Raw genomic sequence first — 57,671 nt, 5'->3', positions numbered from 1 at the left:
CGTAAAGGATGGAGATGCAGTTATAGTTTTTGGCTGTGGTCCGGTTGGTCTTTTTGCTCAAAAATTCTGTTGGCTAAAAGGAGCAAAGCGTGTCATTGCCGTTGATTATGTCAATTATCGCCTGCAGCACGCCAAGCGCACCAACAAAGTAGAAATTGTTAACTTTGAGGACCATGAGAATGTAGGAAATTACCTGAAGGAAATCACCAAAGGCGGTGCAGATGTTGTCATTGATGCAGTTGGTATGGACGGTAAAATGACTGATATGGAGTTCCTTGCAAGCGGAATGAAGCTTCAAGGCGGAGCATTAAGTGCGTTTATCATGGCTTCACAAGCGGTGCGTAAAGGCGGGACAATTCAAGTTACTGGCGTTTACGGCGGCAGATATAATGGTTTCCCTCTTGGAGATATTATGCAGCGAAATATCAATATCCGCTCCGGTCAAGCACCTGTCATCCACTATATGCCATATATGTTTGAATTAGTTTCGACCGGAAAAATTGATCCAGGAGATGTCGTAAGTCATGTACTTCCACTTAGTGAAGCAAAGCGTGGCTATGAGATTTTTGACACAAAAATGGATGATTGTATAAAAGTCGTGTTGAAACCTTGAGGAAGGAGGTATAAAAAATGAACTACGCCTTACATGAAGTTCTTGAGGTCCATGAGATGGCTGCATTTAAGACCACTTGTTTAACTAAATCCAAAACGATAAAAGCGTTAGTTACAGATCAACTATTAAAAGATATTATGCAGCAAGACATTGATGTATCTACGAGACAATTACAAGAATATGCTTCTATCCTTTCCAACGCTAAGCAGTAAATTAGGAGATGAATGAACATGAATCCAATCATTGAAACTTTAACGGGCATGGACGGACTATCGGATCAAGTCGTTGCAATGGATCTACTCATTTCAGCTAAAAGTGGAATTAGAAATTATGCCATGGCAGCTACGGAGGCAGGAACACCGGAAATTAAAGAAATGCTCACTCGCCATTTAGTGGAAGCTCTTGATATGCATGAACAAATATCCGCATATATGGTAGAAAAAGGATGGTACCATGCTTGGGATACAAACGAACAGATCAGTCTGGATTTAAATAATATCAATACAGCATTGAACCTACCGACATTATAAAAAATTTCTAGGAACAGTTTGTCAAACTGTTCCTTTTAAACCATTATGAGTATTGGCGGAAGTAAATAAAGTTAATACTTCTTGCTTACTCGTGTTTGTTTTACAATATATAATGAAAACAATTAATTGACTATTTTTATTATGAAAAGGTCGGAGCAGGAAATTCATCAATTTTGATACGAAGTAAACTATAAGGTTTCTGTCGTAAGTCTTTTCCATAATGAAATCTAGGCTGTCGATGTAATTGGTTCACAATGACATACAAATATTGATCCGGACCAATTGAAAAAGTATCCGGCCACAAAATTCTCGGATCATGTGCGATTGTTTCCATTATGCCATTTGGCAATATCTTACGGATACTGTTGTTTTCATAATCTCCAGCATAAACAGTTCCCTTTGCATCAGTGATCATTCCATCAGAAGCACCTTTTTCTCCCCAATACTCCACATGATAAAGTAAATCCGTGTCTGGTATATTTCTGTCTCTCAGGGCTTCTGTTGTGATCGAGAACAGATGACGACTGGTTAGTGGACAAAAAAATAATACCCTTCCATCAGGAGAAATCGCAATACCGTCAGACGCCAGTCTAAATGGAGAAGTACTGCCATCTTTATTTCGATTCATCAACACTTTTCCTTCTACTTTCGGTATAAAATAGGGATCGGGTGAAGTTGAATTTGCCCCATTTAACCGTCTAAAGGCGTTTCCATTTGATAAATCTACGACGATTATAGCTCCTGGTCCTCTTGAGGAAGAATCCGTTATATAGGCATAACCTGATTTTCCAACACGAAAATCAAAACGGACATCATTCAGATAAGTTGTAGGCAGGACAACATCATCTGTAAAGGTATATACTTTTCTTATTGTATTGGTTTCTAAATCAACAGCGACTAATTTTGCCCCCCCTTTAATAGGTTCCGAAAAATTGGGTGCCGCTGTATCTAATACCCAAAGCGTTCCCCTTCCATCAGCTACTACACTTTGGACACTGATGAAAGTCATCGTGATATTCCCGGGGTTAACCAAATTAGTTTGTAAATTAGGATAAGGCTGCAATTTATCCTCCACAATTTCCGCCACCGTAAATTTAACATCGTCTCCCCATTTCGGAAAGCAAGTGAATATACGACCGGTTTCTGAAACAGTAACACCTGTAGGCATAGCCCCATAAAATGGATAAACTAGTTCTAAATTACCGAAATATTTTTCACTAGGTAACATAGGTTTCATAATATCCTCCTCAAGCATTCAAACGGGATATCACCTATATATGATTTATATTTTTTCTAGTGCATGTTTCTTAATAAGTTTTCTATATGAAAAAATGATTGAATGGAATTAGTGATACAGAGAATAAACCAAATATTTTACCAGAAATAATTCCAAAGAAAATGCTATTCATTGGTAATAAATATTCTTTCTCTAACTAACTCATTAATTGATATGATTCTTGTAAAAGTACTAAAAACTCTTGATTTAGTTCGTCTTCACTATAAAATCTAAAGTTATTGTGAAATCGGTTTTTTGAAACTTGTTCAATTTTAGTAATCTTCTCATGTTCAATTTGTCGGTTTGTTACTAAATTAAAATCTAACCATTTCTTTTTTGGATGAACTCCGCCAAAGGAAGATTTATTCAAAAGATGTATAGAAGTCTTTTTAAACTCAATTTCAAAAGGTCCCATTTCTTTCAATAAATCGAGTATTTTTGAATATATTTCATAAACATTAGATGCCTTATTTGAGAATAATTCATCTTCTGACATATCACCATCTCCTACTTTCACCTTAACATATTAAACTTTATTACCTTTATTTTGCCCCTTTTTACATCATTTTTCCATTTTTGTATTCACTAACCTGCATTTTAGCACAATAAAAAGATCAACGCCGCATTGATCATTGCCGAAATTCCATATATAACTCAAGCTTTGTATAAGTGTAGTTCTTCACAATGTTCTCTCTGCAAAACAAAACGGGACTGATGCACGCATCGTCCCATCTCGACCTCAAATGAGTTTTTGAGGAAAAATATTTTAATACAGAAATTTTTGTTGGTCAATAATACCATGGGTCTATTGATCTTAGCCGATTGGTTTTTTTATAACCTAATCAACACTTCACCTAAGAGAATGAAATCTTTTTTAATGTTAGAGAATTTTATTTGCATGGTAGTTCATTAAACAACAAAGGGACCGTCTATGGTCCTTTTTCTATTCAAAAAATCTTCCTTGCGGAGTCATAAACTGCTTATATAAACAAAGTGAAGTATAAAAATGTTCTCTTATATTATCTTTTTCCGCTTTCTCCTTCACCATTTCCCCGATATAACCAGGAACATATGTGAAAAACTGAACTGTTTCCGCCTTTTCATATTTAGGTATTCCCTCATAAGTACCATGTAATATGGAGTAAGAAACCAAAGCACTTAACGGAATATAATGTTCCTCGCTATATTCCATCATCCTTTTTTTTAGATTTTCATTTAGTTGTACTAATATTTGCTTTGGCTTAACATTTTCCTCGATTGGTTCACTCATATTCATGAAGTATTCGGAAACTATGTAGCCAATCAAAGCATTCTTTTTTATTTCATAATCTTCCGCCAGCTCATTGACTCTTTTGAGCACTCCTTCATTAGCCGTTAACACAAAATGATTATCTTCTAACGCAATTCCCTTTTCTAATTGTTTTATCTTAGACAGAGAAGGAGGATTTTTTAGAAGTTTGGTTAACCCAAAAAGGATTACCCCAGATTTAGAAGTTCCTAAATTTTTCGCTGCTATTTCTATTTGCGCTTTCGCTTCCCTTGATAATTTAATACTTAATTTTTTTGTTTTACCTCTATTTAATTTTGGCATTTGCTGACCTCCTTCCTTGTTCTGTTTTTGGAAAAACCACTTCAGAATATGTTTTATAGATTAATGGTTCTCGATCAAATTCAAAATTCCTTCTTCAGCTATCTGCCCCGTTTGTCCAATAAGGAGAACGAACAATTACCCCTAAAAAAGACAGCCGGACATTCTAATGTGTTTAGCTCAGCGAAAGTGTTTCTATATATATGTAAGCATATCGTCCGTTTATTTGATTTTCTCCGCCAACTCTAAAATAATTCCCTCAGGACCACGAACGTAGCATAACTTATAACTTTCTTCATATTGCTCGATCTCACTAAAGACTTCCGTGCCCTTCTTTTTCAATTTTGCAACAATAGCTTCAATATCTTCTACAGCAAAGCAAATATGTCGGATACCCAGTGTATTTGCAAAAGGTTGCTGAACATCTTTTTCATCTGACGGCGACCAAAATTTGACTAGCTCTATCCATACCTGACCATCTGGCATCCCCAATCCTACACATGCCGTTTTAACATCATGAAGCCCAACTAATCTGTCCAACTGTTCTCCATCCAATTCCCATTCTGCTTGCACCTCAAGTCCTAAATCAACAAAAAACGCTTTAGCCTCTGAAAGATCATTTACGTTTATACTCACATGATCTATTCTATTGATCTTCATATCTCATACCTCCTATGATATGTAAGGATTAAATATTAACCTTTCCATTTTGTTTAGTAATTCCATTAATCATATAATTTCATAAGTTGGCAAAAAATAATCTTTCAAAGGCTTTTCTGTGACATATAAACGGCTTCAATAATTGGTTTGAGGCTTCACAAGATTGGTGTAACAAATGAGGGGATTCACCTGATTTTAAGCAAATCCCTTTTAATATTATCATCAATTATTTCTATAAATACGGTGCACGCAAATTGTTTTTTATTTGCCTAAACTGTACGTTTATTTGCGAAACTCCTCCTGTCTCGTTTCCAATCAACCATTTCATTTATCCTATATTTAATCGCCAACTTTTCCCTATTTCTTCTTATTAAAATACGTGTTTCCTAGTACTCCAATTATAATTAGAGCACCACTTATGAATACAGATGAAAGGGTACCCTGTCTTTGACTCTTCGATATGCTTAGTATATTTATAGAAGGATTCGTTTTAGGAGGAGCTTTCCGTTTTAGATTATGTGTCACGTTATAAACTTTTTTGAAAAGGAGGTCATCATATCGCTTTCTTTTTTCAGCATTATGTAGAATTTCATATGCTTCTTTAACTCGTTTAAATTGTTCAGCATTCCCTTTTTGCTTATCTGGGTGCACTTCTTTTACTTTTTTTCGAAAGGCTTCTTTAATTTCACTACAGGTTGCATCATAGGGCACATCTAAAATACGATAGTAATTTTCATAAGATAGCATGTAATTCCACCCTCTCCTGCTTAAAAATGCTCTTGCTTCCCCGTTTTTCATCCTTCCAAAATAGTATTCTGGTTGTTTATAAAATATTCATCTTCCCTAGCCCACGCCATGCCAGGCAAACTTACTTTATTAAATACGACTTAAGAGTGCTGTCTCCTCTTAGCAGATACCAAATAAGACTTTCAAATTCTGACGTAATTCTACATAATTTCTAAACAAACAATTGTGTAAAAGCAGTAAAAAGTCATCGCAAATAAGCTTTACACCCTTTGGAAGCTAAAAACATTGTCTTTTACACAAACGTCTGATTAAATCTGTTTAAAACATTGGTGGATTGTGATATTGGCTGCTTGTTGGGGAAAAAAATTGCTGAATTTTGGTGGTGGAAATAAAGAGAAATAAAAAAGAGGCCGAGAATCGTCCATCATTAGCATGATGATAAATGAGAATGAGAATGCTGCAGCAATTAATGGATTTCTGAATGTGAAATTTTCTAGAATCAGAGCTAAAAAAAAGTGCCAGTCCCCCCACCCGAAAATGTTGAACTAAATCAACAAATTAGGGTAGTGACCGACACTTCCTGTATTGGATAATAAATTAGCCGAAATTCCCTTAATTGCGTTTCATAAACAAGGATAGTGAAAGCCGGTGTATTACTGCCAGCTGTCCAGTTCCCGTTATTGTAAAGCCATTTCGAGATCCTTCCATATATCTTCTACTTCTTCAATTCCAACCGAAAATCGAACGAGTCCATCATCGATCCCTGCTGATTCTCTTTCTTCCTTAGGGATAATCGCATGTGTCATCGAAGCTGGATGTTGAATTAAGGTACCTACATCCCCCAGGGAAACGGCTAAAGTGCACAGTTTTACTGAATTCATCAGTTTAACACCAGCCTCGTATCCATCCTTCAAGACAAAAGATATCATCGCCCCAGGACCTTTCATTTGTTTTTTCATGATATTTTTATCTTCAAAACTGGCCAATCCTGGAAAGTAAACCTTCTCTATAGCCTTATGTTTTTCCAAACGTTCCGCCAAAATTTGTGCATTTTCTTGTGAGCGATCCATGCGAATGTGCAATGTACGTATTCCTTGATAGAGAAGCCAGGCATCCATAGGGGACAAGTTGGCTCCCATCGTCTTCTGCACTTCTTTTCGCATCGGTTCAATAATTTCCTTGCTGGAAATCACAAGTCCGCCAATAAGGTATCCATGACCCGACAGGTATTTAGTTGCACTGTGGACGACAATATCAATGCCACAAAGAATAGGATTTTGTAAATAGGGGGACAAAAAGGTATTATCAACAACAGTCAAGATCCCCTTTTGCTTAGCGACTGCCGCTACACTCTTCATATCCACTAAGGAAAGCGTAGGATTAGAAGGGGTTTCAAAGTAGACCACTTTTGTTCTATCTGTAATGTGCGGTTCAAGCTCTTCCCCTGTCTTAAACGGTACAAAAGTTACATCAATTCCAAACTTTTTCACCGTTTTGGATAGGAATGCGTGTGTCGCCCCGTACAACGCTGTGTGTGCCACAACATGGTCTCCAGCCTGCAGTAAACCAAAAAGGCAGCCCGTTATGGCAGCCATTCCGGAAGAGAAAGCTAAACAACCTTCACCAAATTCCAATTCCGCTACCTTCTCTTCTAGTTCTCTTACATTTGGATTACCCAAGCGTGAATACATAAATCCTGGATCTTCTCCTGCAAACCGTTGTGCTCCTATTTCTGCAGTATCAAAAACAAAAGTTGAGGTCAAATAAACAGGGGGGATGTGCGAGCCATGCCCTGGATCTTTATTTACTTTTACCAGTTTTGATGAATAGTTCATGAGTATGAAGCCTCCTAATTTTAGTTAATCTGAAACGCTGCTAAATTTATTTTTTTCCTATAAGCAGTGTATGCAAAAGTTATGCCCACTCTGTAGACCTTGTTAATTCAACATTTTTAAAAATCGGATTTATTTTCATTATTGTTAAGGTGTACTGCAAAACATAAGTATGATCAAACATCGACTTTGGCATATCGATAATATTTTTCCAAAGATGGAGAGAAATTTATGCTTTTTCTTTTGCGAAGGCTCTTTTCGTAAAGTTTGTTGTTTTTGGGAATAACACTATCCGTTCCTTTCCGCTACAGGCGCTTGCTTTCCGCGGGGAGGAAGTCGAGCCTCCTCGACGTTCCGTCTGCGGGGTCTCGACCTTTCCTCTATTTCCCGCAGGAGTCAAGCGCCTTTCGCTCCAATCCACTCGGTGTTTTCAATATAGTTAAAAGCAACAATATATGAGAAAAGAGCCTTTGCGAAAAAGAAAATGGCCGATATCGAATTAGAAATCGGCCTTAACAACATATTCATAATACTGCAGATTTGTATCTTGTTTTGTTTTATTCATTCTACAATCAAAATATAGATGATTACCCCCTCCACTATCTGACAAGAGGAAATATCTTGTCTGAGATTGGAAGTGTTTCTTTACATGCATTATATGTAACCGTTATTGTGCTACTTTTAATGCCATCGAATGTTATACCGCATGTCGATAGAGATATTTTTTTGAGTACAAAGGTGTGGTGTTGTTAATAAGCAATAAATGTCCAAGACTCGCAGGTATTTTATGAGGGAAATTAAATATATAAGATTGGCTGGGAAGCAAGGCAAATTGTTAATCAATATAGTAATGGCTACTTTGAATAGCAATAAAGATAGGAAGCAAATGGAGTAATTAAACAACAGTCTATAAAATTAGCTAAAACACACTCTTACACTCCCTTCTTTTTTCGCTGTTGCTAAACAGTTAAGTATAAAATCCTGGATTTGTTTTTTATCCCAAGTTACAAAATCACTTTCTGGCCGAGAATTGCTATTATCAAATAATTGATGGTAAGAATTCAAAGCCATTTCAATTTGCTGTATTGAGTATGTAGAACAGTCGCCTGATCCACTGACTCCTGCATTATAATCATTTGCATCAAGAAAACTGTAGAGTAAGATGGCATTATAATTCCCCATGCTAAACCGTGCATAAGCAATTTCTTCTCCTGCTTTATTGTATCCTGAAATATCGTGACCCATTTATAATCCTCCTTCAAAAAAATTTGTAAACCAGAAATGATTACTCTACCTTAGGAAGTTGATAAAATAGGCTACATGCCTCATCACTCCTTTCACGTTGTTTATATATTCAGGTACTTTTCTTGAAAAATTATGATTGGAAAAGGATGATACAATAGAAAAATGTGAAGATTCAATAAAGAGGACGTTCGGAAACATATGACTAATTCATTAGCTGTTATATTCTTATGGATTTATCATACCGGGGTATTGATGGAGAAAATGATGAAGGACAGAAACAAGATAATTTTAAAAAATAATTATTTATATTGCCTCGTTTCCATCTTGCTGAATTCCTACTAAAAAAATAATATCACATTACATTTCAAATAAAATAAGTCTTTTCTAAAGCTTTTCTACAATTATGTGAACACTTTCTTTCGTTAACCATTAGTACCTGAACAGAGGCAGCGCCCCGGAAAATTAACGAAAAGGTTTTTACCCTTTATTTACCAAAATGGTACAAACAGCCCAAGTCATGAATTCGACTTGAGCTGTTTATTTTAAAAGTATTTATAGATTAATGTGTATAATAATTTTCTATTTTTAGCAACACATACCGTGCTGGCAAGTCCCCTACTCACATGTTTTTCTACATCAGCTACTCTTTTCATTACCAAGTTCTTGTATCATTTTTTTAAATGTATAATAAGCCGGTTTGGGAGAGTAATCATCCCGCATAATACCATATTGATGGAATAAATCCTCTTTCGTACTATCTGCATCTCGGAGTCCAAAGAGCTCATAGTGGGTAATATTCAATTCCGTACGCAAATCATAAATAGTTTGGATAAGGATTTCCAACGCATTCGCTTGATGCTCATATGTTCTCTCTCTATTTGTTAGTGGATTCTTCCCGGTGGGCCAGCCATTCTCTGTCACTCGAATAGGAACTGAAGCAGGGATTCCAGCAGTACTTAGATGTATTTCTCTAAGGTCACGAAGTATCCGTTCCACTGAAGCTGGTATGTCTTTTAAATCGAGAGGCTGTTCTTCGAATACATCCACATAAAAATTATGACCAACAAAATCAACGGAGTTTATAAATGATTCTCCCCCTGCCTTCGCAAGGTTCTCCCAAAAATGGGGAACCGCCGCTTGACTTTCCGGCACCGATCCAAACCCAATCTTTAACGGCAGATTAAGTCTCTTAGCTTCTTGTTTTGCCGTAATGACTCCTTCCACCAGGGCTTGCATGATATATGGTTTTGAGCCTTCCATAAAGGACAGATTAGGTTCGTTTGTGATTTGCAGAGAGGCCAAACGGGAGCCATATTTGTTTATGATGGTTTTAATAAAATCGAGCCAATGACGTATTTCGATCTCTGTTTCCTGCTCATCCGTCCAATCACCGACACCCACGGTCAAGTCCTCTAATAACCCAGCTGCCAAATACTCCTCAGCACGAGCGAGCATTTTTGCTTCCCATTTCTTTGTATAGATTAGATAGTTCCTTGAATTAAGTTTTTTTGCTCCCCCTTTAAGGTCACTTATCGCAGTTTGAATTTTTTCATAATTGTCCTCTGGTCCCTGAGCCAAACCAAAAGGAGTTCCTGCCACACTTAATGGATAAATTCCAAAAGTTAATCCAGACAATCTATTTCGTTCACTCTGGTTCATATTATTCCTCCATCTTCTTTAAGAGAATATTTACTTTATGTAGAGAAAAAGCTAAATCTCTCTTCTCTTCGTCTGTTAACTTCGATAGGTTATTGGTGAATGCTTGATAGATTTCAGTCCATTTTTTATCTTGGATTTCTTTTCCTTTTGATGTAATCAAGACCTGCACCGCGCGTTTATCTTTAGGGTCTGGTACTTTAATCAAATACCCGCCTGCTTCCAAATCACTTATCACATTGGTTAGCTGCTGCTTGGCAATACTTAGCCCATTGCTGATATCTTTGATATTTACTGCCCTTTGTTGCATATATAGAAACTCGATTACATGATTCTGAATATGAGTTAATTCTGAGGCATTTTTGTTTAACTCCTTAAAGCTGTGAAATAAATTAGGAATTAACGCGATGTATTCTTTTGCGATTATATCATTCATTAACGATGACCTCTTTTCGACATAACAGTAATTATATTATTACTATTTTAGTCAAAAATCAATAAATATTTCGCATTTTGGTAAATATTCATTTACCAAAATATAAAAAGGAGATTTGCGTAAATAGGTTCACATAACATCAATTTCTGCCTCTCGGAACATGCGGCTTTTTTGACGACAGCCCGCTCTTCCAATAAGATTAAAGAATAACCATAACGTTAGGATGAACACTATGAAAATTTTATTGGTCGAGGATGATCGCACCATTGCTTCCGGACTAGAGTTTTCCTTAAAACAAGAGGACTTTGAAACCATGCTTTGTCCTAATGCCGCTTCCGCAGCAGAGATCATTCAGAACCACCTCGATGAAATCGATTTATGCTTATTTGACCTAAATCTGCCGGATGGGAACGGTTATGACTTATGTGAGCTCGTGAAGAAACGGCGGGATATCCCGGTCATCTTTTTAACCGCCTATGATGATGAAGTGAACGTGGTCATGGGTCTTGATATGGGAGCGGATGATTATATTACCAAGCCGTTCCGAATCCGTGAACTTGTTTCGAGAATGAAGACGGTCCTCCGCCGTTACCATCGTCAACCCCAGCAGAAAAACACGATTGACATCGAAGATATTCAAATTAACACCCTTGAAGGAAAAGTATATAAACAGGGAAAAGAAATTCTGTTGACGGCATTAGAATATCGGCTTTTCCTTATTTTCGCGAATCACATTGGACAGGTTCTCACTAGAGCCCAGCTGCTCGACCGCATTTGGGATGTCGCTGGTGATTTTGTTAATGACAACACCCTGACCGTCTATATTAAGAGATTGCGAGAGAAGTTAGAAGACGATCCGCAAAACCCAATGCTGATTAAGACAGTAAGAGGCATGGGCTATAAGGTCGGTGAGTGAGTTGCTTCGCAATCAAGAGGTTCAAATCCTCCTAGGCATTCTTCTGTTGATTAGTGCGATAGGCTTTGGTTTAGCGGCCATTTTTATTTCCATGCCCGCGGCCCTGTTTGTTCTTGTCGTATCCATTTTACTGATTAGCTGTACACTGATTTTTACCAAATGGCGTTACCGGGAAATCGATAAACTTTCTGGATATCTGCAGCAAATCAGCAATGGCCACTTTCAGTTGGACGTCCGTGATAACTATGAGGGTGAGTTGAGCATATTAAAGAGTCAAATATATAAAGTGACCACCATGCTATCTGAGCAGGGGGCGGTTTTACAGGAGGATAAAGTGAAATTGACCAATGCAATTTCCGACATCTCCCACCAATTAAAAACCCCCCTCACTTCGATGATGGTCATGGGTGACTTGTTACGTGATAAACGGTTGGATGATGCCAAGCGGGCAGAATTCACCCGGAATCTCCAAGTCCAACTGGAGCGCATGGAATGGCTTGTTTCTTCCTTATTAAAGCTTTCGAAAATCGATGCGGGAACAATCTCATTTAAAAAAGAAAAGGTCTTTGTTGCTCCACTCATTCAAAAAGCAGTCGAGCCATTATTGATTCCAATGGAGATAAAAATGCAGACTTTATCCGTCACGGGTGATGAACAGGCAAGCTTTATTGGTGATTTCAACTGGACTACGGAGGCGCTTATTAATATCATTAAAAACTGTATCGAGCACACTTCCGAAGGCGGCGATATCTCCATTTCTTTTTCGGAAAATGCGCTTTTCACAGAGCTTACGATTTCCGACAATGGGAAAGGAATTGCTAAGGAAGATCTCCCTTACATTTTCAAACGGTTTTACAAAGGAAAAAATGCGAGTGACGACAGTGTCGGGATTGGTCTTGCAATGGCGTACAGTATCGTGACCAGCCAGCAAGGTGATATTATCGTAAAGAGTAATAAGGACGTTGGGACGACGTTTCAAATTAAGTTTTACAAGCAGGTGATCTAATAGGGTCTTTTTAAAAGACTCCATGATGGACGTATGAATTGGCATGCGTCTTTTTCTTTGACGGGGCCAGGTTATGCGCCCTAGTTGATAAATAGACGGAGAATTTCCGCTTATTTAGAAAATCTCGGTAAATAGGGCATAAATAGACGGAGATTTCCGCTTATTGACTCAAAAAAATGGAAAAAAGGAGATTTTCCTTTTCATAAGCGGAAAACTTCCGCTTATATTCCCCAAAACGGGCTTCATTTTATATTTAACCGGAAAAACTCCGCTTATTTAGCTGGTTATCCCAAAGTGAATAAATTGTCACTTAAGAGTCACTTTAAAGTCATACTGACCCGGTATACTAACCTCAGACAATGAACGTATGGGGGTTTTTTCATGAATATAGTAGAAGTTAAAAATCTTTCAAAGGTGTATGGCAAAGGCGAAACGGCCGTTAAAGCACTCGATGATGTGTCCTTTTCCGTAAAAAAAGGCGAGTTTGTTTGCATTATCGGCCCGTCTGGCTCGGGAAAATCGACGCTGCTCCATTTGCTTGGCGGCGTGGACCGCCCAAGCAGCGGGAAGGTGCTCATTGATGGAACCGACATTTATGACCTGAATGAAACACAGCTCGCGATTTTCAGACGCCGGCAGATTGGCTTGATCTATCAATTTTATAATTTAATTCCGATCCTGACCGTAGAGGAAAATATGACGCTGCCCATGCTGCTGGATGAGCAAAAAGTGGACTCTAACCAGTTTAACAAGATTGTTAGCATTTTAGGTTTGAACGAACGGCTCTCCCACTTGCCCAACCAGCTTTCAGGCGGCCAGCAGCAGCGGGTCTCGATTGGACGAGCGCTCATCAGCAATCCCGCCATCATGCTTGCCGACGAGCCGACGGGGAATCTCGATAGTAAAAATAGTGAGGAAATCATGGAATTGCTCAAAATGTTCAACAAAACCTACAATCAAACGTTGATTGTGATCACCCATGATGAGCGGATTGCCCTTCAAGCTGACCGGATTATTTCCATTGAGGATGGCAAGGTCGCCAAGGATGAGGTGACCCGGTAATGAATATTATCAATAAAGTGACCATTAGGCATTTGAAGGAAAACAAACGCCGCTCCCTCGTAACGATCATCGGCGTGATCATTTCGGTGGCGATGATCACCGCAGTAGCGACACTTGGATATTCTTTTTTAGACTTGTTGGTTCGTCAGGAAATTGCCGATAATGGCGAGTGGCATGTTCAATATAAGGATGTCACGTTAGACCAGCTAGAAGCAATAAAAAAAGACAGTGAGACCAAAACCATTGCTCTTTCCAGCACTGGCTATGCTGCCCTAGAAGAATCACACAATAACTATAAACCGTATTTATTTTTTCAAAACTATGATAAGGGTGGATTGAAACAATTCCCGATCAAGGTCAGCTCAGGCAGACTCCCTCAAAATGAACGTGAGATTACCATTTCTGAGGCGGTAAGAAGCAATGCAAAAGTCGATTATAAAATCGGAGACAAACTCACGGTAGACATTGGGGAGCGATTCCATTCAATCGAAGGAACCATTCTAGCCCAAAATGACTCCCTGCAGCGCGATGGTGACAAGCTATTCGAGGAACTGAAATTCACCCAAACCAAAGAATTAACCATTGTTGGGACGATTGAGACTCCGTCCTGGGAACCGGCTTGGTCACCAGGGTACACGGTTATTGGCTATGTGGATGAAACGGCCATTAGTAAAAATGAGTCTGTTGATGCGTATGTCGTGTTAACGAAAGTAAAAGGGTCCCTTTTCGACCATGCAAAAGCTTTGGCCAAAAAGCATGGAATCAAAAAGGTGAATTTTAACAGCGAGTTGCTCCGCTACTATGGAGTCACGGCTAATGATGCTCTGCGGATGACACTGTTTTCACTTTCCGGCATCATTATGGGCGTGATTATTATTGGCTCTGTAGCCTTGATATACAATGCGTTCGGAATTAGTGTTTCCGAGCGGGCCAGACATTTAGGCATGCTTTCGAGTGTTGGTGCCACGAAAAAACAAAAACGCAATTCGGTCTTTTTTGAAGGAGCGGTGATTGGAGCCATCAGCATCCCGATTGGCATCCTTGCCGGACTCGGCGGGATTGGCCTCACTTTTGTGTTTATCAATACGTTTATCCAGGATGCACTCAATGTTTCTGAGAAGCTGGAATTAGTGGTCACACCGGCTTCGATCCTGATTGCCTGTGGCATTTCAATTCTGACGATCTTTATTTCGACCTATATCCCAGCGCAGAAAGCCTCCAAGATTTCAGCGATTGACGCAATCCGCCAAACTCAGGATATTAAACTGTCAGGGAAAACGGTGAAAACCTCCAAGCTTGTCCGAAAAATCTTCGGGCTGGAAGCCGAAATTGGGTTGAAAAACGTCAAACGAAATAAAAAGCGATACTTGGCTACCGTCTTCTCGTTAGTGATTAGTATTGTCCTATTTTTATCGGTTAGTTATTTTACCGACAACCTGAAAAAATCGGTGGAGATGTCGCAGGAAGAGGTTCAGTACGATATTCAAATTACAAGCAGCGAATTAGAGAAGGAAGAGTTAGCTCAGTTTACGAAGCTCGATTACGTAACGAAATCCACCATCATGGAGGAAGCGCAGATTGAGGCACTCATTGAAACGAAAGACCTTCCATCACTATTGAAAAAGCAAATTCAAGAGAACAAGGCAGCTCTTGAGGATGGGAAGTTCCCTTACTATGTTGTCATAAATAGTTTAGATCAAGAAAGTTTCAATGAATATGCTGAAAGTATTGGTGTGAAGGCTGCAGACTTCATTCAACAAGACACGCCAACTGCAATTGTGATTAACCAAATTTCCTATCAGGATCCTGAAACCGGAAAATTTATCGAAACAAAAGCGATCCAGTCAAAAGAGTGGAGTAAGATTGACTTATTGGCCATGGCGGATGGGAATTATGAAGAAGAAGAAGAAAAGCCAAAACGGGAGTTTGTGGGCAGTGTTACAATTGGTGCCCTTACCGACCAAGTTCCAATGGGGGTTCATACGACTTCACTAGGAGGGGTTAATCTGATCGTTCCTGAAACAACCATGGAACAATTAGGTATCGATCCTGATCTAGTGAATCCCTATGTATATTTAAATAGCTCTGACCCAATGGCTACGCAAACAGCAATTGAAGACATGGACGATTCAAGCATCCATGTTTACAATGTGTATCAACGGCGCCAGCAAGATGAACAGATGATTATGCTTCTGTCGGTGTTTACCTATGGGTTTATCACGCTGATTTCCTTAATATCGATCGCCAATATTTTCAATACCATTTCAACCAGCATTTCGCTTCGGAAACGTGAATTTGCGATGCTGCGTTCCGTTGGCATGACTCCGAAAGGTTTTAATAAAATGATCAATTACGAGAGTATCTTTTATGGGGTGAAGGCTTTGTCCTACGGACTCCCCCTTAGTGTGCTTGTCATGTTTGGAATTCATCGCTCCCTTGGCAACACCTTTGAATATGGGTTTAGTCTGCCATGGATGAGCATCCTGTTCGTGATCGTCATGATATTCTTGATTGTCGGGGCCGCCATGCTGTATTCGATTTCCAAAATAAGAAAAGAGAACATTATTGATGGCTTGAAACAGGAGAATATTTAAAGGAAACACGCGGTTAGCGATGCTAATCGCGTGTTTCTTTTAAATATTGGGAAAGATATGAATGTAATCGATTATTTAAATTGGTAATTTGGATTTTGAAATCGGCCTGAGATAAATAGTAATGAGTCGGCGATTCTAGCACTTTTTGAGGCAATGAACTGCCCTTTTTTTATTACCACATAGACTTTTCTTGGAAATAAAAAAGCACTCGTATTATGAGTGCTTAATGGTTCCCAAATCAGAAAATCTGATCGATGCTTATTCTAGTGGTGTAAGGTCTGTAAGTTTAACTAATTTAATATGGTCATCGTTTTTAATTTCGCAGTACCCGCTATCGTATATCCAATGAATTACATAAATTTTCGAATCGAAGATTACTTTGCTTCCTATTGCCAACAAAAAAAATGCCCCCTGCTTTCTGTTTGGAAACCGTTATTAAACATATCAGGGAAAACGTTTTTAATTCAAATGTTAATTCTTAGAAATTGAGGCAACATAAGAATTGAGTAGTGGAACGTTCAGTAGCCGTAGTTTTTTGCTGGGTTAACAAAAGTAAGTCTTTTGGTTCCGGTTAACGGGAGAGAGTTTGGCTTTTCTTTAGGGGAAAATAACACCAAATGATTGGATAGAGGAGGATTATTCCGTTATTGCAGCAACTCAGATTCACAAAGAATAACTAATTGTAAAAAATAAAGGGGTTGTATAAAGATGGAATGCTTGTTTAAGAATAAACAAATATCTTATAAAACAAATTAACCTTTGGGTGATGTTAATGAAAAATCAAAAATTGCTTTTACTTTCTTTATTGGTTTTGCCTTGGTTAACGGTACCTTTTTTAGGCGGGAAGGCATTTAAGCGATTTCTGCCTACTGCGATATTTATGTGTACATTCACTAAAGCTCTCGATTTCTATGGTGAAAAGAAAAATTGGTGGAAATTTTATAAAGGGATCGGACCTTTCAATAGTATGAATTTTATGAATTTAGGTCCTTACCTAGTCACTAGCTTATGGATTTTAAAAATGACTTTTGGCAGATTTCCGTTATACATGATTACAAATACGGTTCTTCACGCGGTCTTTATCTTCGGCGGACTAAAATTTGTTAAACACTTTAAAATATTTTCCATAGAAGACTTGTCAAAAATTAAATACTTAGCAATAAATTTTTTAAGGGCTCTGATTTTATATGGCTTCCAATATATAATAGAACTCACTAACAGTCGTAAGTTATTTTATTTTAAAAAATAATAAAGTAAAGAACAAAGTAACATTTTCTTGCACTGTCGGATGCAATGAAAAAAGGGAGACCGCTGGGGCGGTCTTTTGAAGTAACGGGATTGAATGAGGCAAGAGGTATTATTCAAGATATAATATTTCTACAAGTGGTAATTTTAAAACCGCTTCAAAAAATAAGGAACGGTCAAAACCATACTTTTTTAATATTAGTCACTACTCTCATCGCTGCGTTCGTCATTGCTGTGGTCTTTACATTCGGAATTGTTGACGAAGTTATTGTTTGATCCGTTGTTTTTGATATTACTTGGATCATTGTCGCACAGCTGGTTTCTAAAGATCATGTTCTTATTGGCTCCACTGTTGATCTTTATGCCGAAGTCTTTATTGTTTTCGATTTCGTTTCTTTCAATAATTGAAAAATTGCTGTTCAATTCAACCCCGCTCTGTCGATTTTTCAAAATGGAATTATTGCCGACAAACGCGTTGTCGCTTTCAATCAAGACCCCATCTCTGCGGTTTTCGCTGATTGAATTATCAACGATTACTGTGTTGGTACTGGAAACTCCTGCTGCAAAGATTCCATGAAGCATGTTTTGATACAAGTGGTTCTGCACAATCAGCGTATTATTCCCGTTTACAAGTATACCGTTTCCGCCATTTCTCTCAAAATAGTTTTGGGCAAAGGTGTTGTTGTTTCCGGCCGGGTTGAGAATACCGTTACCTTTGTTGTGGCAAATCTCGTTCTTTATAATCCAGTTATTGCTGCCGTTTATTACTATACCATCACCATTCAAGCGACTAACATCATTTTTGTAGACCAGATTACCGTTGGAGCTCAGCTGAATACCGTCATTCCCAATCTCCAGAAGCTTGTTGCCAACAAGTCGATTAAACCCATTGCCGTTAACCTGTATGCCGATATTGGTATAGTCCCTGATGGTAAATCCATTAATTTCTACACCAGTCACGTTGTCCAGCGTAAACGCGTTGGAAAATCCATTGTTTCCCTTCAGAACGGCATTTTTACCTGCAGCGATTATACGAATATTGCTTTTGGTAGATGGAACGGTAACAGACTCCCGATAGACACCGTTTTTGACCAGAATCACATCGCCTGGCTGCGTGGTTGGTGCGTTAACAGCGCCGCTTATGCCCCCAGGGGTAGCTTGATTAACATTAATAATCGCCAAATTTTTTCACCTCTTGATCCAATGAACTCATGATGATTCCTCATTTTGCACAAAATTATTGTCTGTCCCGTAATCGACAATATTTCGAGGAATGTTATCCTCAAGCCGGTTTCGCAAGATTAGATTGTCGTTTCCGTCCGTCGGAATCTTAATCCCGTCGAATTCGTTTTTCCGAATCGTATTTCCCTCAATAATATTGAAGTCAGATTGGAATACGATACCGCTTTGTGCGTTTCTTTCGACCAGATTGTCCGCGATGAAGTTGTTGTTCGCGCTGGGTATACCAAGTACTCTACCTACTAAAAGTATTCCATGGCTGAATATGTCGAAAATGTGATTATTGATCACAACATTGTTGGGTCCTTCGAATAACAATCCATCACCGCTATTAAAAAATTTGTTATCCATTACTAGCGAGTTCATTGGTATTGGTGCGTTCTGGACTATTTGTGTAAAGATCATTTCAAAAGGAACTTTCGAAAAATGATTGCCAATGAGCGCGTGGTTTTGGCCAAATAGATCGATCCCGTCATCACCAGAGTTTTGAGATTCGTTTTGTATCACCCAGTTGCTTTGACTGTTTCTATCGAAACTAAACATCGTTTCTCCCAAACGGATGCCGTCGTTTTTCCAAGCTAAATTTCCATCCGTGTCAAACTCCACCCCAACTCCGAATCTGGTTGCAAAACGAGCTTGAATATTTTCGATCCTATTCCTAACAAGGCGGTTTGAACCTCCTGTTACATTGTCTCCTATTACATTAATTCCAAAATCAGTATAGTTTTTTATGGTAAATCCGTTGATTTCCACGCCGGTTACGTCATTTAGCTCAAACGCAGTAGACAATGTATTCTGGCCATCCAGAATGGCATCCCGGCTTTCAGCGATAATCCGGATGAAGTCCTTGCCAGCGGGTATGTTTACCTGTTCATGATAATTCCCGTCGGCAACCAGTATGACATCGCCTGACTGTGCTGCGGTTACCGCGCCGTTGATTCCGCCGGATGTCGCAGGGGTCACATTAATAATAGCCAAGTATTTCCACCTCTCATCAAATTTTCATGTCTTGTTACTATAAGATGTGAAATTGATGGGTTATGAAATGGACAAGTTACCTATGAGATCCGTCCAATTTATCAAAACAGCGGCTTTCCTGCTAGGAAGACCACCTTCTGAATTGTTCTCCCGTATCCAGCAGGACCCGCAGCCAAATGCGAAGTTCAACATTACGTTGATTTACAGCAAAACGCAGCTCTACCAGTCACCGCCCAATAAATATAAGGCAATAAAAAAATTGGGCCAATACCCAAATTACTTCAAACATAGTATATTAATATTTCTTTATAAACTGTAAATGAGCAGGCCAATGAAGTGACCTGCTCTTTTTCTTGATATTAGTTTGTATTTTACAACTTACCAGAACTTTCCTCGTGCGCCCTAAAGCGTACCGTAAATAACATTGCGCAGCCTTGGCTGATAAATGGCTTCAAAGTTTGGGAACATTTGCTGCATGTAGACAGCTGATAAATTTTCTTTGGGGTCGACCAAGAGCCATGTACCGGCCATGCCAATCCAGCCAAATTCGCCTAACGAGCTGTTGCTGCCTCCGGCGGCTGGATCAATCATTGTCCGAACACCAAGTCCGTATCCATAACCACTTAGATGATCCCAGTTATAAAACTTCAGAAGTTCTGGCGATAGATGATTGGCCGACATCAGTTCGATAGTTTTCCGGCTTAAAATGCGAACACCATCCATCTCTCCGCCATTCGCCATCATATGTCCGAAGCGGCTATAATCTTCCAGAGTCGACAGCAGTCCGCCGCCGCCGCCTTCAAACTGAGTGCCTGGCTGGTATCGTGCGTCCATTCTCGTATTTTTTATTAAGTCACCTTCTTCATTGCGGTCATATAAGCTGCAAAGACGGTCTTTCTTCTCTTCAGGCATCTTGAAAAAAGTATCCTTCATTCCCAGCGGATCAAAGATTTCATCTTTTAAAAATTGACCAAAGGTTTTGCCGGACAGCACCTCAATTAATGCCCCAAGAACATCATGGCTCATTCCGTAATGCCATCGGGTGCCCGGGTCAAATGCGAGCGGAATGGAAGCAAGCGCTTTTGACAACTTACGAACGTTCCATCCCTCCTTTTGGGCTTCTGTCTCTAACACCCTGCTTACTTGACGCTCCGTTTCAAGGGAGGTTCCTCCGTAAGTTAGGCCCGATGTCATCCTAAACAAGTCTTTAATAGTAATAGACCTCGTTGCAGGGACTACTGTTATCTCACCATTTTTGCCAGTTTGATAGAGTTGGAGATTTTTGAATTCTGACAAATATTCTTCAAGAGGATCATTTAGCAAGAAGAGGCCGCGCTCATATAACATTATAGCAGCAACGCAGGTAATCACTTTCGTGTTTGAATAAATTCGGTAAATGGTATCAGGTGCAATGGGCTTTTTTGTTTCCAGATCGGCATAGCCGGCGTAATCTTCAAAAACAACTTTTCCATTTTGCATGACCGACAAAGCACAGCCTGCAGGACCGTTCTCTACGAATCTTTTTAATAACTGGCTTAATCTATGTAACGATTCCAACTGCTTCCTCTCCTTTTTCGAAGCGTTTTCACTACTACTGATTATAGTATTATTTTGATAAAATCTGAATCATTATTTCAGTGCCTCTTTCCAAATAACTCCATAAAATGAACTTAAATTACACTAACAAGCCAGCCCGCAAGAACATTTATTTTTTCCAAAAAATAAGGAGTAAGCCGCTGGGAATTCTTGATTAACCCTTTGTACTTCTTTGGAAAACTCCTCCTCTGTTTGAGGCACGGGTGATAATCGGTCTGCCTTTCCTTGGGTATCTATATGAGCGCCCGGGGGAACAAACCGATTGGGTTCCAAAATCACTCCATTTGTTACAACAGCTCCTGAAGAAATAAAACTCCCTTCCCCTATCAAGGCATTATAAACAATGGTATTAAAGCCGACAAAGACATCATCATCCACCCGACAAGGACCATGAATCAATGATCCATGAGCACATGAAACCTTATTTCCGATATAAATGGAATATTTTTTATTATCCTTTTCTATATAGCTATTTTTAAGACCATGGAGAATAACACCGTCCTGCAAATTGCTATTGCTGCCGATATAAAATGGTGTTCCTTCATCGGCCCGGATACTTACGAATGGACCGATATAGGTATTACTCTGAATGGTTACATCACCAACAATATAAGTAAACGGACTTAAGAACGCTTTATTATGAATCATTGGAAATTTCGGATAAGGATTCACCGAAGTGAGCGGATTATATCCTATATAATAACTATAAATATTGAAAGGGCCATTTTGACTACCAGAATGATTCCACAAAATGTAACCTCCTTTGAGGAAGCAAAATTTCTTCTTACTACTTATACGTGGAAAGTTTTATTTCATTCTTACAACAGACTTATTTCATTACAAAATAAATGCATACGTTTGATGACGGAAAAAAATAAATAGACAAATTGAAAAGAGGCACGAGATCCGTCTCCATGCCTCACTTCGCCTTATACAAAATTCTCTGTTGTTTTATTGCGGCTGAATCTATAGACTGCAATTAAGAAAAATGCCGCCGCAAAGGCAAACAGAATCAGCAGGTTCAGAGATAACTCACTGAACACATGCCCTTCTTGCAGCTTCGTTAACGTATCAAGCGTCCAGCGCTGCGGCAGGAAGTTCGCTATTTTCTGCAAGGTTGTTGGCATGACTTCCACTGGCCAGAAGCACCCGGATAGCATCACGGTTGGGGTGATAATTAAATTCTGTAAGGCGCTTGCTGCACTGCGGCTTTTCGAAAAGGAAATCAACACAAGTGATAGGCCAACTGCAATCAGTGAGAACAGTAGCATAACGACAGCCGCTTCCCAATAAGAGATGTTCAGGCCAATATGAAAGACACTTTTCATGATGGTTAGAGTAATAGCAACCTGAATCATCATCACCAGCATGTTAACCAACACATTTGCCAATAAATATTTTCTTGCGTTAATCGGAGTCGATAACAGGCGAAAATAGGTGCGTTTTTCTTTTTCCAAGAGAATGATCTCGGATAAATTACTTGCAGAAAGCAGCATAATCATAATCAGGAAACCAATCGTTTGCGTCGTCATATGTCTATTCTTCGATGTATCCGCCAAAGAATGTGTTGAGAGTTGAAAGGTCGATTGCTGGTAATCCTGATACATCTGCTGAAAAGTCTGTTGATTTCCACCTGCAGCTCGGCTGATCGTCGAGATATTATCGATATATTGATATAAATAGGACTTTACGAAGCCTGTCACTTGTGCGCCTTTGATGGAGGTGAGCTGAATATGGTCTGGCCGCCCCGCCAATACACTGTCTGAGTACCCCTTTTCAAAGGTAATCACACTGTCTAGCTTGCCGGAAACTATTTCTTCTTGAACCTGCCCTACTTCCAGCTCGGTAATCTTCACATTCTCTAATCCTGCTAAAAACTGAATCGTATCCGCCGTCATTTCAGCTTTGTCCTGATTGACAACGCCGACATGCAGAATCATTTTTTGATCCCCGCCATAGGCCATCAGCGCAATAAAAATTCCGATTAACGGCATAAACAGGTATAGCAAGATGTTTTTCTTTTTTCGAAATGTCACACGTAACGTGTTTTGAACGATCCAGAGGATATCCCTCATTATAGCCCCTCCCTTCTTTGAAGTGAGATGATTGCCACTAGTAACAATAAAAACGAGCCAATCAGATTGATGCTGAGTGCCGGAATGACGGCAGCAAAGTCATTTGCATAGATGATTTTCGTTATCGCTTCATTCATCCAGGTAAGCGGTGACAGCTCCGTTATCAGTTTAAAGATTCCTTCCGGATTTTCTATTTTAAAATAGGCCCCGCCAAAAAAGGACGATAGCTGCACCACGATCATAATGATGACTTGAGGAGCCGCACTTGATTTCGTTAGGAAGCTGATGCCAATTCCCAAACTAATGGCAAACACCACTTCTGTCAGCAGAACAAGAAAAACCAGCCCCAGATGGTCACCCCAGTTTGCCTTGAATAATAGCTTGCTAAACAGGATGACGAGAATGACACACAAGCTGTTGCTTACGAGACTCCCCAGCACTTTTCCGATAAAAATTTCACTTTTCCTTACCGGTGCAGCAATCAGGCGATCTGCCGTCCTTCTCACGCGTTCACTGACAATCAGGGAGCTTGCCGGTATCGCCCCGTACAGCACAATCATCGTCGTGATGACAATCGCATAATAATCCATCGATCCCGGCTGCTTATTTGGGCTTAGCGAGGTTTCTTTAATAAAATCCTTCTGCTCTCCCGCTGTAAAGGCTGCTTCCAGCTTTTCAGGTGCTGTCTTCATGATTTCGGAAGCGATATTATACTTGTCAACATACCCGGAGACCATACCTTCCAGGATACTCCCTTTTATACTATTATCATCATTGACATACAGCTGGACTCCATTTTCAGTCACCTCTATATACCCATCAAAGGTACTTCGCTTCACTTCTTTTTTTCCATCTACTTGATCGGTGACTTTCTTAAAATGCATCCCCGACTTTTCCGCTGCTGTGATAAACTGCTGAAAGCTCCCGTCTTGTGTTGTATCTTTATATAACACATGGAGATCATCCACAGGAAGACTGGTCGTAAACGTGTTCGACAGGGCTGTTCCAAGGACGAGCATTAAAAGAATCGGGAAAGCTAACAAGAAAGTCAAGGTTTTGATGTCCCTGAACTCTGTTTTAATGCCTTTCCAGGCAATATTGAGTATGTTCAATGTGAATCCCCCCTATTGGTCCCTTAGGTTTCTTCCGGTTAAGGTTAAAAACACAGTCTCTAAATTTGGGGCCTTTTCTTGGAGGCCGCGGATTTCAATCCCATTGTTGATCAAGTGCTCAATGATTTTGTTTAAATTATTGACGCCCGTATCCGAGTTGATTTTAATGAAATATTCCTCTATTGAAACAGCTTCGACGCCAGGAATTTCTTTGATTCCCTGGATGTTCAAGTTTTCTGAAGATTTAACCTCAATCCATAAATCCTTTGTATTGGTTATGAGTGATTTCAGTTGCTCCTTCGTTCCCTCAGCTATGATTTTTCCGTGATCGATGATGGCAATCCGCGAACAAATCTCTTCGACTTCCTCCATATAGTGACTTGTGTAAATGATGGTACAGCCCATTTCGTTTAGCTTCTTAACTGAGTTCAGAATATAGTTGCGGGACTGTGGATCGATGCCGACTGTCGGTTCATCCATAATGATCAGCTTCGGACGGTGGGCAATGGCGCAGGCAATATTTAAGCGCCGCTTCATCCCCCCGGAAAAACTATTGGGATAGCTCTTATGTTTATCTTGCAGGCCGACAAACTCAAGGGCTTCCACCACAAGGTCATGCAGTTCGGAGCCGCGCAGACCGTATAGGCCGGCAAAGAATTTCACATTTTCATAGGCCGTCATGTCCTCATAGATGGCCAAATCCTGGGGAACCATGCCAAGGTTCATTTTTGAAAAGCGGCTGTGTTTGGCTGCGTTTTTTCCAAGTATACTAATGATGCCGTCATTACAGCGCAGCAGTCCGGCAATCATATTAATCGTGGTGCTTTTCCCCGCACCATTGGCCCCGAGAAAGCCAAAGATTTCACCCTCGGCAACTGTTAGACTCATATTATCAACCGCAATGAAATCTGCGAATTTCTTCGTTACATTCTTTATCTCCAACACGTTCATCTCTTCACCCCTAAATCGTTTGTATAGTTCAAGTATAAAAAAAAGAATGAACCTGCATAAGTGCAATCGTTCATTCTTTTCACATGAGAATTTTCATATTGTGAATGTTAGATTTTCATATCGGCAGGAGGGTGGTGATTGAAAAGCCGTTGGTGCTGTCGACAATCACCTTTCCGTCCACCGCTGCGGTGCGCTCCTCCATCCCAATGATGCCAAGCCCTTTTTTAATTGTGTCTGTTCCCGCCCCATTATCCTTCACTTCGACTCTGACCAGTTTATTTAACACTTTCAAATCGACTGAAACAAGCGTTGCCCGGGAATATTTCATTGCATTTGTGAGCGCCTCTATGACATTTTCATGGATAATTTTCCACTGAATCGGCGAAATGATGTCTAAATTCCCTTCATATGTCAGCACAGTTTTGATGGGCTGTTTGGCATTGACGTCATCAATCATCAGCTTCAGGCGATGAATGCCGACTTGCTCTGTTGGAGGCTTCATATTTTTCAAGGTCAAGCGGATGTTTTCGATGCCCTCCTTTGAAATCTGGATGGCGTTTTGCAGCAGCTCGGCTGCCTTCCCCGGATCGGTTTCCAGCAGCCGTTTGGCCGCTTCCATTTGAAAAAGGGCCCCTGTCATCGAATGACCGATTTTATCGTGAATCTCCTGTGAAATTCGATTTCGCTCCTCTAACTTGAAGGTATATTCCGACTGCCGAATGTACTCGGTATTTTCATTCACTCGCTTGGTTAATTTCCCCATCGCTTTTCTCATCGAATCCATCTGCGCTTCATCCTTCACCTGCATGTGATGGAAGCTTTGTGTGACAGAATGAAGCATAAAACAAAAGATGGCTACTAGCCCGTAAATCAGCTGGAACGGTTCCTGTAAATAAAAGATCGGGAGAATGGCGAGAAGCAGTCGTATGAATTTCTGTTCAATAAAGCCTGCGGCCAACTCCACAATGGATAGCGGCAGAAGAATGCTGAAGATTGGATGTACCAGGAAATAGGCTGCCACGGTCATACAGATGGATCCGATGAGAAGCAGCCTTTTGATGGCAGTATGTTTAAAAATATACAGAGTGATATTGATGCAAAAATAAAGCAGAAAGGTAAGAACCGCCAAGGCGATTGAACTACCCTCTGCCCGTACAAAGTAGAAGGCCATATACAGCAAGAGGACGAGCTTCGTCCCAATCATCCATAGCTCCATCCTATTCTACTTTCCCCTTCAGATAGTAGATCGCAATCTGGGTCCGGTGCTCAAGCCCCGTCTTGTTTAAGATTGAAGTTATATAATTGGCCACCGTCCCTTCGGAAATAAACAATTGCTTGGATATCACTTTATTGGAATACCCCTTGGCAATCAGAGACATAATCTCACGTTCTCTTTCGGTGAACGGGCTGAGGTCCAATGGCGTCTCTGGAGCTTTTTGTTCCTCGAGATTGGACTTTATTTTTTCTAAAATAACATCCTGAATAATGCTGTTTCCGTTATACACACTCTTGATCGCATCACGAATTTGTTCGGGGTCATTGTTCTTCAACAAATAACCTTTGGCACCATTTTTTATGGCCTCAAGAATGTATTCATCATCATCAAAGGTGGTTAAGATGATCGGCTTCGTGCTGGTTTGCTCGGTAATCAGCTTGGACGCCTCCACCCCATTCATATTGGGCATACGCACATCCAGCAGGGCAATATCGACCTTGTTCTTTAAGCAATAGTCTACGGCCTCTTTTCCATCACTCACCGTATCAAGCACCTCAAACTCATCATATGTATTAAGGATAATTTTCAAGCCTTCTCGAATAAAGGAATTATCATCCACAATGATCACAGAAATTTTCACAATCATTTCCACCCCTGCCAACTTTTATCTGTAGTCATTATAGCAAGAATTGGGGAGGAAATGGCGTGTCGATTGAAGCTAAATTTATATTACTGCGTTTGGTCCTCATTTATCACGATACATGCTTTGTCATTTCCGGTTTGATGTTACTACCGAATAAAGATGAGGCGGATCATCCAGCTCCGGATGTAGATATTTTAATGATACTTATAAAAGAATAGATTCTCTTACAATTATTTCTATTACGACTTCCACAGGGACAGTTCTCAAAGTCCAATCAATTGTTTATGTCTTTGTATCAAAAAAACATCAGAACCGTCCCCATGCTTCAATCCAGCAAAAATCTTTTTAGGATGCTAAGCCCTTTTTCCAATTCATCTGAGTCTTTAGGAGATGTGAGCGAAATACGAATAAATTGCGGAGATTCATCTTTTTTGACCAAAAAGCGATGAGAATGGAAAACATGGATTCCCTGGGTTAACGCCATATGCTCGAACTGGTTTAGCTGCCACTGTTTATGCAATGGAATCCAGCGAAAAAAACTAATCGGGTTTTCGGATGGATGCAGGATTTGGAAGTACTTCTGGTACACCCGATTCCGTTCTTGTGAGATTTCCCGTTTCTTCTTAATGATCTGATCAGCAGCCCCTGTATTAATTAATTCTGTGATAATTTCTGCGTTTAAGGCAGATGTCTTTACATTAAGATTGAAAATTCCATATGTTATTTTTTCAACAAACTGATGGGCGTAAGCGATAAATGCAACGCGAATACCGGAGCTGAGTGATTTGGCAATACTCAGGATATAAACAAACCGTTCCGGCACAAAATGGGAAATCGGGTAATAGCCATCCGGTGCCAGAAACGAGTATACGTCATCCTCTATTAAAATAAGCCTATGTTTATTGATGACTTCAGCTATTTCCTTTCTGCGATCCATACTCATTGTCACAGCAGTTGGATTATTGCAGGAAGGACTCAAATAAATTCCTTGCAATGGATTTGTTCTGCAGACGGCATCTAGTCTTTCCGGAGTCATGCCTAACTCATCCCCCTCGATAGGGATTAATTGGATATTCAACATTTTGGCCAGTTCAATAAAATTTGGATAGGTATAGATATCCACCGCAATTTTATCTCCCGGATGATACAAGGCCATAAGTATCAACGAAAACGAATTTTGCCCGCCTGAAGTGATCGCAATATTTTCAATGGGCGCATCCATGTTAAAACGCTGCATCCACTTTTTGGCTGCCATTCGATGATACGGCATTCCCAATGGGTGCCTGTAATCTAGTAAGCTTTCAAGGTAATCTTTCGAGGCAAGGCTTTTAATCGCTTGTGCGACAAATGAGTGTGTGTGATCAAGGGGCTTAATGATCCCCATCTCTACATAATTCTTATTCTCATCACTGTCTGCCATGAAAATAGCATTTTTTATATTGGGAGTAACAAAGGTTCCCCTTCCGGTAACGGCATAGATTAACCCTTTCACTTCGCAGATTTTAAATGCCCTTGTGACAGTGCTGAGGTTAATATCAAGATAATCTGCTAATTCTCGCTGCGGAGGTAGTTTCGTATTGGGGGCGAGAAAGCCATTGAGAATATCATATTCTAACAAACTGGCAATCGAACGGTACAATGGAGGCACCAGCTGTTTTTTATCCGGCTTCCACGACATAGGATAATCTTCAAATGAATTAACTGGCATATAACACCCACCTCCTCGAAAAATTGTATTGCATACAATTATATCATTGAAGCCATACAATCAGGATGGTAAAGTAATCTTAATACAAATAATTTATAACAGGGGGTGAAGGATGATGAACATTAGTGAAAACACTATTTTGCGGGAAGAAAGCAGCTTCCTTGCTGGTGTACGGGATTGTCTGCCCACTGTACTTGGTTACTTAAGCATTGGATTTGCGGCCGGTGTTGTGGAAAAAACCGCAGGCCTTTCAATTGTGGAAATTGGTCTGATCTCCTTGCTTTTATATGCAGGTTCTGGTCAATTTATTGCTGCCGCGATGATTGGGGCTAATAGTCCCGCGCTAGCGATTATCTTTACTATTTTCTTTATTAACCTCCGCCATCTGTTAATGAGCGCGGCGATATCGCCCTATTTCCGTCATCTTACACCCTTCAGGAATGTATTGATCGGTTCATTACTTACAGATGAAACATTTGGTGTCGCCATGAATGAAGCAGCTAGTAAGAAATGGCTCAGCGAAAAATGGATGCACGGCCTCAATTTAACGGCTTATTTGAATTGGTTCCTTGCCAATCTTGCAGGAGCATTTTTCGGAGAGTGGATTTCTGATCCGGAAAAATTCGGCCTTGATTTTGCATTACCGGGCATGTTTATCGGCCTTCTTGTCCTGTCAATGGTCAGCCGAAGAAAATGGATGAAAGATATTATTGTTGCCCTAAGTGCTGTTGCAATTGTTGTCGGGGTAAGTATGGTGGCATCTGGAAGCGCAGGGGTAATCGTGGCGACAATCATTGCCTCCACGATCGGATTGGCGGTGGAAAAATGGAAGTAAGATGGTCGATCTTTTTAATTATTTTTGGCTCTGCCCTTGTCACCTTTATTCCAAGAGTGCTTCCGATTGCTGTCTTAAGTCGTGTTGAACTGCCAGACTGGGCGATGCGCTGGTTGAGCTACGTTCCGATTGCCGTTATGGCAGCACTAGTGGGGCAGGAATTGCTCATGCCAAACGGAAAATTGGTACCTTTGCAAGATAACCTGGAACTAATCGCCGCGTTGCCGACTTTTATTATTGCCATTGTGACACGCAGTTTATTAGGAACTGTTTTAGCTGGAATCATCGCTATCATGGTATTACGGTTTGTGTTTTAAATTGATAAAATGCTATGAAAAAAAGGTACACAGGGACGGTTCTCATTCACCAATTTATGTCTTTCAAAAAAATGATGAAGCAGAACCTTCCCCATGTCACTCTCTATCTTAAAAATGAGAATTATACTGATTTATATTTTTCTTTTAGAAAGGCGATACTCCTATTAATAAAAGGTTCCTTTGTTTCCTCTAGTAATATATTTATTAAAGGTTTTTTCTGTTTTATCAATTTAAACACAAGCTCGTAATTCAACAGTCCCTCTCCAACCGTTGTGGTTTTCACCCAGTTATTTTCAATGATAAAATTTATATACAATATCTAGGTAAACATTTCCCGTTTCAGTTCCAACTACACTGCATCCAAAATCTCTGGCAAAACGAATATGCTCCTTGAATCGATCCAAAGCCTCAATTAGTAATTAGAAACATTTTGTTTTCCATCATTCTGTCCAGTTGCTTCCTCTATTGCACGCTCAAGTTCCGCAATAAATCCTTTTTCTTCGGTTTTAGACCATCCGAACACCTTTGACATGTATCGACAAACATTATTATTCGATTTTCTAACAGAATCTATATCAAATAAAAGGTTCCCTGTTCTCCTAAAATAAAAATCAACAGGGGTAGCCACCATTTCATATTCAATACCATAAATCAGTTTTGCAAAAATAGCTACTGGAATGCCATACTTTTTCGACTCCTCTTTTTTTCCTTTTAACAAATCAAATACAACTGGGGCATTTGATCCATAGAACGAGGCTAGATGAGTGGCATCCTCTTTGGATAAACCTAATTTCATGCCTTGTTGGGCTGTTTTCTCAACAAACATTGCAAAGTTCTTGGAACCACCAATGTCGCCCCCAGAAATCGGAAGGATTAATGTTTGACATCCCTTTATTTTGCAGCCTTCTTCAGAATTTAATTTTTCGGCAACAACGTTAACAATGGTTTCAGCCATCTTTCTGTATCCCGTTAGTTTGCCTCCGGCAATTGTAATCAAGCCTGATGCAGATTCCCATATTTCATCCTTCCGTGAAATCTCTGATGGGTCTTTACCTTCTTCAAGGATGAGCGGACGAACACCTGCCCAAGCTGATTCCACATCTTTTTGACTTGCTTTTACGTCGGGGAACATAAAGTTAATGGCATCGATAATATAATCTACGTCCTCTTGAGTGATTTGCGGCGACACGGGATCATCATAGTAAAAGGTATCGGTCGTCCCTACATAGGCTTTCCCATCACGAGGAATTGCAAAAATCATTCTTTTATCATTTTTTGTATCAAAATATATCGCCTGTTTTAACGGAAAACGAGACTGGTCAATAACGATATGGACGCCTTTTGATAAAATTAGTCCTTTTCCTTTTTTGGAACCATCCTTCTCTCTTAGAGAATCTACCCACGGACCCGTCGCATTAATCACTTTTTTTGCCTTTACTTTGAATGTTTCTCCCGTTAAACGGTCTTCCACCAGTACCCCAGCAACTTTGCCATTTTCATAGAGAAACTCTTGAACCTTTGCATAATTTAAAGCCGTTGCTCCTTTATCAATAGCGGCCTTCATCACTTCAATCGTTAACCTTGCGTCATCGGTACGATATTCCACATAATATCCGCCACCCTTTAAACCATCCTTTTTTACTAATGGTTCTTTTTTAAGAGTTTCTTCTATACTGAGCATGACTCTTCGCTCACTTTTTTTCACTCCAGCAAGGAAGTCATAAATTCTTAGTCCAATGGAGGTCATAAATTTGCCAAACGTTCCTCCCTCGAAGAAAGGAAGCAGCATCCACTCAGGAGTGGTTACATGAGGGCCATTTTCATACACAATGGCCCTTTCTTTTCCAACCTCAGCAACAACTTTAAAGTCTAACTGTTTTAAATACCTTAATCCACCATGCACCAGCTTAGTAGAACGGCTGGATGTTCCGGCAGCAAAGTCCTGCATTTCAACCAGTGCAGTGTTGATGCCGCGTGTGGTTGCATCCAAGGCGATTCCTGCGCCTGTGATTCCTCCGCCGATAACAAGTAAATCAAATGATTTCTCTGTTAAATTAGAAATAATACCGTTTCTTTTTAAGTTGGATAACATTTACTTTTCCTCCTTTATACGTAAAAAGAGACCGCAAACAGCATTGCCTCTAAAAGACAATGTGTTGCGGTCTCTCCATTTCTCCTACCAATTATTAACTTATTTACATTATAGCAAAATCTATTTCTTTTTGTAAATGTCAAATTTTCATAAAATTATTTAAACGCCATTGCGGCATGAACAGCCTTCTTCCAGCCACTGTATAAACCATCACGTTTCTCGGCGGACATTTTTGGTTCAAATGAACGATCAATCGCCCACTGTGCTTCAATCTCTTCCTTACTTTCCCAGTAGCCGACAGCTAAACCTGCAAGGTATGCTGCTCCAAGTGCAGTGGTTTCATTAACAACTGGCCTTTCCACTGGAACATTTAACAAGTCACTTTGGAATTGTAACAGGAAGTTATTCATGACAGCACCGCCGTCCACACGAAGTGCTTTCAGCATAATACCTGAGTCTTCTTCCATCACGGATAAAACATCTTTTGTTTGATATGCAAGCGATTCAATGGTCGCACGAATAAAGTGTTCCTTGCTCGTTCCACGAGTGAGTCCGAAAACGGCTCCTCTTACCTCACTATCCCAGTAAGGTGTTCCAAGTCCAACAAAGGCTGGAACCACATAAACACCTTCAGTTGATTCGACCCGTTTTGCATACTCTTCACTATAGCTGGCATCTTTAAACATTCTCATTCCGTCACGAAGCCATTGTATAGCAGACCCAGCAACGAAAATACTTCCTTCAAGAGCGTATTCCACTTTTCCGTTCAATCCCCATGCAATGGTTGTTAACAAACCGTGCTCAGAATTCACTGCTTTTTCACCGGTATTCATCAGCATAAAGCAGCCCGTTCCATATGTATTCTTCCCCATTCCCTTTTCAAAACAGGCCTGACCAAACAAGGCTGCCTGCTGGTCTCCAGCCGCCCCGGCAATTGGCACTTCTTTCCCAAAGAAATGATAACCAATTGTATGTGCATAAATCTCAGAGGATGATCTCACGTGCGGGAGCATTGAAGATGGTACACCCAAGATTTCCAGCAATTCCTCATCCCACTTTAGCTCGTGAATATTGAACATCAATGTCCTTGAGGCATTACTATAATCTGTTACATGTGCCCTGCCGCCGGATAGTTTCCAAATTAGCCATGTATCAATCGTACCAAAGAGCAATTTTCCCTCATCCGCTTTTTTTCTTGCACCTTCAACATTGTCAAGAATCCACCTTACTTTAGTCCCTGAGAAGTAGGGGTCGATGAGCAAACCTGTTTTTTCGTGAATAAGTTTTTCCTGGCCTGCCACTTTCAGTTCTTCACAAATTTCATTTGTTTGCCTCGACTGCCAGACGATAGCATGATATACAGGTGTTCCTGTTTCTTTATCCCATACAACAGTGGTTTCACGCTGATTCGTAATTCCAATTCCTGCAATTTGTTCCGGACTAACATTTGCTTCTGATAAAACTGACGCTATGACAGCAAGAACGGATCCCCAAATCTCATTCGCATTGTGTTCAACCCATCCAGGATTCGGAAAATACTGAGTAAATTCTTGTTTTGCGGCATGAACAATTTCTCCCTTTTTGTTAAAAAGAATGGCTCTTGAACTTGTTGTTCCTTGATCTAAGGATAATATATAAGTTTCCATCTGAATTCCTCCCCCTATTTATTTCAAGTATTCTTCATTCTGTTATCATCAAGCTACTATTATATTTATCTTAAGTATAAAAAAAGAAGATTCGGCAGGTCATACCATTAATAAGGTATTATCCGCGTGAATCTCCTATTCTCCGTCACAACTATTAACATTTACATGAAGTATACGCTAGGATTGAAATCGTTGTCAATTACTTTATTTATAATTTTTAGAAATTCAACTTTTTCCTTTGCTATTTCCAGTTTTACACAACAACAGATATAGAAACTACCTTACACAAAATTGTGAAGGCTAAATAAAGGATTTCCAGAGTTCTTTATTAGAAGTTGTTACCGCATGTGCACCAGCATCTAGTGCGTTTTGTACCTCTTCAGAAGTTTTTATGAAGCCTCCTGCAAAAACAGGTATGTCGATCAGCTGCCTCACCTCTTTAATTAGGCTTGGCAAGGCTCCCGGCAACACCTCTATATAGTCGGGTTTTGTTTTCTTAAGCAACTTAATACTTTTTTCAAGAGCGTGAGAATCAATTAAAAATATCCTTTGAACTGCAAGAACTCCTTTTTGTTTAGCCTTTAATATAACACTTGATTTTGTTGAAATCAGACCATAAGGTTTGTATTCCTGGCAAATAAACTCTGTTCCATACTCATCATTTTTTAAGCCATGAATTAAATCAACATGAAAAAGCATTTTCTTGTTATGCGCCTCTGCCATCATATGAACGTTTTTTAACTGAGCTATATGTACTTCTAAAAATACCCCTACCTCAAACGGGCTTCTTAAAAAGTTCTCGAATTCTTTCATACTAGATAATGCTGGAAGAATTTTCTGATTCATTTGTTCTAGCCCCTAACAAAATAAATAAATTTGATTTTTCAAATTAAGAAACCTTCAAACAATACTTTATTATAATTTACCATAATTTCCACTAATGTAGAGCAGCATCATAACTTTGTGTCCAGAGTTTAGTACCCGAAAAGGGTCATTCCCCCCTTTTACTAGGGGGAAAAAATAGATAAAATTTAAAATGAGACATGAGAACCGTCCCCATGCCTCTTAAGTGCCAGTCACTACCCCAATGCTGATGAAAATCAACAAATTAAGGATCGTGACCGGCACTTGTTTTACTCCTCTTGTATAATCCGGTGAATTACACTTTACCTTTTTCTCTAACCTTTCACTTAATAAAAATGATAATCCCTATTACAACAATTAATAAAGAAAGGAAGTAGGCCCAGTCTGTTGTTACTACTCTAGTGGTCTGATAGTAAGTTCTATCCCTTGCACCCGTAAATCCACGTACTTCCATTGCAACAGCAATTCGTTCAGATTTTCGTATCCCTTGACTAAACAGGGGTAATGCATACTTTATAAACGCCTTGGAGCTATTTTTTTGCTTGTAACCTCTTACTTTATGAGCCATTTTCATTTGGTTGAATTCAGATTGAAATAACGGAATAAATCGAAACCCTGCGAGTAGCCCATACGCCCATTTAGGTGAAAGTTTACACTGATGAATTAAACTCATTATAAACAACGTTAAGTCGGTGGTAGATGTAAATAATAATCCATACGTTACAAACCCCAGCATCCTTAAAGCAATGGTTAAGCCATGATCCGCACTTTCCACTGTCACATGGAACCAGGCCCATTTCCAAATGGTTTCTTCACCTTCTCCAAAAGCCGCCATCATCCAAAAGACTAGGATAAAAAATCCTAAGTACGGCAGCAGTCTTTTTAAAAGGTACGTGATTCTCCATCCTCCTAAAAAAATACCAATCAATACAGCAAGTACCCAAATACCAAAAGTCACTTTTGGATTAGTTACGGTCATTAACAGAAACATAACTAACAAATGAGAGAGTAGTTTAATAGAAGGATTTAAGAAAGAAAGGAAGGATTCGTTTGATTTCATACAAGAACCCGCTCCCCTCTTGCATGCATCAACTGGTAATGAAGAGGAGAAATAATCTCCGTTTCACTTAAAATATCTTGATTAGAAAATAACCCGGATGGTGTCCCTTGATAGGAAACTCTTCCTTTATTAAATAAAATGACTTGATTGGAATAAGTATCAACTAAATCCATGTCGTGAGTTACCATTACAATGGTAGTTCCCTGTTCCTGTCTCTCCTTTAATCGCTTAATAAGTTCATTAGCTGTTTTTTCATCTTGGCCGAATGTTGGTTCATCCAGCAATAATAAAGGTTGATCAAACAATAACATAGTGGCAACACTTAACCGCCGTTTTTGGCCTAAACTTAGGGTAAAAGGGTGAGAATTGTGATAAGACTCCAGCCCAAACTCCTGTAACAGTTGAATGGTTTTGGCATGAATCTGCTCCTCTTGCCAATTTCTTTGCCTGCCTCCAAAAGCAATTTCCTCAAATACTGTATCTGTAATAAATTGAAGCTCTGGATTTTGAAAAACAAAACCTGATTTTTCATATAATTCTCTATCCGCCCATTTTTTAAGTTCCGTATTTTGAAAATGAATTGTCCCATTCTTTATTGGCTCTAAACGGATCAGACTTTTTAAGAAAGTGCTTTTTCCACTTCCATTTGCTCCAACGATGGAAACCCATTCACCTTTATGGATGGTTATATTAATGTCCTTCACTATCGTTTTCTTTCCATAGCCAATATCCACATTTTCTGTACGAATCAAAGTATCCTCATTCACTCTTACTAGAGGTTCGGTTTTAAGCCTTTTTGACAGTTTGATAGATAAAGGATGTGAGGCATCTTCCACAACATCTATCCACTTGTATGGGAATAGTTTAGGGCGCCAAATACCAGATTCCACCATTTCACGGTTATAATGAAGCAGAATCTCTTCTGGCTTTCCATCCGCCATAATGCTTCCGCTCTCATTTATCATAATGACCCGATCCATCCATTCGATGCAGCCGTCTAGAACATGTTCGACAAATACCATCGTTTGGTTAGTCTTTTGTGATATTTGTTTCAATAAATCAAATATCTCCATCCTGCCAGCTGGGTCTAGTTGGGCTGTTGGTTCATCAAAAAACAATACTTCGGGTTCTAATGCTAATAAACAGGCTAATGCCAATCGTTGTTTCATACCCCCAGATAGTGTTTCAATCGGTGTTCTCCGGTCAACCTCTAATCCTACTATTTCCATTAAATCTGAAATGATGGTGTCCATTTCGTTTCGAGGAATCGAGCGATTTTCGAGGCTAAAAGCAATTTCTTCATCGACACGAAGCATACAAAATTGAGAGTCAGGCTCTTGAAACATAACACCGGCATTTCTCCTCTGGTAAACATCACCACTTAAATCCGCCTCAACATGCTCAGGAATGATACCTGCAAGAGCGGAAATCAAAGTAGATTTCCCACTCCCGCTTGGTCCGAGTATTAATACTTTTTCTCCTTTATTGATGGATAAAGTAATATTACGAAGGACCTGTTCAGAACGATGATAGAAACGAACAGAAAGATTTCTACATCCCAGAAATATTTCCATGAATGTCATCCTTTTTTCTTTTTTCTTTCATCAATTCATATTGTTCTAAAACACCTGTTTTAGCTAGTGCATCCACCACTACTTTCGCTAACAAGCCTCCAAGAATGATTCCGCTTATTACATGAATTCCTAACGTCGTAAAAAATACTCCTTTGGTGTAAAATCCAAAACCATTAGCCAATACGTTATACACCATTCCCATAATCGCAGCTAGAGCACCAGATAGCATTAACGTAATGAGGTTGTAGCGCTTATATCTAAATATAGCAAAAGCAATTTCGGATCCAATCCCTTGAAAAACTCCTACTAACAATGCCGAAAGACCAAAATGACTTCCTGTTAATAATTCAACAGCTGCTGCCGCAACCTCTGCGATAAAAGCAGCGCCTGGTTTACGAATAATATACGCGACTATTGGACTAGCAATCACCCAAATCCCAAACATAAAACCTGCGCCGATAGGTCCCACTATAGCAGAAATCGGAATCCAAAGAGTTGACCATCCTAAATAAATGACTCCACAAGCAACAGAAAGAATGACGGTAAGCACTACCTCCTTCATCTTCCAATTCATCTTTTCAGCGCCTCCATTTGTACTGGCCATTCCTCAAGTTTATAGGCCATATCCCAAAACATATATTCAAGCTGACAACTAATTAAGAAATGTTCTTTCATCTTTGCTTTTTCTTTTTCTGTTGCTTCCATTGCCCATTCATCTATCCGGGCACAAAATTTGGTTGTTATTGAATCTGTCCGATTACCATAAAAATGAATCCATTCATAAAATGGATGAGATTGGTCGGGATTAACCTCATTTAACAATCTCTTTCCAATTTCCCAATATGTCCATGGACATGGCAGTAAAACAGCCAAAATTTCCCCTAATGTTCCTTCATGAGCAATGGTAAGCATATGACGTATGTAATGAAGCGCAGATGGTGAGAGTGGAAACCCTTGGAGTTCCTCATATGGAACACCCGCTACTTGACAAAAGTTATTATGTGGATGGGTTTCGCTGTTTAATATAAATGATATTTGCTTATTAAACATCTCCATATCCTCTCGGCTCTCACATTTTGCAATGGCAATTCCATAGATTCTAATAAAGGAATTCAAATATTCAAAATCCTGTTTAACATAATGAATAAGCTGTTCTTTTCTTAAATCACCACTCGCAATTCCTCGTACAAAAGGATGTTCAAAAATTGCATCGAAGATCGGACCTGCTTCCTTCCTTAATTCTGCTGAAAAACTCATTAAAATTCCCCCTTATTAGTGATAATGGGAAGACTTTAAATGGAGCGATTGTCTGCTTATAAAAACGAAAAACCGCTCCAAAAATGGAGCGGCAGAATATTTGTAAATATACCCATGCACGGACTCCACTTTCCTACGCTAGTATGAACTAGATCAGGTTCAAAGGGTCCAGAATTACTTCTGTCTCAGCCAAAAAAGGCTCCCCTAGTGGTCTTCCTATTAAGTTATTATTCACTTTACACACGCTTTTTAAAAAAGTCAATGAAATTTATCATTTATTATCTTATTTTTTCAAAGATATTCCATTCGCCCAATAAGAGCAAACCATCATCTATTCATTTGCTCAGGGGTAAGGAGTTTGTGACCTCAATAGCGGACAAGTATTTGGCCATATAAATTAGTAGGTAATGGCGCACTTGCATACCCCTTCTGTTATAATGCATTCAGCTTCTGAGAATTACACTTTACGTTTTTCCTTTTTGAACACCAAATAGGAATAAATCATGACCAGGGCAATTCCCACCAGTAATGCCCCGAGGAAAATGTACATTCCCATCGGACCTATAAAGATGGCCGAGAATGGTACTAGACCTGTGATGACAAAAACATATCCTCCAAACCGGTGTGTTTTTTTCCAGACATATTCAGATGCCAGCGTCCACGGGGTGCGAATGCCAAAGAAATAGTTATGCCGAATTTGGGTCATGAAATTTCCAAGAACAATGAGGAGAATACCTATTAGCACTGGTACCACTTTTTGAAAAGGCACATCGTATCCCAGTCCACTAAACAGCCCCAGTAAATTCGTGATGGCGAGAAATAAGATAACCACAAAGTTGATGATGGAATATGCGCCGTTATGCTTTTTATAAGCGTCCCTTTTCGGGTCTATGGACGGCAGAAAATTTAAAAACAGAAACAGCACTAGGGGTAGTGCACTCATGGTAAGCTGCTCTATTCTTGAACCATACCGGTCTGGATCCCCACTTGGCCCCCAATGAACCGGAATCTTATTTGGCATATGCGGAAAAGCAATAAGATTCACCACTAACGGAACGAAGGAAATAATTAGTGCAATATAAAATAGTTTATTTCTTTTCATGAACCCCATCTCCCTTTTTGTCTAATAACCATTTGATTACATCCTGCAATACAGTTGAGTTTAAGGAGTAAATAATAAACTGCCCTTTTTTCTCATCCACCACCAATCCTGCCGACTTCAGGATTTTTAAATGATTGCTAATCGATGGTTTGCTCATATCAAATTGCTCAGCTATATCCCCTGCTGTTAAATCCTGATCCTTTAACAAATCAAGTATCTTTCTTCGAGTTGGGTCGGCCAAAGCCTTAAAAACCTCATTCATAATATTCCCTTCTTCATTATTTAGTTAATTATCTAAATATATAATAACATATTTTTCTATTCCCAAAAAGGGGTTATAAAACCATTTTTTATTTCAACAAAATTTCGGGCTTTTGACGACAGAGAAATAAATAGTTTAATAAAAAACGAGGCACCAGAACCGTCCCCAAGCCCTCTCGCTGCTCACACTTGAGCTTTCTATAAAATTTAAGAATTCTTTCCTATTTCACATCATAGGTATAACGTGGTATGCAACTTTTGGGAATTGGGACTTATGTGACAAAGTGGCTGGTTTCTAAGGAAAGGTGATGTGAGTTGAATATTTTAGAGGTCCAGAATTTAAAGAAATCGTTCGGTTCCATTCATGCTGTAAAAGATATTAGTTTTTCTGTAAAAGAGGGAGAGATTTTTACCATCATCGGACCTAATGGGGCAGGGAAAACGACCACACTTGAGATGATTGAGGGCTTGGTTACACCGGATCATGGTGAAATCCAGTTTGGTGAATTGAATTGGAACAGACATGCAGTAACGATTAAGAAGAAAATTGGCGTCCAGCCGCAATCTAGTGCCATGTTTGATTTATTGACACCGGAAGAAAATTTGAATTTATTTGCTACTTTTTACGATAAGGCACGTTCAACGGAAGAAATACTCAAATTGGTCAATCTGAACGAACATCGAAAGAATCAAGTCAAGAAATTATCTGGCGGCCAACGGCAGCGGCTTGCGATCGGGCTTGCGATGATTAGTGATCCAGATATCGTATTTCTGGATGAACCAACAACCGGGCTCGATCCTCAGGCACGACGCAATGTATGGGAGATTATTCTGGAGCTTAAGAAATTGGGGAAAACAACGATTCTCACCACTCATTACATGGAAGAAGCGGAAAAGCTAAGTGACCGGGTATGCATCGTTGACCAAGGGTTGGTCATCACCCTGAATTCCCCCTCCGCCCTAATAGAAAATTTAACAAAGGAAAGAGAGGTTCGTTTATCCTTCCTTGATGGAGAAAAAGCCGCCCATGATGCGGAGCTTTTTGCAAAAGCGCTTGGTTCCGTGACCCGGACAGAACGTGAAGGAACCGCACTTAAGCTATGGACCATAAAACCCGAGGATTTACTATTTGACCTTTTTAAATTCACAAAAGACAAGGACTATCAAGTCGAGCAAGTTTCGATTCGTGAAATGAGTCTAGAAGATGTCTTCATCGCTTATACCGGCAAAGAGTGGAGGGATTAAGATGAATAACCTCAAGCAATTCAAGCAAATGTTCCTTGCTCAATTAAAATTAACACTCCGAGAAAAACAAGCGTGGTTTTGGGGGATTTTTTTTCCGGTAATCTTAATGGTTATCTTTATGACGATATTCGGCGGCGGTTCAAATGATGATTTTAGCACCAAAGTTGCCATTGTTAATCAATCTCCAAATGAAACGTCGACTATGATGGCTAAGCAATTACAGCAAATTCCGATTCTTGAAGTTAGTAAAAATGAACCTTCTAGCGAAAAAAAGGCAAAAGTGTTGGTAAAAGAGAAGAAAGTCGATGCTGCCATCATTTTGCCGGAATCAGCAAACGCTACCTCGATTAAACTGATTGTCAACAAAGAAAATGAACAAAGTGTATCCACCCAGGTCGTTTCGGGTGTCCTGGATCAATTCATTCAGCAGGCAAACTTGCAAGCAGTGGGTGCAGCCCCAATCTTTAAGCAGCAATTTGAAACCATTTCTTCAGGCAGTTCGGAATTAAAGTATACGGATTTTCTCTTAACGGGGATGATTGCTTTATCGATTGCCCAAGGCGGCTTATTCGGAATGGTGGACTTAGTGGATATGCGCAGAAAAGGGTTAATCAAAAGGCTGCGGATGACCCCTGCAAAAATGGGGATCTTTGGCCTTAGCGATATGGTGATGCGCCTGTTATTCAGCACCATTCAAATCATCCTTCTATCGTTAATTGGCGTTTTCGTATTTGGAGCCAATTTGTTTATTAATTTTCCCAGCTTACTCCTGGTCTTCTTAATCGGAGCCCTTTCCTTCAATGGAATTGGCTATCTTATTTCTTCTTTTAGCAATACAAATGAGGCCTATATGGGTGTAGCAAACATTGTCAGCTTCCTCATGATGTTTGTCAGCGGCATTTTCTTTCCGGTTGAAACCATGCCAGAATGGCTGCAGCCTATATCAAACATCCTCCCGCTCACCTATTTTGCTGATGGTCTAAGAGACAGTATGGTCTATCATACTTCGATTCTTTCATCCCCCTTCTGGTATGGATTTGGAATCATGCTCCTATGGGGCGGAATTGCCTTTATCATTGGTTCGTTGTTCTATAAACGGAAGTCAATTGTTTCAGTCAGGTAAGTACGAAAAAACACGAAGAATGCCAGTCACCATCCGTATATTGTTGGGGAGATATCTACAATATACGGACAGTGACTGGCTCATTTTTCGTAGGAATAGCTTATTGCCACGCAGTATGTGCCGAACACTTGGGCGCATATAGCCTTTCTATGAGCCCCTACACTTGAAAAGTTCTGCTGTCCGGTCACATATAGCCTTTCTATGAACCCCTACATTTGAAAAATCCAGCGGTCCGGGCGCATATAGCCTTTCTATGAAATTAGCCCTAAGATTATCATCCATGATAAAGAAGGTATCCCCCAATTTGATATCTATATAAACGGAAAAGCCACGATTTTAAATTCGCTGGAGAAACACAAAATGCTCAGCAGCTAATCCAAGCTGCCGTCAGGAAAGAAATACTAACAACCTATAATCTAGGGCTAAAAAAGGATATTGATATATTAAATTTAGTAAACACGCTGTACCGGCAAAATCATCAACTCTGGAAAAAGACCGTTAAAGAAAATCCGTTAGCATTTCGGAAATATCTACTTAGACATATTACAGTAAATATCGCGATTGATAATACAGGAAAAATACATTTATAGATAACCAGGAGTAATCAGAGAGATACTAGTGATTCGTAATTTACCCACAAGCGCATAACAATACATAACCCCTCCCGTCTAGGGAGGGATTATGTATATTTTCCCTTTCATTTATTTTTACAAACCTTTTTATTGGACATTAGTACTCTATTTCTTTTTTTGACGATATAAATCAACTGATTTATATCCCTGTGAGAGGATTTCGACCATTTGTTCTCGGCGTTTTTCACGTGTTTGCTGCTGCTTAGCTGAAAAGATATAGCGCGCCCAATCCTTTTGATAGCCTGGTGTTAACTCTTTATATCGTTTCAGTTCATTGGGATGATCGGTTAAAAGCTGTTCAACATCCTTTATATTTTCTTCATAATCCGCTACACACTGACTAGCAGCTGATGACTTTTGCGGTTTCTTTTTTTCACGCTTTAATCCAACTACAGTAAATACATCATCCATCCCCACCATCCGAGAGAATTTCAAATCACTGTTTTCTACATAACCAGCTTCGTCCACTTTCATGGCTGGAAAGATTTCATCTCTATGAATGAACGTTTCGTATCTCTTGTTCCCTTTTTTCGGATAGGCAAAAAACAAGTATCCTTTTTCAAGTAATGGCTGTTCATTGATTATCTTTTGAGTATAGGTCACCATCTGATCGAGCGCTTCGACAAAAATAAAGATCGCATCATGTTTTCCGGTTAATGTCCTCTTATATTCATTAAATAAATCATAGTCTTCCGGTTGATTCAGCACTGCCAGACTACTATACTTTCCTAGATTTAATTTATTGATAATTGTCATCATTTTTCCCTTTCCTTTACTTGATCCATTTTTCGTGAGATTTTTTTCATAGCCATTTAGTTACAAGGTTAATACGCTGTTTCATTTATTTATCGTACCGTACCTGTGGTTTCAATTTCAAATAAAGAAGAACGGAGCGAAGAACAATGCGAGTATTAAAAGAAGGAAGTAAAAAACACTTCGGTAGAAGGCTATGGTTTAAGTAAAGCCACCTCTTAGATTTGAGGCGGCTTTGTCTTAATATTAAGGTCGATTATTCTACTTTTAATGTGATTTCTTTACCTGTCATTCCACCACGAGCTTTTAGAACAAAGCCTTTGGCATCGGCTGGTACATCAAATACGATTTTTCCTGCTAAAGTTAAGCCAGGATTGAGGCTCTTTAAGAAGAAATCGGAATTACCCTCATTTTCACCTATATCGAATGCAGTTTGGCCGTCTGTTGAATATGTAAATTCCCTTCCTTGGTCATCCACTAATTTGAAGCTGTTAGCATCAACTGTAATGGCATCTTTTTGATTGTTAGTTAATGCTACCTCAACAATCTTAAATACACCTTGTGCCTTTTCTTTTGTAAATTCGTTTCCTACCTCTGGTCTGTTTTCAACAGCACCAACTTTAACTATTACATCAGAGGATACTCCTTCATTTGAAAATTCTTTTGGTGCCTCCTTTTTTGCAGATGAAGATGTATCAGATTTAGTTGTTGTACCCGAAGTTGTACTTGCAGGTTCTGTACTATCCTCACCGTTGCCTAAAGCGCTTCCAATCATACCTAGAACAATTAGTACTCCAAAACCAATTAAGGCTTTCTTAAAGAAACCCATTTTCAATTTTGCTCCACAACCAGGACAAACTTTTGCCGATTTAGCCACTTCTTTCCCGCAGGTTTTACAAGCTTTCAATTTCGCCATTGCATTTCCCCCAATTTTCTATTTCCATACAGATACATTGTACTATTATTTCAGGAAAATCATATAAATAGATATGACAAAAGTCTGAAAATATTAATATAAATTATAGGCCTTTAGTAATATAATAAACCCGATTATTTTTAGTAGACTCCTATTAACCATACTCACAGGATTTGTATTATTTTCAGGGAAATTTTTTGTCTTTTTTTCGGGAAAAATGAAATATTGTAGGGTTTTCGCAAGGAATGTCCTTTTTACTCGAATGCATTGCCAGTACGTGAATTAATATAGTAATCTAGCTTTTTTATATGAAAATATTTGTGATTTTAAAAATCAAATACTAGTAATTATCATACTAATATAAATAAATATAGTTGTGCTTGCAGACTAAACAATAGATTTGGTGTACAGCTAGTAGCGAATTTCATAGGAATTTCTAGGATATTGTAAATCGATTCTTGTTTACTATATTTACCATAATAGGAATAATAGAGGAGTATCACTTTTTCAAAGGGGGAGTTTCATGTTTCGTCGTAAATCCATGACCACAGTCCTTGCAACAAGTATGATTTTGTCATCAGGCGTTGTCTATGCTCAAACGAATAGTGCACCAAATGCACAAGCCGCCACAGCATTTGACAACAATGTTATCAAAAAGATCAGCGCAGAAAATATGTATAACACCATTAAGTATCTATCAGCCGTGCCTCGGGAAGCTGGCACAGAGGGAGAGGTCCGCGGAGTCGATTACATAGAAAGCCAGTTTAAGAGCTTAGGACTCGAAACTAGGAGAATCCCGTTTCCAATTTATGATTATAAGACAAATAGTCAATTGGCTGAAGTTGATGGAGTCAATCTAAACGGTCGTGCCTTTAGCGGAAGTGGAAGCGGAAATGTAACGGCAGAGCTCGTAAATGTTGGAAAAGCAACCACTGGGGAAGTTACGGACGCAGTGGCGGGGAAAATTGCGTTAATTGAGCGTGGGGATATAGCTTTTGTTGATAAAGTAAAAAATGTATTTGCTAAAGGTGCAGTTGGGGTACTTATGTATAACAATGTTTCTGGAGCATTTACTGGCCAAGCCAACGGTGAGATTCCATCTGTAGGAATTACTCGTGCTCAAGGTCTTGAATTGGTTGAAAAATTAATGAACGGTCCTGTTACAGCCACTTTAAATGTCGATATCCAAAAAATCGAGAAAACCTCCTACGTAGTTGAGGCTAAATTAAAGCCAAACAAGAACAAGGACACAGGACAGATTGTCACGATTGGTTCACACCATGACTCTGTTCCTAATGGGCCTGGAGCAAATGACGATGCTTCCGGAGTATCAGCCGTACTTGAGCTAGCAAGAATTCTTGTCAAGACTCCAATTGATACCGAGATCCGCTTCCTTACTTTCGGCTCTGAAGAACGAGGGATGGTAGGCTCATCCTTCTACGTATCGCAGCTGCCGCAAAGTGATATCGACCGCATGGTTGCCCACTTCCAAATGGATATGATTGGCGGGGCAGAGGCTGGTGAAGATCATCCGCTTGGCGGGCTGATCATGTATACCATTGACGGCCAAAAGAATCTTGTTACAAACTTAGGAGCATCGGCCTCATCCCGAGTGTATGATGTGGCGATACCATACGGACAGTTAGGAAGAAGTGACCATCAGCCATTCCATGATGTTGGCATCCCTTCCGCTCTATTTATTCATTCACCTGTTGAGCCTCAGTATCACAAGCCAACAGATACGATTGAACATATCAGTAAGGAAAAGCTGCAACAAGCCGCATCAATCGTCGGAGCAGCAGCCTATCAAATCGTTCGCCCAGATACGCCGGCCCTCGATCGTGCACGTGTAGCTCCAGCAACAGTGGACTACGTTTTCGAAAACCGCCCAGTAGATTAATAGAAAAGTAAAAACGCTTGAATCAAATAAAGATTCAAGCGTTTTTACTTTTAAAAGAAAGCACGAGAACCGTCCGAAGTCACTGAAAAAGTGTCAATTTGTTTAATTAATCACTAGTTATTATCAATATATATAGTGGACGAGTGAGGTCTAATCTCCTGAATATTGTAGATGCTCCAGCTTAATTTTATCAAAACTTATTTTTCAGTGGTCTCGAACCGTCCCCATGCTTCAGTTATCGTGCACTAACGATTATGTAACTGACAAATATTTTAGGAGATTCTATGGGTGGTGCTTTCATTACAGGCACTTTTGATTAAATATTAAAAAAGCACTGCTGTTAAAGGTTTTTACTCGATTAGCATACATAAAAATTACCGACTATTGAGGTATAAAAAATGAGTAGAAACTAAAAAAGAGGCACAAGAACACTCCCCATGCCTCTACTTAAACCGTCATTTTCCAACTTGATAATGTCAGCCAGTTTTCTTTTTCTTTATAATCCGGCATTAGTTTTCCTACCAGGCGCCAAAAGGACCGGTCGTGGTTCAGGTGAACCATATGGCACATTTCATGAACGACTACATAGTCAATTACTTCCCGCGGTGCCATTGCCAGTCTCCAGTTAAAGGTTAACTGCAGTTTTGAATCACAGGTTCCCCATGTGGTTTTGCTATCCGTGATCCGAATGGAACGCGGTTTTGTTTTGAAGTGGTTTTGATAGGAGGTTATGCTTTTCTCCACTAATGCCTTACATTGCTGATAGTAGAATCGTTTGAGAGCTTGTTGTATTTTTTCATGGTCATGCTGTTTTACATATATATAAAGCTTTTCCTCTTTAAACTCTACATGGTCTTGCATTATATTACTATCTTGAAGGATCTGGATGGGATAGGTGTTGCCTAAATAAAGAAACCTCTCACCGTACTCATAGACCTTTTTCTTTGGCCCATGCAGCCTGTCGTTCATTTCTTTTGCTTTTTGCTGAATTTGCTCCCAATTTTCCTCTAATACAGAAATCACTTTATCTCTGGGTGTCCCTTTTGGAGCCTGGACTTCAACATTTCCATAACTATCTATCGTTAATCCTATAGACGTGCGATTTTTGTACTTGATCTCAAAACGTATTGTCTCCCCTAAATAGGTATGTATCATGTCATCACCCGCAAGGCTTATCCTCTGTATTTAATCGCCAGCCCTTTTAAGAAGTTCCTGGCGTATTTATCGCCGCACTCTTTATAATTCTTATGCCCTTCTTTTCTTAATAAAGCGCCAAGTTCCCCTTTTGAAACCGTGATTCCTGCTTCCCCAAAAATATCCAACATATCATCAGTTGTTAATGCTAAAGCGATCTTTATTTTTTTCAACAGAAGGTTATTAACGTTCGCACTATTCTTTATTGACGGTTCAGATGGTTCAGGCTGCCCAGGTTTTGGCTCTTGTTTTCCTCTTTTATAGACAATAAATCCATTTAAAAACGAATCAAACATGCTGTTATTGCATTTGAGCTGATCGCCGCTTTCATCATCTTCCTTTGTTAGAATCCTTATTACGTCCGGCACTGTTACATTTACACCGCCAAGCTGGAAGATCTCAGCCATTTCTTTATTTTTTAGTTCAAGCGCATATCTAAGCCGTATTAAAATATCGTTATTATCCACAATTAGCCTCCAAATAAAAAATTAGTGCGTATCATATCCAAGCACTATTTGATTTATCTAATATTACAGGATTGCCAACCGGATTTCAAAAATAGAAACATGGGGACTAATTTATTTATTCTACAAAAATGAATCAGGAGAACCGCCCCCATGCCTCAACTTGTTTCTTACCAAATATAAAAACAGAAACATGAGCAGTGGAATGATATAGCTGATAGATTCTAGCAGGAATGATGTTGGGCCGTCTTTTGTTATGATAACTCCCCCGCCGGTACTTCCTAGTATTCCGTTAAAGATTCCGTAGCAGACATTCAGCCCCCAGTGAATTCCGGTGTCAGCCCAGATGCTGCCTGTCTTATAAATGGCATAGGTAAGAGATAATCCTAGAATAAGAGAGAATAGCATATTGGAGAGACTAAATCCTTCATTCCAAGAATCATCGAGCGCGTAAATCAAAAGAGAGATGGTAAACACCCATTTGATTGATATTTTCCCTTTTAAATGACCAAATACATATCCCCGAACAATGATATCGTTTAAAAATGAACCTACGAAAAACGTCAGCATGATCATGAGCAGGGAAAGAATCATTTGTGAAAACGGCTTTGCTCCCGTAATCTCATATCCATTAAGGACATATTCGATAACATACTTAATTAGCCAAAAGGAAAAGCCAATCGCAAACCCCAACATCATATTCTTCATCCATTTTGGATGAAAATTGATTCCGATTCGTTTAAAATCCTTTTTTGTAAAAAACAGAATTCCTTTCAATAACGGAAAAAACAGAAGAACCAATACAACCTGAATCCAAAATGAACCGGCACCTGCAATTGCAACGTTCAAATATGCATCTAAAATGATAAAGCCAACCATCGTTTTAACGAAATAGCCCATGCTTCACTTCCTTATTTTATGTTTTTCTTCAGTACATACAAGCTAAATTAAATCCGTTCCCAACTATAGGAAACTATTTCATTTTTTACCACAATTATATTATGATAGAAGCATTCTAGAAAATAAAGGAGTTTAGACATGCATCCTTCTAACCAGCAGCAGCCAATATGGGCATGGGTTGTCCTCATTGGCGGCGGATTATTTTTGATTTCAGCCCTCCCAGGTATGCTCTTTATCATTACCATGCCCTTTTGGAAGGCAGATGAGTTAAGTTTCTTCACTATGATTTTCGCGGCAATTTCTCTTTGCATCCTCGTTGTTACTGCATGGGGAATGAAACGGGCATATAATGCACTGAGGGATTATAATCGGGCCAAAAAGGCCAATGAGCTTGAATCTTTGCAAGAAAAATTACTATTAAACAATCTTTCTTCTGAAACGAAAAAACCGATATGGCCATGGATTGTGATTGGCCTTGGCGCATTGCTTGTGCTCAGTGCCGGACCAGGTATCATCATGCTGCCGATTGGACCGCTTTTTTTAGCCGGTATGTCTACCGATTCAGGTACCACTCCGGACTATGTGCCATTCTTAATTATAGTTATCGGATATGGATTAATGGCGGCCTATGTCATACTTCTCATAAAAGCGATTAAAACGCTGAAAGCAAAAAAATAAAGATGAAAACCACATTGAAATATTGCCTTCACCCTCCTTATAGTGGGCAGCGAGAATTTTTTATCCATTTTTATCTTCTTTTCTTAATACAATGAATGGAGAGAGTTTTAAGTGAAAGGAGGATTGCTCAAATGTATTATCAGAACCCATGGATGCGGGCACAGCCTGAATGGAAGGTCTTTTCTAGAAATGGGCAAAATATCTTGGAAGTAACAGGTGAGGGTTCGGTGTCTGTAGCACCTGACATGTCCATCGTTACATTGGGTGTTAATTCGGAGGATATTAATCTTACAGATGCCCAACAAGAAAATAATGAAAAAACGACTAAAGTGATACAGTCACTTATAAGCTTAGGGATTTCAAAGGAGAATATTAAAACGGCGGATTACCGAATCGAAATGGTATACGATTACGAAAACGGTACACAAACATTACGAGGATACAGAGTGGTCCATTTGCTTCAAGTCCTAAATGATAAATTAAATCAAACCGGATTAATTGTCGATACTGCGGTTCAAAATGGGGCAAATATTGTTACAAATATTGAATTTAAAGTAAAAAATCCCCAGGTCCACTATAGTCAAGCATTGGCACTTGCCCTCAATGATGCTCAATTTAAGGCTGCAGAACTAACAAAAGAGATGGGAGTTACGCTAAATAAAATTCCCTTTACGATACAAGAATTAAGCCAAACTTCCCCAATCATTCCATTGCAAACTGCTATGTTCGCCAAAAGTGAGACCGCAACGCCGATTCAGCCTGGTAAACTTAAAATTTCAGCGTCCATTCAGGCAAAGTTTTCATATTTTTAAAGGTTTGAAGCACTCACTAACGAACTAGTGAGTGCTTTTGAGAAATCCAATATATATGGTACGGTTCACCGAACCTGTTTAAGCAGCAGTTTTTAGACAGGCCATCATTACTATACACTAACCCATCAATGCCGATTCAACTAAATTTAGCAGGGGTAAAGAAGAGCTATTCTCAATTTTTAATGAACTTTTTTAAAATTGCTGTTATAAAGGTTGGGTGGTTTTTATCAAAAAAAAGATTCATATTAATGACCATATAAAAAAAAATATAATCAAAAAACTCCGGACTGCTGGGTGTGTCTTCGCTGAAGAAGAGGCAGAGCTTCTTCTTGCTGAGGCACGGACATCAGATGCACTCTCTGATATGGTCAATAATAGAATAACTGGTTTTCCTCTTGAGTATGTCCTCGGTTGGGCTGAGTTCTGCGGTAACAGGATAGCAGTAGAACCTGGAGTCTTCATTCCCCGCCGTCGTACTGAGTTTCTCGTCCGACAGGCAGTTGCTTTTTCTATACCTGGAGTCACTGTTGTTGATCTTTGCTGCGGTACTGGCGCGATTGGTGTTGCTATTGCCAAAGATCTGGGGTGGATTGAGTTGTATTCGATCGACATTGACCCTACTGCAGTTCGCTGCGCACTCCGAAATGTTACCAGCATTGGCGGCCAAGTGTATGAAGGTGACCTTTATAGGCCTCTCCCTTATAAACTTCGTGGGGAAGTGGACATCCTGGTAGCAAATGTACCATACGTTCCTACCGAGCAAATCAAGCTGCTTCCCCAAGAAGCCCGTCTACATGAACCGAATATGGCGCTTGACGGAGGAATTGACGGACTTGACATTCAGCGAAGAGTAGCAAAGGAAGCACCCCTTTGGCTGAAAACCGGAGGGCATTTATTGATTGAGACGAGTAAAATGCAGGCACCTCAAACCATTGAAATTTTCTCTCAAAATGGGCTAATACCACAGTTAGTACACTATGACGAACTAGACTCTACTATAGTAATTTGCACCAATCCCCCTCTAGAATAAATACGGGAAGCAAATCTTCATAATATACTTGTGAAAAAAATGCATTTTTCTAACCATCGAAAATTCCTCTCTTTTTTGGCATAAAAAAACCTCCAAATATCGTATTTGGAGGTTTTTTACTTAAAGACTAGTTCAGTGAAGTACATTCAGGTTAGAATATTTTATTTTCTCTAACGCCGTTAAAACATTTTATACTATCAAGTTGCTTAAAGTTTAAAATACGCGCCTTAGAGGATTCGAACCTCTGACCGTACGCTTAGAAGGCGTATGCTCTATCCAGCTGAGCTAAAGGCGCATGATATTTATGGCGGAGAAGGAGGGATTTGAACCCTCGCGCCGGTTGCCCGACCTACACCCTTAGCAGGGGCGCCTCTTCAGCCACTTGAGTACTTCCCCATAAAAAAAATGGCTCCGCAGGTAGGATTCGAACCTACGACCGTTCGGTTAACAGCCGAATGCTCTACCACTGAGCTACTGCGGAACAATTAGAATTATTTATGATGGTGGGCCTAAATGGACTTGAACCATCGACCTCACGCTTATCAGGCGTGCGCTCTAACCAGCTGAGCTATAGGCCCATATATTGCGGGGGCAGGATTTGAACCTGCGACCTTCGGGTTATGAGCCCGACGAGCTACCGGACTGCTCCACCCCGCGATAATAAAAAAGTATTAAGTTTACGCCATGCTAAAAGCTAACGTAGGACTGTATCAATCTCAGATAGCTTAATCAAGCAGCAGCTCGATTGATACAACTCGCAGACTATTCACAGAAGCAACGCTCGTTGCTCCACCCCGCGATAATATAAACACCATAAAATTAATATGGCGGAGGAAGAGGGATTCGAACCCCCGCGCGGTTTAACCCGCCTGTCGGTTTTCAAGACCGATCCCTTCAGCCGGACTTGGGTATTCCTCCGAATAATAAATTAGTAGCGGCGGAGGGGATCGAACCCCCGACCTTACGGGTATGAACCGTACGCTCTAGCCAGCTGAGCTACACCGCCAAATTACATATTTAAATTAAATGGTGGAGCCTAGCGGGATCGAACCGCTGACCTCCTGCGTGCAAAGCAGGCGCTCTCCCAGCTGAGCTAAGGCCCCATTGATTTTAGTAAGAATGGTCGGGAAAACAGGATTCGAACCTGCGACCCCTTGGTCCCAAACCAAGTGCTCTACCAAGCTGAGCTATTTCCCGAAAGTTGAGTTATATTTGATGGCGCGCCCGACAGGAGTCGAACCCATAACCTTCTGATCCGTAGTCAGACGCTCTATCCAATTGAGCTACGGGCGCATTATTTAATAAATGGTGCCGAGGACCGGAATCGAACCGGTACGGTAGTCACCTACCGCAGGATTTTAAGTCCTGTGCGTCTGCCAGTTCCGCCACCCCGGCAATTTTTGGAGCGGAAGACGGGATTCGAACCCGCGACCCCCACCTTGGCAAGGTGGTGTTCTACCACTGAACTACTTCCGCAATATTTAAATGGTGCGGGTGAAGGGAGTCGAACCCCCACGCCTTGCGGCGCCAGATCCTAAGTCTGGTGCGTCTGCCAATTCCGCCACACCCGCATAATTAAATGGTGAGCCATGAAGGACTCGAACCTTCGACCCTCTGATTAAAAGTCAGATGCTCTACCGACTGAGCTAATGGCTCATATAAGAATTAGTTTTACTACTAGTATGCATGCTCAAAAGACCTCTCGGTCTTTCTCGCAGATTTCCGCAGATGCTAATTCAAAGATGTAAGAAATCTGGTGCCGGCTAAAGGACTTGAACCCTCAACCTACTGATTACAAGTCAGTTGCTCTACCAATTGAGCTAAGCCGGCATAATAATATGGTGGAGGATGACGGGATCGAACCGCCGACCCTCTGCTTGTAAGGCAGATGCTCTCCCAGCTGAGCTAATCCTCCGTAAATGGTGACCCCTACGGGATTCGAACCCGTGTTACCGCCGTGAAAGGGCGGTGTCTTAACCGCTTGACCAAGGGGCCATTAAAATTAGGCAAAATAATAGCCCCCATAAGGGCTTAGCCTGGCAGCGTCCTACTCTCACAGGGACTTGCGTCCCAACTACCATCGGCGCTGAGAAGCTTAACTTCCGTGTTCGGGATGGGAACGGGTGTGACCTTCTCGCCATTGCTGCCAGACTATTTTAGAGGTTTTCATTCCCTCAAAACTAGATAATGCAGAAGAAGTAAATAAGAACGAGTTCGCTTAAAATTTATGACTTGGTTAAGTCCTCGATCGATTAGTATCAGTCAGCTCCACACGTCACCGCGCTTCCACCTCTGACCTATCAACCTGATCATCTTTCAGGGATCTTACTAGCTTGACGCTATGGGAAATCTCATCTCGAGGGGGGCTTCATGCTTAGATGCTTTCAGCACTTATCCCGTCCGCACATAGCTACCCAGCGATGCCTTTGGCAAGACAACTGGTACACCAGCGGTGCGTCCATCCCGGTCCTCTCGTACTAAGGACAGCTCCTCTCAAATTTCCTGCGCCCACGACGGATAGGGACCGAACTGTCTCACGACGTTCTGAACCCAGCTCGCGTACCGCTTTAATGGGCGAACAGCCCAACCCTTGGGACCGACTACAGCCCCAGGATGCGATGAGCCGACATCGAGGTGCCAAACCTCCCCGTCGATGTGGACTCTTGGGGGAGATAAGCCTGTTATCCCCAGGGTAGCTTTTATCCGTTGAGCGATGGCCCTTCCATGCGGAACCACCGGATCACTAAGCCCGACTTTCGTCCCTGCTCGACTTGTAGGTCTCGCAGTCAAGCTCCCTTGTGCCTTTACACTCTGCGAATGATTTCCAACCATTCTGAGGGAACCTTTGGGCGCCTCCGTTACATTTTAGGAGGCGACCGCCCCAGTCAAACTGCCCACCTGACACTGTCTCCCACCCCGATAAGGGGTGCGGGTTAGAATTTCAATACAGCCAGGGTAGTATCCCACCGACGCCTCCACCGAAGCTGGCGCTCCGGTTTCTCAGGCTCCTACCTATCCTGTACAAGCTGTACCAAAATTCAATATCAGGCTACAGTAAAGCTCCATGGGGTCTTTCCGTCCTGTCGCGGGTAACCTGCATCTTCACAGGTACTATAATTTCACCGAGTCTCTCGTTGAGACAGTGCCCAGATCGTTACGCCTTTCGTGCGGGTCGGAACTTACCCGACAAGGAATTTCGCTACCTTAGGACCGTTATAGTTACGGCCGCCGTTTACTGGGGCTTCGATTCAGAGCTTCGCGTGAGCTAACCCCTCCTCTTAACCTTCCAGCACCGGGCAGGCGTCAGCCCCTATACTTCGCCTTGCGGCTTTGCAGAGACCTGTGTTTTTGCTAAACAGTCGCCTGGGCCTATTCACTGCGGCTCTTCGGGGCTATTCACCCCAAAAAGCACCCCTTCTCCCGAAGTTACGGGGTCATTTTGCCGAGTTCCTTAACGAGAGTTCTCTCGCTCACCTTAGGATTCTCTCCTCGCCTACCTGTGTCGGTTTGCGGTACGGGCACCCAATATCATCGCTAGAGGCTTTTCTTGGCAGTGTGGAATCAGGAACTTCGGTACTATAATTCCCTCGGCATCACAGCTCAGCCTGATGAGAAGCGGATTTTCCTACTTCTCAGCCTAACTGCTTGCACGCACATATCCAGCAGTGCGCTTACCCTATCCTCCTGCGTCCCCCCATCACTCAAACGATAAAGAGGTGGTACAGGAATATCAACCTGTTGTCCATCGCCTACGCCTTTCGGCCTCGGCTTAGGTCCCGACTAACCCTGAGCGGACGAGCCTTCCTCAGGAAACCTTAGGCATACGGTGGATGAGATTCTCACTCATCTTTCGCTACTCATACCGGCATTCTCACTTCTAAGCGCTCCACCAGTCCTTACGGTCCAGCTTCAACGCCCTTAGAACGCTCTCCTACCGCGGACACCATAAGGTGTCCACCCACAGCTTCGGTGATACGTTTAGCCCCGGTACATTTTCGGCGCAGAGTCACTCGACCAGTGAGCTATTACGCACTCTTTAAATGGTGGCTGCTTCTAAGCCAACATCCTGGTTGTCTAAGCAACTCCACATCCTTTTCCACTTAACGTATACTTTGGGACCTTAGCTGGTGGTCTGGGCTGTTTCCCTTTTGACTACGGATCTTATCACTCGCAGTCTGACTCCCACGGATAAGTCATTGGCATTCGGAGTTTGTCTGAATTCGGTAACCCGATGAGGGCCCCTAGTCCAAACAGTGCTCTACCTCCAAGACTCTAACTACGTGAGGCTAGCCCTAAAGCTATTTCGGAGAGAACCAGCTATCTCCAAGTTCGATTGGAATTTCTCCGCTACCCACACCTCATCCCCGCACTTTTCAACGTGCGTGGGTTCGGGCCTCCATCCAGTGTTACCTGGACTTCACCCTGGACATGGGTAGATCACCTGGTTTCGGGTCTACGACTACATACTATTTCGCCCTATTCAGACTCGCTTTCGCTGCGGCTCCGTCTCTTCAACTTAACCTCGCATGCAATCGTAACTCGCCGGTTCATTCTACAAAAGGCACGCCATCACCCATGAACGGGCTCTGACTACTTGTAGGCACACGGTTTCAGGTTCTCTTTCACTCCCCTTCCGGGGTGCTTTTCACCTTTCCCTCACGGTACTGGTTCACTATCGGTCACTAGGGAGTATTTAGCCTTGGGAGATGGTCCTCCCTGCTTCCGACCGGATTTCACGTGTCCGGCCGTACTCAGGATCCACTCAGGAGGGAACGAAGTTTCGACTACAGGGCTTTTACCTTCTATGGCCGGCCTTTCCAGACCGCTTCATCTACCCCGTTCCTTTGTAACTCCATGTTGAGTGTCCTACAACCCCGAAAGGCAAGCCTTTCGGTTTGGGCTGTTCCCGTTTCGCTCGCCGCTACTCAGGGAATCGCGTTTGCTTTCTCTTCCTCCGGGTACTTAGATGTTTCAGTTCCCCGGGTCTGCCATCAATACCCTATGTATTCAGGTAAAGATACTGCTCCATTACGAACAGTGGGTTTCCCCATTCGGAAATCTCCGGATCGGCGCTTACTTACAGCTCCCCGAAGCATATCGGTGTTAGTCCCGTCCTTCATCGGCTCCTAGTGCCAAGGCATTCACCGTGCGCCCTTTCTAACTTAACCTAAAAGGTTTTTACTCTTAAAAATAAGAGAGAAAAACTAAAATGGCGATTACTCGGTTCTTACTTGGTTACTTCTTCTTTTACGATTATCTAGTTTTCAAGGAACAAAAAGTTTTGAGAGATTGTTCTCTCAAAACTAAACAAACAAGAAACAGTCAATCAAACATGTATTGTCTGGCTCACAGGTCCAGCTTATATCCTTAGAAAGGAGGTGATCCAGCCGCACCTTCCGATACGGCTACCTTGTTACGACTTCACCCCAATCATCTGTCCCACCTTAGGCGGCTGGCTCCTTACGGTTACCCCACCGACTTCGGGTGTTACAAACTCTCGTGGTGTGACGGGCGGTGTGTACAAGGCCCGGGAACGTATTCACCGCGGCATGCTGATCCGCGATTACTAGCGATTCCGGCTTCATGCAGGCGAGTTGCAGCCTGCAATCCGAACTGAGAATGGTTTTATGGGATTGGCTCCACCTCGCGGCTTCGCTGCCCTTTGTACCATCCATTGTAGCACGTGTGTAGCCCAGGTCATAAGGGGCATGATGATTTGACGTCATCCCCACCTTCCTCCGGTTTGTCACCGGCAGTCACCTTAGAGTGCCCAACTGAATGCTGGCAACTAAGATCAAGGGTTGCGCTCGTTGCGGGACTTAACCCAACATCTCACGACACGAGCTGACGACAACCATGCACCACCTGTCACTCTGTCCCCCGAAGGGGAAATTCCTATCTCTAGGAGTGTCAGAGGATGTCAAGACCTGGTAAGGTTCTTCGCGTTGCTTCGAATTAAACCACATGCTCCACCGCTTGTGCGGGCCCCCGTCAATTCCTTTGAGTTTCAGCCTTGCGGCCGTACTCCCCAGGCGGAGTGCTTAATGCGTTAGCTGCAGCACTAAAGGGCGGAAACCCTCTAACACTTAGCA

Annotated in this window: 50 protein-coding genes, 17 tRNA genes, 3 rRNA genes and 1 riboswitch (2 of these 71 cut by a window edge); of the genes, 17 read left to right on the top strand and 53 right to left on the bottom strand. The window is 40.7% G+C overall.

All coding sequences use genetic code 11. From position 1 onward, the window contains the following. The 3 genes in view from ACZ5AE_RS03065 to ACZ5AE_RS03055 are tightly spaced (at most 18 nt apart) and all read left to right on the top strand, a layout consistent with a single transcriptional unit that may run on beyond the window. Window positions 1–613: the 3' portion of a zinc-dependent alcohol dehydrogenase gene (locus ACZ5AE_RS03065; protein ID WP_464569341.1), read on the top strand. Its footprint begins 524 nt before the window's first position; only the last 613 of its 1,137 coding nucleotides appear in the window; its start codon lies off the left edge, out of view; its stop codon occupies window positions 611–613. A gap of 17 nt (window positions 614–630) precedes the next feature. Continuing rightward, window positions 631–825, top strand: coding sequence for a hypothetical protein (locus ACZ5AE_RS03060; RefSeq protein ID WP_464569339.1), 195 nt, complete (start codon window positions 631–633; stop codon window positions 823–825). 18 nt (window positions 826–843) lie between these two features. Continuing rightward, a complete protein-coding gene (locus ACZ5AE_RS03055; RefSeq protein ID WP_430135572.1) occupies window positions 844–1,143 on the top strand; it encodes a spore coat protein in 300 nt (99 codons plus the stop codon). Between the two features lie 139 nt (window positions 1,144–1,282). Here ACZ5AE_RS03055 and ACZ5AE_RS03050 read toward each other — a convergent pair whose 3' ends face one another. The 9 genes from ACZ5AE_RS03050 to ACZ5AE_RS03010 all read right to left on the bottom strand — a co-directional run bounded on the left by ACZ5AE_RS03050 (window position 1,283) and on the right by ACZ5AE_RS03010 (window position 10,583). Then, window positions 1,283–2,380, bottom strand: coding sequence for an L-dopachrome tautomerase-related protein (locus ACZ5AE_RS03050; RefSeq protein WP_464569337.1), 1,098 nt, complete (start codon window positions 2,378–2,380; stop codon window positions 1,283–1,285). 196 nt (window positions 2,381–2,576) lie between these two features. Continuing rightward, complete coding sequence (locus tag ACZ5AE_RS03045) at window positions 2,577–2,915, bottom strand: DUF5655 domain-containing protein (protein ID WP_464569335.1); 339 nt, start codon at window positions 2,913–2,915, stop codon at window positions 2,577–2,579. Window positions 2,916–3,362: 447 nt separating this feature from the next. Beyond that, entirely contained in the window at window positions 3,363–4,010 is a 648-nt protein-coding gene (locus ACZ5AE_RS03040) for a hypothetical protein (RefSeq protein ID WP_464569333.1), read from the bottom strand. Window positions 4,011–4,229: 219 nt separating this feature from the next. Beyond that, entirely contained in the window at window positions 4,230–4,667 is a 438-nt protein-coding gene (locus ACZ5AE_RS03035) for a VOC family protein (protein WP_464569331.1), read from the bottom strand. Between the two features lie 357 nt (window positions 4,668–5,024). After that, entirely contained in the window at window positions 5,025–5,465 is a 441-nt protein-coding gene (locus ACZ5AE_RS03030) for a J domain-containing protein (protein WP_464569329.1), read from the bottom strand. A 626-nt stretch (window positions 5,466–6,091) separates the two neighbouring features. After that, on the bottom strand, window positions 6,092–7,249 hold the full coding sequence (locus ACZ5AE_RS03025) for a trans-sulfuration enzyme family protein (RefSeq protein ID WP_464569327.1): 1,158 nt from the start codon (window positions 7,247–7,249) through the stop codon (window positions 6,092–6,094). 912 nt (window positions 7,250–8,161) lie between these two features. Then, entirely contained in the window at window positions 8,162–8,491 is a 330-nt protein-coding gene (locus ACZ5AE_RS03020) for a hypothetical protein (RefSeq protein WP_464569325.1), read from the bottom strand. A gap of 636 nt (window positions 8,492–9,127) precedes the next feature. After that, complete coding sequence (locus tag ACZ5AE_RS03015) at window positions 9,128–10,150, bottom strand: hypothetical protein (RefSeq protein WP_464569323.1); 1,023 nt, start codon at window positions 10,148–10,150, stop codon at window positions 9,128–9,130. Between the two features lies 1 nt (window position 10,151). After that, the gene (locus ACZ5AE_RS03010; protein WP_464569321.1) at window positions 10,152–10,583 is read right to left on the bottom strand and encodes a MarR family winged helix-turn-helix transcriptional regulator; all 432 of its coding nucleotides are present in this window, start codon (window positions 10,581–10,583) and stop codon (window positions 10,152–10,154) included. Between the two features lie 232 nt (window positions 10,584–10,815). Here ACZ5AE_RS03010 and ACZ5AE_RS03005 point away from each other — a divergent pair, with 232 nt between their 5' ends. The 5 genes from ACZ5AE_RS03005 to ACZ5AE_RS02985 all read left to right on the top strand — a co-directional run bounded on the left by ACZ5AE_RS03005 (window position 10,816) and on the right by ACZ5AE_RS02985 (window position 17,410). Then, a complete protein-coding gene (locus ACZ5AE_RS03005) occupies window positions 10,816–11,499 on the top strand; it encodes a response regulator transcription factor (RefSeq protein WP_464569319.1) in 684 nt (227 codons plus the stop codon). Between the two features lies 1 nt (window position 11,500). Continuing rightward, window positions 11,501–12,505, top strand: a complete 1,005-nt coding sequence (locus tag ACZ5AE_RS03000) for a sensor histidine kinase (protein WP_464573526.1) — start codon at window positions 11,501–11,503, stop codon at window positions 12,503–12,505. Between the two features lie 381 nt (window positions 12,506–12,886). Then, window positions 12,887–13,567 (top strand): ABC transporter ATP-binding protein, encoded by a 681-nt coding sequence (locus tag ACZ5AE_RS02995; RefSeq protein WP_464569317.1) that lies wholly within the window; start codon window positions 12,887–12,889, stop codon window positions 13,565–13,567. Then, the gene (locus tag ACZ5AE_RS02990; RefSeq protein WP_464569315.1) at window positions 13,567–16,161 is read left to right on the top strand and encodes an ABC transporter permease; all 2,595 of its coding nucleotides are present in this window, start codon (window positions 13,567–13,569) and stop codon (window positions 16,159–16,161) included. Before ACZ5AE_RS02995 ends, ACZ5AE_RS02990 begins: the two co-directional genes overlap by 1 nt. 772 nt (window positions 16,162–16,933) lie before the next feature. Next, complete coding sequence (locus ACZ5AE_RS02985) at window positions 16,934–17,410, top strand: hypothetical protein (protein WP_464569313.1); 477 nt, start codon at window positions 16,934–16,936, stop codon at window positions 17,408–17,410. Between the two features lie 194 nt (window positions 17,411–17,604). On the opposite strand, the gene ACZ5AE_RS02980 is transcribed toward ACZ5AE_RS02985, so the two are convergent. The 9 genes from ACZ5AE_RS02980 to ACZ5AE_RS02940 all read right to left on the bottom strand — a co-directional run bounded on the left by ACZ5AE_RS02980 (window position 17,605) and on the right by ACZ5AE_RS02940 (window position 27,219). Beyond that, on the bottom strand, window positions 17,605–18,588 hold the full coding sequence (locus ACZ5AE_RS02980; protein ID WP_464569311.1) for a right-handed parallel beta-helix repeat-containing protein: 984 nt from the start codon (window positions 18,586–18,588) through the stop codon (window positions 17,605–17,607). Between the two features lie 27 nt (window positions 18,589–18,615). After that, window positions 18,616–19,623, bottom strand: coding sequence for a right-handed parallel beta-helix repeat-containing protein (locus ACZ5AE_RS02975; RefSeq protein ID WP_464569309.1), 1,008 nt, complete (start codon window positions 19,621–19,623; stop codon window positions 18,616–18,618). 402 nt (window positions 19,624–20,025) lie between these two features. Continuing rightward, window positions 20,026–21,180 (bottom strand): serine hydrolase domain-containing protein, encoded by a 1,155-nt coding sequence (locus ACZ5AE_RS02970; RefSeq protein ID WP_464569307.1) that lies wholly within the window; start codon window positions 21,178–21,180, stop codon window positions 20,026–20,028. Window positions 21,181–21,303: 123 nt separating this feature from the next. Next, on the bottom strand, window positions 21,304–21,969 hold the full coding sequence (locus tag ACZ5AE_RS02965; RefSeq protein WP_464569305.1) for an LbetaH domain-containing protein: 666 nt from the start codon (window positions 21,967–21,969) through the stop codon (window positions 21,304–21,306). A gap of 179 nt (window positions 21,970–22,148) precedes the next feature. Further along, window positions 22,149–23,294 (bottom strand): ABC transporter permease, encoded by a 1,146-nt coding sequence (locus tag ACZ5AE_RS02960; RefSeq protein ID WP_464569303.1) that lies wholly within the window; start codon window positions 23,292–23,294, stop codon window positions 22,149–22,151. Then, the gene (locus ACZ5AE_RS02955) at window positions 23,294–24,406 is read right to left on the bottom strand and encodes an ABC transporter permease (protein ID WP_464569301.1); all 1,113 of its coding nucleotides are present in this window, start codon (window positions 24,404–24,406) and stop codon (window positions 23,294–23,296) included. The genes ACZ5AE_RS02960 and ACZ5AE_RS02955 overlap by 1 nt, the downstream gene beginning before the upstream one ends. A gap of 12 nt (window positions 24,407–24,418) precedes the next feature. Then, window positions 24,419–25,357 carry an ABC transporter ATP-binding protein gene (locus ACZ5AE_RS02950; RefSeq protein WP_464569299.1) on the bottom strand — a complete coding sequence of 313 codons (939 nt, stop codon included), beginning with the start codon at window positions 25,355–25,357 and terminating at the stop codon, window positions 24,419–24,421. A 115-nt stretch (window positions 25,358–25,472) separates the two neighbouring features. Beyond that, entirely contained in the window at window positions 25,473–26,573 is a 1,101-nt protein-coding gene (locus ACZ5AE_RS02945) for a sensor histidine kinase (protein WP_464569297.1), read from the bottom strand. A 1-nt stretch (window position 26,574) separates the two neighbouring features. Continuing rightward, window positions 26,575–27,219 (bottom strand): response regulator, encoded by a 645-nt coding sequence (locus ACZ5AE_RS02940; RefSeq protein WP_464569295.1) that lies wholly within the window; start codon window positions 27,217–27,219, stop codon window positions 26,575–26,577. A gap of 59 nt (window positions 27,220–27,278) precedes the next feature. Here ACZ5AE_RS02940 and ACZ5AE_RS02935 point away from each other — a divergent pair, with 59 nt between their 5' ends. Further along, the gene (locus ACZ5AE_RS02935; RefSeq protein ID WP_464569293.1) at window positions 27,279–27,434 is read left to right on the top strand and encodes a hypothetical protein; all 156 of its coding nucleotides are present in this window, start codon (window positions 27,279–27,281) and stop codon (window positions 27,432–27,434) included. Between the two features lie 107 nt (window positions 27,435–27,541). Here the strand turns inward: ACZ5AE_RS02935 and ACZ5AE_RS02930 are convergent, their stop codons facing one another. Further along, the gene (locus tag ACZ5AE_RS02930) at window positions 27,542–28,924 is read right to left on the bottom strand and encodes an aminotransferase-like domain-containing protein (RefSeq protein ID WP_464569291.1); all 1,383 of its coding nucleotides are present in this window, start codon (window positions 28,922–28,924) and stop codon (window positions 27,542–27,544) included. A 115-nt stretch (window positions 28,925–29,039) separates the two neighbouring features. Here ACZ5AE_RS02930 and ACZ5AE_RS02925 point away from each other — a divergent pair, with 115 nt between their 5' ends. Together ACZ5AE_RS02925 and ACZ5AE_RS02920 are read left to right on the top strand one after the other, a co-directional pair. Then, window positions 29,040–29,759: an AzlC family ABC transporter permease gene (locus ACZ5AE_RS02925; RefSeq protein ID WP_464573525.1), complete on the top strand. Its 720-nt coding sequence runs from the start codon at window positions 29,040–29,042 to the stop codon at window positions 29,757–29,759. Next, window positions 29,750–30,076 carry an AzlD domain-containing protein gene (locus ACZ5AE_RS02920; RefSeq protein WP_464569289.1) on the top strand — a complete coding sequence of 109 codons (327 nt, stop codon included), beginning with the start codon at window positions 29,750–29,752 and terminating at the stop codon, window positions 30,074–30,076. Before ACZ5AE_RS02925 ends, ACZ5AE_RS02920 begins: the two co-directional genes overlap by 10 nt. A 412-nt stretch (window positions 30,077–30,488) precedes the next feature. On the opposite strand, the gene ACZ5AE_RS02915 is transcribed toward ACZ5AE_RS02920, so the two are convergent. The 9 genes from ACZ5AE_RS02915 to ACZ5AE_RS02875 form a co-directional block, all read right to left on the bottom strand. Further along, a complete protein-coding gene (locus ACZ5AE_RS02915; RefSeq protein WP_464569287.1) occupies window positions 30,489–32,168 on the bottom strand; it encodes a glycerol-3-phosphate dehydrogenase/oxidase in 1,680 nt (559 codons plus the stop codon). A gap of 155 nt (window positions 32,169–32,323) precedes the next feature. Then, window positions 32,324–33,814 carry a glycerol kinase GlpK gene (glpK, locus tag ACZ5AE_RS02910; protein ID WP_464569285.1) on the bottom strand — a complete coding sequence of 497 codons (1,491 nt, stop codon included), beginning with the start codon at window positions 33,812–33,814 and terminating at the stop codon, window positions 32,324–32,326. Between the two features lie 300 nt (window positions 33,815–34,114). Beyond that, entirely contained in the window at window positions 34,115–34,660 is a 546-nt protein-coding gene (locus tag ACZ5AE_RS02905; protein WP_464569283.1) for a glycerol-3-phosphate responsive antiterminator, read from the bottom strand. Window positions 34,661–35,000: 340 nt separating this feature from the next. After that, entirely contained in the window at window positions 35,001–35,738 is a 738-nt protein-coding gene (locus tag ACZ5AE_RS02900; RefSeq protein ID WP_464569281.1) for an energy-coupling factor transporter transmembrane component T family protein, read from the bottom strand. Beyond that, a complete protein-coding gene (locus ACZ5AE_RS02895) occupies window positions 35,735–37,312 on the bottom strand; it encodes an ABC transporter ATP-binding protein (RefSeq protein WP_464569279.1) in 1,578 nt (525 codons plus the stop codon). The genes ACZ5AE_RS02900 and ACZ5AE_RS02895 overlap by 4 nt, the downstream gene beginning before the upstream one ends. Continuing rightward, the gene (locus ACZ5AE_RS02890; protein ID WP_464569277.1) at window positions 37,290–37,886 is read right to left on the bottom strand and encodes an ECF transporter S component; all 597 of its coding nucleotides are present in this window, start codon (window positions 37,884–37,886) and stop codon (window positions 37,290–37,292) included. Before ACZ5AE_RS02890 ends, ACZ5AE_RS02895 begins: the two co-directional genes overlap by 23 nt. Further along, window positions 37,883–38,569 (bottom strand): thiaminase II, encoded by a 687-nt coding sequence (tenA, locus tag ACZ5AE_RS02885; RefSeq protein ID WP_464569275.1) that lies wholly within the window; start codon window positions 38,567–38,569, stop codon window positions 37,883–37,885. Before tenA ends, ACZ5AE_RS02890 begins: the two co-directional genes overlap by 4 nt. A 113-nt stretch (window positions 38,570–38,682) precedes the next feature. Continuing rightward, window positions 38,683–38,785: riboswitch (TPP riboswitch) on the bottom strand. Between the two features lie 241 nt (window positions 38,786–39,026). Beyond that, a complete protein-coding gene (locus ACZ5AE_RS02880; RefSeq protein WP_464569273.1) occupies window positions 39,027–39,671 on the bottom strand; it encodes an SdpI family protein in 645 nt (214 codons plus the stop codon). Continuing rightward, window positions 39,658–39,933 (bottom strand): autorepressor SdpR family transcription factor, encoded by a 276-nt coding sequence (locus tag ACZ5AE_RS02875; RefSeq protein WP_464569271.1) that lies wholly within the window; start codon window positions 39,931–39,933, stop codon window positions 39,658–39,660. The genes ACZ5AE_RS02880 and ACZ5AE_RS02875 overlap by 14 nt, the downstream gene beginning before the upstream one ends. A gap of 314 nt (window positions 39,934–40,247) precedes the next feature. Here ACZ5AE_RS02875 and ACZ5AE_RS02870 point away from each other — a divergent pair, with 314 nt between their 5' ends. Both ACZ5AE_RS02870 and ACZ5AE_RS02865 read left to right on the top strand, forming a co-directional pair. Beyond that, window positions 40,248–41,177 (top strand): ABC transporter ATP-binding protein, encoded by a 930-nt coding sequence (locus ACZ5AE_RS02870; RefSeq protein WP_464569269.1) that lies wholly within the window; start codon window positions 40,248–40,250, stop codon window positions 41,175–41,177. A gap of 1 nt (window position 41,178) precedes the next feature. After that, entirely contained in the window at window positions 41,179–42,300 is a 1,122-nt protein-coding gene (locus ACZ5AE_RS02865; protein ID WP_464569267.1) for an ABC transporter permease, read from the top strand. Between the two features lie 737 nt (window positions 42,301–43,037). On the opposite strand, the gene ACZ5AE_RS02860 is transcribed toward ACZ5AE_RS02865, so the two are convergent. Further along, window positions 43,038–43,688, bottom strand: coding sequence for a YdeI/OmpD-associated family protein (locus ACZ5AE_RS02860; protein ID WP_464573524.1), 651 nt, complete (start codon window positions 43,686–43,688; stop codon window positions 43,038–43,040). Window positions 43,689–43,941: 253 nt separating this feature from the next. Continuing rightward, window positions 43,942–44,514, bottom strand: a complete 573-nt coding sequence (locus ACZ5AE_RS02855; protein WP_464573523.1) for a DUF4352 domain-containing protein — start codon at window positions 44,512–44,514, stop codon at window positions 43,942–43,944. Between the two features lie 610 nt (window positions 44,515–45,124). Here ACZ5AE_RS02855 and ACZ5AE_RS02850 point away from each other — a divergent pair. Next, on the top strand, window positions 45,125–46,501 hold the full coding sequence (locus ACZ5AE_RS02850; RefSeq protein ID WP_464569265.1) for a M28 family peptidase: 1,377 nt from the start codon (window positions 45,125–45,127) through the stop codon (window positions 46,499–46,501). A gap of 447 nt (window positions 46,502–46,948) precedes the next feature. Here ACZ5AE_RS02850 and ACZ5AE_RS02845 read toward each other — a convergent pair whose 3' ends face one another. From ACZ5AE_RS02845 to ACZ5AE_RS02835, 3 genes are all read right to left on the bottom strand, one after another. Continuing rightward, window positions 46,949–47,656 carry a M48 family metallopeptidase gene (locus ACZ5AE_RS02845; RefSeq protein ID WP_464569263.1) on the bottom strand — a complete coding sequence of 236 codons (708 nt, stop codon included), beginning with the start codon at window positions 47,654–47,656 and terminating at the stop codon, window positions 46,949–46,951. 17 nt (window positions 47,657–47,673) lie between these two features. Further along, window positions 47,674–48,162, bottom strand: a complete 489-nt coding sequence (locus ACZ5AE_RS02840) for a YehS family protein (protein ID WP_464569261.1) — start codon at window positions 48,160–48,162, stop codon at window positions 47,674–47,676. 120 nt (window positions 48,163–48,282) lie between these two features. Then, complete coding sequence (locus ACZ5AE_RS02835; RefSeq protein WP_464569259.1) at window positions 48,283–49,059, bottom strand: CPBP family intramembrane glutamic endopeptidase; 777 nt, start codon at window positions 49,057–49,059, stop codon at window positions 48,283–48,285. 138 nt (window positions 49,060–49,197) lie between these two features. Between ACZ5AE_RS02835 and ACZ5AE_RS02830 the strand changes: the two genes are divergently transcribed. The 3 genes from ACZ5AE_RS02830 (at window position 49,198) to ACZ5AE_RS02820 (ending at window position 51,579) form a co-directional block, all read left to right on the top strand. Next, on the top strand, window positions 49,198–49,737 hold the full coding sequence (locus tag ACZ5AE_RS02830) for a hypothetical protein (RefSeq protein ID WP_464569257.1): 540 nt from the start codon (window positions 49,198–49,200) through the stop codon (window positions 49,735–49,737). 131 nt (window positions 49,738–49,868) lie between these two features. Then, window positions 49,869–50,549 (top strand): SIMPL domain-containing protein, encoded by a 681-nt coding sequence (locus ACZ5AE_RS02825; RefSeq protein WP_464569255.1) that lies wholly within the window; start codon window positions 49,869–49,871, stop codon window positions 50,547–50,549. 244 nt (window positions 50,550–50,793) lie between these two features. Next, window positions 50,794–51,579, top strand: coding sequence for a putative protein N(5)-glutamine methyltransferase (locus ACZ5AE_RS02820; RefSeq protein WP_464573522.1), 786 nt, complete (start codon window positions 50,794–50,796; stop codon window positions 51,577–51,579). Window positions 51,580–51,800: 221 nt separating this feature from the next. On the opposite strand, the gene ACZ5AE_RS02815 is transcribed toward ACZ5AE_RS02820, so the two are convergent. The 20 genes from ACZ5AE_RS02815 to ACZ5AE_RS02720 all read right to left on the bottom strand — a co-directional run. Then, window positions 51,801–51,874, bottom strand: a tRNA-Arg gene (locus tag ACZ5AE_RS02815). 10 nt (window positions 51,875–51,884) lie between these two features. After that, a tRNA-Ser gene (locus tag ACZ5AE_RS02810) sits at window positions 51,885–51,975 on the bottom strand. A gap of 10 nt (window positions 51,976–51,985) precedes the next feature. Further along, window positions 51,986–52,060, bottom strand: a tRNA-Asn gene (locus tag ACZ5AE_RS02805). Between the two features lie 20 nt (window positions 52,061–52,080). After that, window positions 52,081–52,157: transfer RNA gene (locus ACZ5AE_RS02800), tRNA-Ile, on the bottom strand. 5 nt (window positions 52,158–52,162) lie between these two features. After that, window positions 52,163–52,236: transfer RNA gene (locus tag ACZ5AE_RS02795), tRNA-Met, on the bottom strand. A 168-nt stretch (window positions 52,237–52,404) separates the two neighbouring features. Beyond that, a tRNA-Ser gene (locus ACZ5AE_RS02790) sits at window positions 52,405–52,497 on the bottom strand. A gap of 14 nt (window positions 52,498–52,511) precedes the next feature. After that, window positions 52,512–52,585, bottom strand: a tRNA-Met gene (locus ACZ5AE_RS02785). 21 nt (window positions 52,586–52,606) lie between these two features. Further along, window positions 52,607–52,682 (bottom strand) — tRNA-Ala (locus tag ACZ5AE_RS02780). A 17-nt stretch (window positions 52,683–52,699) separates the two neighbouring features. After that, a tRNA-Pro gene (locus tag ACZ5AE_RS02775) sits at window positions 52,700–52,776 on the bottom strand. Window positions 52,777–52,795: 19 nt separating this feature from the next. Further along, a tRNA-Arg gene (locus ACZ5AE_RS02770) sits at window positions 52,796–52,872 on the bottom strand. A 13-nt stretch (window positions 52,873–52,885) separates the two neighbouring features. Next, window positions 52,886–52,974, bottom strand: a tRNA-Leu gene (locus tag ACZ5AE_RS02765). 6 nt (window positions 52,975–52,980) lie between these two features. Next, window positions 52,981–53,055 (bottom strand) — tRNA-Gly (locus tag ACZ5AE_RS02760). A 10-nt stretch (window positions 53,056–53,065) separates the two neighbouring features. Beyond that, window positions 53,066–53,150: transfer RNA gene (locus ACZ5AE_RS02755), tRNA-Leu, on the bottom strand. A 9-nt stretch (window positions 53,151–53,159) separates the two neighbouring features. Then, window positions 53,160–53,235, bottom strand: a tRNA-Lys gene (locus ACZ5AE_RS02750). A gap of 98 nt (window positions 53,236–53,333) precedes the next feature. Next, a tRNA-Thr gene (locus ACZ5AE_RS02745) sits at window positions 53,334–53,409 on the bottom strand. 9 nt (window positions 53,410–53,418) lie between these two features. Continuing rightward, window positions 53,419–53,494: transfer RNA gene (locus ACZ5AE_RS02740), tRNA-Val, on the bottom strand. Window positions 53,495–53,499: 5 nt separating this feature from the next. Continuing rightward, a tRNA-Glu gene (locus ACZ5AE_RS02735) sits at window positions 53,500–53,574 on the bottom strand. 39 nt (window positions 53,575–53,613) lie between these two features. Beyond that, window positions 53,614–53,730, bottom strand: a 5S ribosomal RNA gene (rrf, locus tag ACZ5AE_RS02730). An 81-nt stretch (window positions 53,731–53,811) separates the two neighbouring features. Further along, window positions 53,812–56,747, bottom strand: a 23S ribosomal RNA gene (locus ACZ5AE_RS02725). A 203-nt stretch (window positions 56,748–56,950) separates the two neighbouring features. Beyond that, a 16S ribosomal RNA gene (locus tag ACZ5AE_RS02720) occupies window positions 56,951–57,671 on the bottom strand; it runs 829 nt beyond the window's last position. The 16S, 23S and 5S rRNA genes sit together here with 17 tRNA genes alongside, the layout of an rRNA operon.

Source organism: Neobacillus sp. S1227, from assembly GCF_055385255.1.
This window is presented reverse-complemented; position numbering and strand designations above follow the sequence as displayed.

Excerpts from the sequence above, each read along its gene's own strand:
- ACZ5AE_RS02930 (WP_464569291.1), bottom strand. The coding sequence starts at position 28,924 with ATGCCAGTTAATTCATTTGAAGATTATCCTATGTCGTGGAAGCCGGAT.
- ACZ5AE_RS02920 (WP_464569289.1), top strand. The coding sequence starts at position 29,750 with ATGGAAGTAAGATGGTCGATCTTTTTAATTATTTTTGGCTCTGCCCTT.
- ACZ5AE_RS03050 (WP_464569337.1), bottom strand. The coding sequence starts at position 2,380 with ATGAAACCTATGTTACCTAGTGAAAAATATTTCGGTAATTTAGAACTA.
- ACZ5AE_RS02850 (WP_464569265.1), top strand. The coding sequence starts at position 45,125 with ATGTTTCGTCGTAAATCCATGACCACAGTCCTTGCAACAAGTATGATT.
- ACZ5AE_RS02925 (WP_464573525.1), top strand. The coding sequence starts at position 29,040 with ATGAACATTAGTGAAAACACTATTTTGCGGGAAGAAAGCAGCTTCCTT.
- ACZ5AE_RS02865 (WP_464569267.1), top strand. The coding sequence starts at position 41,179 with ATGAATAACCTCAAGCAATTCAAGCAAATGTTCCTTGCTCAATTAAAA.
- ACZ5AE_RS03010 (WP_464569321.1), bottom strand. The coding sequence starts at position 10,583 with ATGAATGATATAATCGCAAAAGAATACATCGCGTTAATTCCTAATTTA.
- ACZ5AE_RS02855 (WP_464573523.1), bottom strand. The coding sequence starts at position 44,514 with ATGGGTTTCTTTAAGAAAGCCTTAATTGGTTTTGGAGTACTAATTGTT.
- ACZ5AE_RS02960 (WP_464569303.1), bottom strand. The coding sequence starts at position 23,294 with ATGAGGGATATCCTCTGGATCGTTCAAAACACGTTACGTGTGACATTT.
- ACZ5AE_RS02995 (WP_464569317.1), top strand. The coding sequence starts at position 12,887 with ATGAATATAGTAGAAGTTAAAAATCTTTCAAAGGTGTATGGCAAAGGC.
- ACZ5AE_RS02845 (WP_464569263.1), bottom strand. The coding sequence starts at position 47,656 with ATGATACATACCTATTTAGGGGAGACAATACGTTTTGAGATCAAGTAC.
- ACZ5AE_RS03040 (WP_464569333.1), bottom strand. The coding sequence starts at position 4,010 with ATGCCAAAATTAAATAGAGGTAAAACAAAAAAATTAAGTATTAAATTA.
- ACZ5AE_RS02950 (WP_464569299.1), bottom strand. The coding sequence starts at position 25,357 with ATGAACGTGTTGGAGATAAAGAATGTAACGAAGAAATTCGCAGATTTC.
- ACZ5AE_RS02890 (WP_464569277.1), bottom strand. The coding sequence starts at position 37,886 with ATGAATTGGAAGATGAAGGAGGTAGTGCTTACCGTCATTCTTTCTGTT.
- ACZ5AE_RS03015 (WP_464569323.1), bottom strand. The coding sequence starts at position 10,150 with ATGAACCAGAGTGAACGAAATAGATTGTCTGGATTAACTTTTGGAATT.
- ACZ5AE_RS03020 (WP_464569325.1), bottom strand. The coding sequence starts at position 8,491 with ATGGGTCACGATATTTCAGGATACAATAAAGCAGGAGAAGAAATTGCT.
- ACZ5AE_RS02990 (WP_464569315.1), top strand. The coding sequence starts at position 13,567 with ATGAATATTATCAATAAAGTGACCATTAGGCATTTGAAGGAAAACAAA.
- ACZ5AE_RS03030 (WP_464569329.1), bottom strand. The coding sequence starts at position 5,465 with ATGAAAAACGGGGAAGCAAGAGCATTTTTAAGCAGGAGAGGGTGGAAT.
- ACZ5AE_RS03035 (WP_464569331.1), bottom strand. The coding sequence starts at position 4,667 with ATGAAGATCAATAGAATAGATCATGTGAGTATAAACGTAAATGATCTT.
- ACZ5AE_RS03055 (WP_430135572.1), top strand. The coding sequence starts at position 844 with ATGAATCCAATCATTGAAACTTTAACGGGCATGGACGGACTATCGGAT.
- ACZ5AE_RS02945 (WP_464569297.1), bottom strand. The coding sequence starts at position 26,573 with ATGGAGCTATGGATGATTGGGACGAAGCTCGTCCTCTTGCTGTATATG.
- ACZ5AE_RS02905 (WP_464569283.1), bottom strand. The coding sequence starts at position 34,660 with ATGAATCAGAAAATTCTTCCAGCATTATCTAGTATGAAAGAATTCGAG.
- ACZ5AE_RS02895 (WP_464569279.1), bottom strand. The coding sequence starts at position 37,312 with ATGGAAATATTTCTGGGATGTAGAAATCTTTCTGTTCGTTTCTATCAT.
- ACZ5AE_RS02880 (WP_464569273.1), bottom strand. The coding sequence starts at position 39,671 with ATGAAAAGAAATAAACTATTTTATATTGCACTAATTATTTCCTTCGTT.
- ACZ5AE_RS02875 (WP_464569271.1), bottom strand. The coding sequence starts at position 39,933 with ATGAATGAGGTTTTTAAGGCTTTGGCCGACCCAACTCGAAGAAAGATA.
- ACZ5AE_RS02915 (WP_464569287.1), bottom strand. The coding sequence starts at position 32,168 with ATGTTATCCAACTTAAAAAGAAACGGTATTATTTCTAATTTAACAGAG.
- tenA (WP_464569275.1), bottom strand. The coding sequence starts at position 38,569 with ATGAGTTTTTCAGCAGAATTAAGGAAGGAAGCAGGTCCGATCTTCGAT.
- ACZ5AE_RS02835 (WP_464569259.1), bottom strand. The coding sequence starts at position 49,059 with ATGGGCTATTTCGTTAAAACGATGGTTGGCTTTATCATTTTAGATGCA.
- ACZ5AE_RS02830 (WP_464569257.1), top strand. The coding sequence starts at position 49,198 with ATGCATCCTTCTAACCAGCAGCAGCCAATATGGGCATGGGTTGTCCTC.
- ACZ5AE_RS02860 (WP_464573524.1), bottom strand. The coding sequence starts at position 43,688 with ATGACAATTATCAATAAATTAAATCTAGGAAAGTATAGTAGTCTGGCA.
- glpK (WP_464569285.1), bottom strand. The coding sequence starts at position 33,814 with ATGGAAACTTATATATTATCCTTAGATCAAGGAACAACAAGTTCAAGA.
- ACZ5AE_RS02985 (WP_464569313.1), top strand. The coding sequence starts at position 16,934 with ATGAAAAATCAAAAATTGCTTTTACTTTCTTTATTGGTTTTGCCTTGG.
- ACZ5AE_RS02940 (WP_464569295.1), bottom strand. The coding sequence starts at position 27,219 with ATGATTGTGAAAATTTCTGTGATCATTGTGGATGATAATTCCTTTATT.
- ACZ5AE_RS03005 (WP_464569319.1), top strand. The coding sequence starts at position 10,816 with ATGAAAATTTTATTGGTCGAGGATGATCGCACCATTGCTTCCGGACTA.
- ACZ5AE_RS03060 (WP_464569339.1), top strand. The coding sequence starts at position 631 with ATGAACTACGCCTTACATGAAGTTCTTGAGGTCCATGAGATGGCTGCA.
- ACZ5AE_RS03025 (WP_464569327.1), bottom strand. The coding sequence starts at position 7,249 with ATGAACTATTCATCAAAACTGGTAAAAGTAAATAAAGATCCAGGGCAT.
- ACZ5AE_RS03045 (WP_464569335.1), bottom strand. The coding sequence starts at position 2,915 with ATGTCAGAAGATGAATTATTCTCAAATAAGGCATCTAATGTTTATGAA.
- ACZ5AE_RS02825 (WP_464569255.1), top strand. The coding sequence starts at position 49,869 with ATGTATTATCAGAACCCATGGATGCGGGCACAGCCTGAATGGAAGGTC.
- ACZ5AE_RS02900 (WP_464569281.1), bottom strand. The coding sequence starts at position 35,738 with ATGAAATCAAACGAATCCTTCCTTTCTTTCTTAAATCCTTCTATTAAA.